Origin of the sequence: Pseudomonas helleri (genome assembly GCF_009600315.1) — a bacterium.
In the GTDB taxonomy this organism is placed as follows: Bacteria; Pseudomonadota; Gammaproteobacteria; order Pseudomonadales; family Pseudomonadaceae; genus Aquipseudomonas; species Aquipseudomonas helleri_A.
This window is the reverse complement of sequence record NZ_WIWC01000035.1, coordinates 1-53,645: the sequence shown is the minus strand read 5'-3', so window position 1 is coordinate 53,645 and position 53,645 is coordinate 1. Positions and strand designations below refer to the sequence as shown.

The following is a 53,645-nucleotide window of genomic DNA, read 5'->3' as shown; positions in this document are numbered from 1 at the left end:
AAGGGCTCAATGTGTCGTATTAAAAAGTGTTCGCTATGTCTCCGAACATTCTGTTCGCGATGTCCCCGGTCCATACAAGGAGAGGGTTAGGGTGAGGGGCTTTTGACTTTGATCTACCGCCGCTCGGCATTCTTGATCGAAATCTGTTCGTTCAAGGTCCAGAAGTCATAAAGAACACCAATCAAAAATAACCCGCCAGTCAACAGGTAGATAATCCCCGTAATCCATTTACCCATGTACATGCGGTGCACGCCAAACACCCCCAGGAACGTCAACAGAATCCAGGCCACGCTGTAATCCGTATCCCCAGAGGTAAACCGCAAGTCAGCTTCACGGTCCATGCTCGGTATCAAGAAAAAGTCGATCACCCAGCCGATACCCAACAAGCCCAAAGTAAAAAACCAGATCGTCCCGGTCACCGGCTTGCCGTAATAGAAACGATGCGCCCCCAGAAAACCAAAAATCCACAGCAAATACCCCATCACTTTGCTGTGCGTATCTTCTCGATAGCCGCTCATAAATACCCTCTTTGCCGTCGATAGAAAAAAATACTGAAGTTTTTTGTGACTTTTTTACTGTCGTGCAACAGGTAAAAGTGTCTTACAAGATTTGGCGCAAAGCCTTGTCACACCTGAGCTGCACAGTCGCCATGTGACAATTTGACACCTCTATCGGGCTTTTTGACCCTCAAGTCCAATCGACAAACGGACTGAGAAAGGACAAAAAAGCTGTTATAAAGTTTCGCGCTAACCACCATGAGCCCTGCCGAATGCGTCCTTTATTCAAGACATGGCTAACCATTTGCCTATTAATGCCACTGGCCGCCCACGCCACCAATCGTGAGCAACAACTGCCTTCAGGCTTCACTGGCTACACCGCAAAATCATCTGCGAGTGCTGCTTTTGTTGCCACTAACAGCAAGACAACGGTTAAAACCGTAGCACGTCCTGCGTCCAGTAAAGCCCATCGCAAAGCCCCCGGCAAAATGGCGACGGCTTCACTGGCAGCTGCCAACAAGCAAAGCAGCACGGTCTTGAGCCGCGCAGTCAATGTGTTGGGCACCCCGTATCGTTGGGGCGGCAGCAGCCCAAGTAAAGGGTTCGACTGCAGCGGGCTGGTCAAATACGCTTTTAATGACGTAGCCGCGGTTGATCTGCCTCGCACCTCCAGCGAAATGGCCAGCGGCCACGGGCAAAAGGTCGATCGCAAGGATCTGAAGCCCGGCGACTTGCTGTTCTTCAACATCAAAAGCCGCAAGGTTAATCACGTCGCCATCTACCTAGGCAACGACCGCTTTATTCACGCACCCCGTCGTGGCAAATCGGTGACCATCGACACCCTCAAAAAGCCGTACTGGCAGAGCCACTACGTGGTTGCCAAGCGCGTCCTGCCGAAAGAAAAAGCTAACCTGCAGGTCGTTCAACGCTAAACCTGTAGTCGCTGCCGGAGGCTGCGATGGGCCGCGAGCAGAAGGTCCTTCGGCCCTTATCGCAGCCTTCGGCAGCGACTACAGACGTTTCAGCCACCCCTTCTGTACCAACCGGTTTAGGCTCATCTCCAACGTCTGCATGCCAACCGCTGCGCCGGTCTGGATCGCAGACACCATCTGCCCTGTCTTGTTCTCCCGAATCAGATTCCGAATCGCCGGCGTCGCCAGCATGATTTCGTGAACCGCCACCCGTCCGCCACCGACTTTCTTTATCAGTGCCTGTGAAATGACAGCCTGCAATGATTCGGACAGCATCGTGCGAATCAAGGTTTTCTCCTCTGCGGGAAACACCTCGACCACCCGATCAACTGTCTTTGCCGCTGACGACGTGTGCAGGGTGGCGAACACCCAATGTCCGGTTTCTGCGGCGCTCAGTGCCAGCCGAACGGTCTCCAGATCACGCATTTCGCCCAGCACAATCACATCGGGATCTTCGCGCAAAGCCGAACGCAAGGCAGCGCTGAAACTATGGGTATCGCGGGACACCTCGCGCTGGTTAATCAGGGACTGACACGGCTCATGAATAAATTCGATCGGGTCCTCTATGGTCAGAATGTGCTGCTGTCGAGTGCGGTTAAGGCAATCAATCATCGCCGCCAACGTGGTGGACTTGCCTGATCCCGTCGCGCCCGTCACCAGTACCAGACCGGGTGGCTGCTGGCACAACCGCTCGAAAAATGTGCTCAGGCCCAGAGACTCCAGGCTCGGTACTGCCTGAGCGATAAAGCGAAACACCGCAGCCGTCCCTCGCAACTGTTCAAAGGCATTGACTCGAAACCGCCCCAGCCCAACCACCACGCAGGCAAAATCGACTTCATGGGTGGTTTCAAAGACCGTGCGTTGGTCCTGAGTCATAACGCTGTGAATCAGCGTACGCACCTGATCAGACGCCAGCACCGGCCATTCACTGCGGTGCATATCGCCATCAATCCGCAACATCGGTTCCACACCCGCCGACAGGTGTACATCCGAAGCGCCCCGATCAATGCCCGACCGCAACAACTCGGCGATATCCATCCGCCCTCCCAATTCCAGTAGAATGCCGCAGACTTTCACAACGGCGGGCTCAAAAGAATGTCCACGATAGCTGACAACATTGCCGAAGTTGAGGCTCGCATCCGTGCCGCGGCACTGGCTGTGCAACGTGATGTAACCGGCATTCACTTGCTCGCAGTCAGCAAGACCAAACCCGCAGCCGCGCTGCGTGAAGCCTATGCCGCCGGGATTCGCGACTTCGGCGAGAACTACCTGCAAGAAGCCCGCGCCAAACAGGTCGAATTAGCCGACCTGCCCTTGTGTTGGCACTTCATCGGCCCCATTCAATCGAACAAGACGCGCGACATCGCCGAGCATTTTGCATGGGTGCATTCGGTTGACCGCCTGAAAATTGCCCAGCGCCTGAGCGAACAGCGCCCGGCAGAGCTGCCACCGCTGAACATCTGCATTCAAGTCAATGTGAGTGGCGAAGCCAGCAAATCCGGCTGCACCCCACAGGACTTGCCAGCGCTGGCGACTGCGATTAATGCATTGCCCCGCTTGAAGTTGCGCGGATTGATGGCGATTCCTGAGCCCACCGAAGACCGTGCGGCACAAGACGGCGCCTTTGCGGCAGTTCGCCAACTGCAAGAAAGCCTGAACATGGGGCTCGATACGCTTTCCATGGGCATGAGCCACGACCTGGAGTCAGCCATTGCCCAAGGGGCAACATGGGTGCGCATTGGTACTGCATTATTTGGTGCCCGGGATTACGGTCAAGCCTGAGAAAACCGACCTCAATTTTTATAAGGATCTGTAATGAGCAAAACGCGTATTGCCTTTATCGGGGCCGGGAACATGGCTTCCAGCTTGATCGGTGGCCTGTTGGCCAAAGGGTTCGGCACCTCACAGATCTGCGCCAGCGCACCCAGCCCCGAAACGCGCGCCAAAGTAGCGGCTGAGCACGGTATTGAAGCCTTTGCCGATAACGCGCAGGCGGTCAAGGACGCTGACGTGATTGTGCTTTCGGTTAAACCCAAGCTCATGAAAGACGTCTGCCAAACCTTGCGTGCGAGCCTCACGCCCGGCCAACTGATCATCTCCGTGGCAGCAGGCATTACCTGCTCCAGCCTGCGTAATTGGGTCGGTGAACAACCGGTGGTTCGCTGCATGCCAAACACGCCCTCGCTAGTGGGAAAAGGCGCCAGCGGTCTCTATGCCACTGCTGATGTAACCGCAGAGCAACGCCAGCAGGCTGAACAACTGCTGAGCGCCGTCGGTATTGCGCTCTGGGTGGACGAAGAGGTTCAGCTGGATGCTGTCACCGCCGTCTCCGGCAGCGGACCGGCGTACTTCTTCCTGCTGATTGAGGCCATGACCGCAGCCGGCGTAAAGCTTGGCCTGACCCGCGAGATGGCTGAGACACTGGCCGAACACACCGCACTGGGCGCAGCCCAGATCGCCATTGACAGCGATGACGATGCCGCAGAACTGCGTCGCCGGGTTGCCTCGCCGGGCGGTACCACCGAAGCCGCGATTAAATCATTCCAGGCCGACGGCTTTGCCGCCACGGTCGAAAAAGCATTGAGTGCCGCCGCGCACCGCTCGGCCGAACTGGCCGAACAACTGGGTCAATAAGGAGCACATGATGTCTGGACTTAATGGCGCTGCCATTTTTGTAATTCAAACCTTGGGTAGCCTCTACCTGCTGATCGTTCTGTTGCGGTTCATCCTGCAGCTGGTGCGGGCGAACTTTTACAACCCGATCTGCCAATTCACCGTCAAAGCCACCCAGCCACTGCTTAAGCCGCTGCGCCGCGTGATCCCGAGCATGTTCGGTCTGGACATGTCGTCGCTGGTACTGGCCATCCTCGTACAAATGGTGATTTTCGCCGTCGTACTGATGCTCAGCTACATCCCGTTCACCGTACTGGGTCTGTTTCTCTGGGCAATCATTGGCGTCTTGAAGCTGTTCCTCAACGTGTTCTTCTACGCCCTGATCATCAGCGTGATCCTCTCCTGGGTTGCACCGGGCAGCAGCAGCCCGGGCGCAGAACTGGTCAACCAGATCACCGAACCTGCACTGGCACCGTTTCGTCGTTTCCTGCCGAGCATGGGCGGCCTGGACATCTCGCCGATCCTGGCCTTTATGGTGATCCAGCTGTTCCAGAGCTTTGTCATCCCGCCATTGGCCATGAGCGTCAACATGCCGCTTGAGCTGTTCGGCTTGATCTGATGAGTTATTTCCGTTGGGACGGTGAGGACCTGATTCTCGACTGTCACCTGCAACCCAAGGCCAGCAGCGACGAGTTTGCTGGCCTGCACGGTGACCGTTTGAAAATTCGCCTCACGGCCCCGCCGGTAGAAGGCAAAGCCAACGCCCATCTGATGGCCTTTCTGGCCAAGGCGTTTGGCATCTCCAAAAGTCAGGTGAGCCTGATCAGCGGCGAACTCAATCGCCAGAAGCGCGTGCGCCTGCACGCCCCGAAAAAGCTGCCTGATTTGCCCGGTTTGGCAAAACCCCAACATTCGTAGCAGCTGCCGCAGGCTGCGTCCGGCGGCAAAGCCGTCGTATCAACAGTCCACTCAATCAACCTGTCACACCGCACTGCATGACTTGACGACGGCTTCGCCATCGAACGCAGCCTTCGCCAGCTGCTACAGGATGCGTGTACCCCGCAAAATCATCCCAGACCATTGCTTGCCGCTCTGCCCCCCGCTCATTAGACTTACGCCTCATTTAAATGAGAGCAGGGTCGATGCCAGCTGCCTTTCCCCCCGATTCCGTTGGTCTGGTTGTGCCGCAAATGGCGCATTTCAGCGAACCCCTGGCGCTAGCCTGCGGCCGTTCACTGCCGGCCTATGACCTGATTTACGAAACCTATGGCCAGCTCAACGCTGACGCCACCAACGCCGTGCTGATTTGCCACGCGCTTTCCGGCCATCATCATGCCGCTGGTTTTCACAGCGTCGATGATCGAAAACCCGGCTGGTGGGACAGTTGCATCGGCCCCGGCAAGCCTATCGACACCAACAAGTTCTTCGTCGTCAGCCTGAATAACCTGGGTGGCTGCAACGGCTCAACCGGCCCGAGCAGCATCAACCCCGAAACCGGTCGCCCTTTTGGTGCCGACTTCCCGGTCTTGACCGTTGAAGACTGGGTACACAGCCAGGCCCGTCTGGCCGATCGTCTGGGTATTAACCAATGGGCCGCCATCATCGGTGGCAGTCTGGGCGGGATGCAGGCTTTGCAGTGGAGCATCAGCTACCCGGAACGCCTTCGCCATTGCCTGGCCATTGCCTCAGCACCCAAGTTGTCCGCGCAAAACATCGCGTTCAACGAAGTGGCTCGCCAAGCCATCCTCACCGACCCTGAATTCCACGGCGGTTCGTTCCAGGAAAAAGGCGTGATTCCTAAACGCGGTCTGATGCTGGCGCGCATGGTCGGCCACATCACTTACCTGTCCGATGATTCGATGGGTGAGAAATTCGGCCGTGGCCTGAAGAACGAAAACCTTAACTACGACTTCCACAGTGTCGAGTTTCAGGTCGAAAGCTACCTGCGTTATCAGGGTGAAGAGTTCTCCGGGCGCTTCGATGCCAATACCTACTTGCTGATGACCAAAGCGCTGGACTACTTCGACCCGGCAGCCAACTTTGACGACGATCTGGCCAAAACCTTTGCCAATGCCAAAGCGCGCTTTTGCGTGATGTCGTTCACCACCGACTGGCGTTTCTCGCCCGCCCGCTCGCGCGAGCTTGTGGATGCCTTGATGGCCGCCAAAAAAGACGTCTGCTACCTGGAGATCGACGCTCCGCAAGGCCATGACGCCTTCCTGATTCCGATCCCGCGTTACCTGCAAGCCTTCAGCAACTACATGAACCGCATAGAACTGTGAGAACGCCATGAGAGCCGACCTGGAAATCATCCAAGACTGGATCCCCGCCGGCAGCCGCGTGCTCGACCTCGGTTGTGGTGATGGCGAACTGCTGAGCTGGCTGCGCGATAACAAGCAAGTCACCGGCTATGGCCTGGAAAACGACCCGGACAACATCGCCGAATGCGTCGCCAAAGGCATCAACGTCATTGAGCAAGACCTCGACAAAGGGCTGGGTAACTTCGCCAGCAACAGTTTCGACATCGTGGTCATGACCCAAGCGCTGCAAGCCGTGCATTACCCTGACCGGATTCTCGACGAAATGCTGCGCGTGGGCCGCCAGTGCATCATCACCTTTCCGAACTTCGGCCACTGGCGTTGCCGCTGGTACCTGGCGAGCAAGGGCCGCATGCCGGTATCCGAATTTCTGCCCTACACCTGGTACAACACCCCGAACATCCACTTCTGCACATTCGAAGACTTTGAAGCGCTGTGCCGCGAGCGTGATGCTCAAGTCATCAATCGCCTTGCCGTGGATCAACAACACCGACACGGGTGGGCGAGTAAGTTATGGCCTAACCTGTTGGGCGAGATTGGCATTTACCGTGTCAGCAGTCCTGGCCTTCAGGATCACAAAATCGCGGTTTAACAGGTGAGTTAAAGGAGAAAGACATGGGTCGTATCGGATTACTGCTGCTGTCGATGTGTTTTGCAGTACAAGCACTCGCTGCTGGGGCTGTTGACGTCAGTGGCACGGCGGTTAATTACAACGCCTTCATGTCCAACTTCTTGAGCCCTGCGATCACCGAAAAATACGGGTTGCAGCGCAGCCCGCAACTGGGCGCGCTGAATATCAACCTGTCCAGGGCTGACCAAAAAATAGCCAGCACGGTCAAAGGTACTTACCGCGAAGTTGGCGAAAAAAAAGCCAAAGCGCTCACGTTTAAACAAGTCATCAATGACAACGGTGCCATTGATTACTTCGCTCAATTTCCAGTCAAACCGTCTCAGGTCTATGTTTTTGACATCCAGCTCAAAATCAATGGCGAGACGAAAGACATCGAATTTTCCCAAGAGATTGCTCCAATCCAATGATCAACTTCACGCAACTGGTACTGGCTAGCCACAACGCCGGCAAACTCAAAGAACTTCAGGCCATGCTCGGCGAGTCGGTGCAGTTGCGCTCGATTGGAGAATTCAGCCAGGTCGAACCGGAAGAAACCGGTTTGTCGTTTGTTGAAAATGCCATTCTAAAAGCCCGTAATGCCGCGCGCATTTCGGGCTTGCCTGCTCTGGCCGACGACTCGGGGTTGGCTGTGGATTTTCTCGGCGGCGCGCCGGGCATTTACTCGGCCCGCTACGCCGAAGGTCAAGGCGATGCGGCCAACAACGCCAAGTTGCTTGAAGCCCTCAAGGACGTGCCCGAAGCCGAGCGCGGCGCCCAGTTTGTGTGCGTACTGGCGCTGGTGCGCCATGCCGATGATCCGTTGCCGATCATCTGCGAAGGCTTGTGGCACGGCCGCATTCTGCCTGCGGCCAGTGGTGAGCATGGCTTTGGCTACGACCCGCTGTTTTGGGTGCCCGAGCGCAACTGCTCCAGCGCCGAACTCAGCCCGGCCGAAAAAAACCAGCTCAGCCATCGCGCCCGCGCCATGGTTCTGCTGCGTCAGCGTCTGGGTTTGAAATGACCCACGACACCCCGCCGCAGCCGCTCTATCTGGGTGAGGCTGGCTTCACTCAGCAAGCGCCGCGCACACCCCTGACGCAACTGCCACCGCTGTCGCTGTACATCCATATTCCGTGGTGCGTGCGCAAATGCCCGTATTGCGACTTCAACTCCCACACCGCAAGCCCCGTTCTGCCTGAAGAGGAGTATGTCGACGCGCTGTTGGCTGACCTCGATCAAGACCTGCATGCCGTCTATGGCCGCGAATTGAGTTCGATTTTCTTTGGCGGCGGCACCCCGAGCCTGTTCAGCGCAAAAGCGCTGGGCCGACTGTTGGACGGCGTCGAAGCACGCATTCCGTTTGCCACCGACATTGAAATCACCCTCGAAGCCAACCCTGGCACCTTCGAGCAAGAGAAGTTCGTGGCCTACCGAGAACTGGGCATCAATCGCCTGTCTATTGGTATCCAGAGCTTTCAGCAAGAAAAGCTAAAAGCGCTGGGACGCATCCACAACGGTGACGAAGCCGTGCGTGCCGCCGGCATGGCGCGTCAGGCAGGCTTTGACAACTTCAACCTTGACTTGATGCACGGGCTGCCCGATCAGTCGCTGGACGATGCCCTGAGCGATCTGCGCCAAGCCATCGCGCTCAAACCGACCCACCTGTCGTGGTATCAGCTGACGCTGGAACCCAACACGGTGTTCTGGAACAAGCCGCCTGAGCTGCCCGAAGACGATACCCTGTGGGACATTCAGGAAGCTGGCCAAGCGCTGCTGGCCGAGCATGGTTACAGCCAATACGAAGTGTCCGCCTATGCCCAACCCGGCCGAGCAGCGCGGCATAACCTCAACTATTGGAGCTTTGGCGACTTTATCGGCATTGGCGCTGGCGCCCACGGCAAATTGAGCCATCCTGATGGCCGTATCGTGCGCACCTGGAAAACCCGGCTGCCAAAGGATTACTTGAATCCCGCCAAAAGCTTTCAAGCCGGCGAGAAAACTCTGACTGCCGAAGAGCTGCCATTTGAGTTTCTAATGAACGCCTTGCGCCTGACTGACGGTGTCGACTCAGCACTGTACCCACAGCGCACGGGTTTACCGCTCGATAGTTTGAGTACTGGACGCGCAGCGGCAGAACAAAGCGGCCTATTGCAGGTCGAACCGACACGCCTGGCGGCAACCGCCCGGGGCCAGCTGTTTCTCAACGACCTGTTGCAGCATTTTTTGATCTAAGGAACTCGAATGGACTTGGTACTCGACCTGCTTGCCACCGTATCGCGCTGGAGCCGCAGCCACCTCTCGGAGATCTCTCTGGCCCTGATTGGTTGTTTGCTGGTGCTGTTCGGTGCTGACTTCAAAGGCTGGGTCGAGCAGCGTTTAGGCAGTGTTACAGGCGCTTTGCGTATCCCGGTAATGGCGGCACTGTGCCTGATCGGTAGCGGCGCGGCGTTGATCTACGCCACCCCGTGGGTAGAGCGCGGCCTGAGCCAGTTCAACAACTACAGCCTGGCGCCGGTGTTGTTGGTGGTGCTGGTGTTGATCGGGGTGGTGGCGGATCGTCGCTGAGTTGAGCGAGACACCGAATGCTCATCTTCGAGCGTCCGGGCTGCTCAACGATCAGCTAACTTTGCTCAACTAACTTGTTACTTCATACGATGTTTTAGGCGATAAAGATCCATCTTTTTCATACACGTAATGAAGATTGACGCCTTGCGCTTCAAATGCTTTCGCTGGGAATGGGATGACGGTATTACCTAAACGACTCTGGACCTGAGCTCTAACTACATGCCACGTCTCACTGGGCGTGCTGTCTGTATCAATGATAACTACAAGCCAATCCCCTACTTCTGTGTCGGGATTATATGGAACTACGACATGTACTCCATTATCGAAAGCAGACTTCTGCACACGTCCATTCGTTGCTTCTTCAAGGGTGGGGGCAACTAGCTCAATTTTTCCGCTCATGACAAGATCCTTTTTCATAGGAAGACCTTTAAGCCGGCCTGCACAAGATCTTGCACCAGGAACAAACATCCTTGAACTGTGATAAATGACAGGTGGCGATAGGCGGTACAAAACTACCGGGATACCCACACAACAAAGAGAGCATAAAAAAACCGACCTCAGTATTGAGGCCGGCGATTGAAAAACCGTTTACGCCAGTTTTTCGAACTTCAAATCCCACACACCATGCCCAAGACGTTCGCCACGGCGTTCGAATTTAGTCACCGGACGTTCAGGTGGACGCGGGACGCAACGGCCGTCTTCTGCCAGGTTGCGGTAACCCGGCGCGACGTTCATCACTTCCAGCATGTACTCGGCATAGGGTTCCCAGTCGGTGGCCATGTGCAGCACGCCGCCGACTTTAAGCTTCGAACGCACCAGTTCAGCAAAGGACGCTTGAACGATACGACGCTTGTGGTGGCGACTCTTGTGCCACGGGTCCGGGAAGAACAGCAGCAGACGATCAAGGCTGTTATCCGCGACACAACGGGTCAGGACTTCAATCGCATCGCAATCGTAAACCCGCAGGTTGGTCAGGCCTTGAGTCAGTACGCCATTGAGCAGCGCACCCACACCCGGACGGTGAACTTCTACGCCGATAAAATCCTGCTCAGGCGAAGCCGCGGCCATTTCCAGCAGGGAGTGCCCCATGCCAAAGCCGATTTCCAGCGTGCGCGGTGCAGAGCGCCCAAACACCTGATCGAAATCGACCGGCGCATCGGCCAATGGCAGTACGTACAGCGGCGCACCTTGATCGAGGCCGCGTTGCTGGCCTTCAGTCATGCGACCGGCACGCATCACGAAACTTTTGATGCGACGGTGTTGGCGATCGTCGCCTTCTTCCGTGATTGGGGTGTCGAGTGATTCAGTCATCAGTGGCTCTTACTTGATCAGACCATCCAGCGGCGAAGAGGCGCTGGCATAGAGTTTTTTCGGCATGCGCCCGGCCAAATAAGCCAGACGGCCCGCTTCAATGGCGTGCTTCATGGCTTGGGCCATGATGATTGGATGTTGGGCATTGGCGATGGCCGAGTTCATCAGCACCGCTTCGCAACCCATTTCCATGGCGATGGTGGCGTCGGAGGCTGTGCCTACACCCGCATCCACCAGCACCGGAATTTTTGCTTCTTCAAGAATGATGCGCAGGTTGTAAGGGTTGCAGATGCCCAGCCCTGTACCAATCAAACCGGCCAATGGCATCACAGCGATGCAGCCCATAGCTTCCAGTTCGCGAGCAATGATCGGGTCATCACTGGTGTAGACCATGACGTCGAAACCTTCCTTGACCAGCACTTCGGCGGCCTTGAGGGTCTCGATCACATTCGGGAACAGGGTTTTCTGGTCGGCCAGCACTTCCAGCTTGACCAGATTGTGGCCATCAAGCAGCTCACGAGCCAGACGACAGGTACGCACCGCTTCAATCGCGTCGTAGCAACCCGCCGTGTTGGGGAGAATGGTGTAGCGATCCGGCGGCAAAATATCCAGCAGGTTGGGTTCGCCGGGGTTCTGACCGATGTTGGTACGACGCACAGCGACAGTGACAATTTCAGCGCCTGAGGCTTCAATGGCCAAGCGGGTTTCTTCCATGTCACGGTACTTGCCGGTACCCACCAGCAGACGCGACTGGTAAGTACGGCCAGCCAATACGAACGGCTTGTCGCTGCGAACAGTGTTCATCGGGAATCCTCTTCAAATATGTGCATTGTGGAACAGGTATGAGGCACAAACCCAGTGACTAACCACCACCAATGGCATGCACCACTTCAACCTTGCTACCTTCCTTGAGTACGGTCTCGGCGTGTTGACTGCGCGGGACAATATCAAGATCAAGCTCGACTGCAACGCGGCGCCCGGTCAGGTCGAGACGCGTCAGCAGGCCCGCGACGGTTTCACCGTCCGGCAGTTCAAAGGGTTCACCGTTCAACTGAATGAGCATGCGCGACGCTGCCTTCGTTTTAAGGGGCCAGCATTCTAGCCCAGTCGGTCAGGCCGACCCAAGCCATTCATCTTGCGGGCTTAGCCCAAGCGCCAGGCGGCAAGCCCCAGGCACAGCCATCCGGCTAAAAAGGCGGCACCACCAATGGGCGTAATAATCCCCAGCTTGCTGATGCCGGTCAGTGTCAGCACATACAGGCTGCCGGAAAACAGCACGATACCTAATGCAAAAAAAGCGCCTGCCCACGCCACCAAACGACCCGGCAGATGAGCCAGTAACAAGGCCACCCCGAACAACGCCAGGGTGTGAACCAGTTGGTAAGTGACACCTGTATGAAAAATAGCCAGATATTGCTCAGTCAGACGGTTTTTCAGACCATGAGCCGCGAATGCGCCAAGCGCTACACCGGTAAAGCCGAAGAACGCAGCCAGCATCAAAAAAACACGCAACATGGGTACCTCCTGTCTAGATCATTGAATGACGCAGGGTCTGTATAATGGCCCGCTCAACGGGTTCGGCCAAGCCATCTATGCTGCGTATTATCGTTCATCGCATTCTTAAAGCCCTGCTCTGGTTGGCAGTGGGCAGCGTTGTGTGGGTGCTGATTTTGCGTTGGGTACCGCCACCTGGCACCGCGCTGATGGTCGAACGCAAGGTTGAGTCTTGGTTTGATGGACAGCCGATTGACCTGCAGCGCAGCTGGCGGCCATGGGATGAAATTTCCAACGAATTGAAAGTGGCGGTTATTGCCGGGGAAGATCAGCATTTTGCCGAGCACTGGGGGTTTGATTTCAGTGCGATAAGAGCGGCCTTCGCGCATAACGAAAAAGGTGGCACATTGCGCGGGGCCAGCACCTTGAGCCAGCAAGTAGCAAAAAACCTGTTTTTATGGTCGGGCCGTAGCTGGTTGCGCAAAGGGCTGGAAGCCTGGTTTACGGCATGGATTGAAATACTGTGGCCCAAGCAGCGGATTCTTGAGGTGTACCTCAACAGTGCTGAATGGGATGACGGGGTGTTTGGTGCGCAAGCGGCGGCGCAGCATCATTTTGGCGTGAATGCGAAAAACCTGTCGCGTCAGCAGGCCAGTCAATTGGCCGCTGTATTGCCCAATCCGCGTAACTGGAGCGCCAGCCATCCAAGCCCATATGTGAGCCGACGAGCCAGCTGGATACGCCAGCAGATACGCCAGCTGGGCGGGGAGAGCTACCTTGAAACGCTGAATGACTCGCGTAAGGCGCCTTGGGCGCAGTGACGGGGTAGATCAAAAGCCCCTCACCCCAACCCTCTCCCGGAGGGAGAGGGAGCTGAATGAGGTGATTCTTGAACCGCATCCGCTAAGTTCCTTCTGCGCAAGGAAAGAGAGCTGAATGAAGGTGATTTTGAAACCGCATCCGCTAATTCCCTTCTGCGCAACGAGAGAGAGCTGAATGAAGGTGATTTTGAAACCGCATGTGATCAGTCCCCTCTCCCTCCGGGAGAGGGTTAGGGTGAGGGGCTTTTAATCCTCCCCCAAAAAAAACGCCCCGATCGGGGCGTTTTTTTGTCGGGCCGGTTTAAGCGGCAATCGACAGTTTAAGCTTGTTCATCGCGCTTTTTTCCAGCTGACGAATCCGCTCAGCAGACACGTTGTACTTCTGCGCCAGATCATGCAGCGTGGCCTTGTCTTCAGCCAACCAGCGCTGATACAGAATGTCACGGCTACGATCATCAAGCACTTCCAGCGCTTCATGCAGGTTGCTGGTGGAGTTATCAGTCCAGTCAGCATCTTCAAGCTGACGCGCCGGGTCGTAACGGTGGTCTTCCAAGTAGTTGGCCGGCGACTGGAACGCACTGTCATCGTCAGCTTCAGCAGCCGGGTCGAACGCCATGTCATGGCCGGTCAGGCGGCTTTCCATTTCTCGCACTTCGCGAGGCTCTACACCGAGGCTTTCAGCCACACGGTGCACTTCATCGTTGTTCAGCCACGCCAGACGTTTTTTCTGGCTGCGCAGATTGAAAAACAGTTTGCGCTGGGCCTTGGTGGTCGCGACCTTCACGATGCGCCAATTGCGCAGGATGAATTCGTGAATTTCTGCCTTGATCCAGTGCACGGCGAACGACACCAGACGCACGCCCATTTCAGGGTTGAAGCGTTTGACCGCCTTCATGAGGCCGACGTTGCCTTCCTGGATCAGGTCAGCCTGAGCCAGGCCATAACCCGAATAACTACGGGCAATGTGTACAACAAAACGCAGGTGGGCGAGCACCATCTGCCGAGCCGCCCCAAGATCCTGCTCATAATAGAGACTCTCGGCCAGTTCACGCTCCTGCTCGGGTGTCAGCAATGGAATGCTGTTCACCGTATTGACATAGGCCTCGAGGTTCGCACCGGGGACCAACGCATACGCAGGTTGCAAAGAAGTGGTCATACGAATAAACCTCCGTCTCACATAACTCGTGCAGTTCAGCACTGCGAAAGTTGACCGGAAACTTGAAAAAAAGTTCCCAAAAAAAGCTGAAAAAGTCAACAGGTGTAAAAGGAAACTACTTGGGCGAAAGCTCACGTAAGTGACGCGCGACTGCAATCCATGCACCGATATACCCTAACAGCACCGCGCCAAGCAAGAGAGATAGACCATCGGCCACCGGCACTCCTGCCAAGGCAAAATTACTGCCATATAACCCCGCTAAACCGACAACCGCGTCGTTAAGCCAGTTCAAGCCAAATGCTAAAACGCCCCAGGAAAGCACCCCGGCGCCAAGCCCGTAAAGCGCGCCCATATAAAGAAAGGGCCTACGAACATAGCTATCTGTGCCACCGACCAGCTTGATGACTTCAATTTCGATACGACGATTCTCGATATGCAGACGAATCGTATTACCGATCACCAGCAGCAACGCCGAGACCAGTAGCACCGTCAAACCAAATACAAAGCGATCACCCAATTTCAGAATGGCCGCCAGACGCTCGACCCAGACTAGATCAAGTTGCGCCTGTTGCACCTTCGGCAACTCAGAAAGTCGCGTACGCAAGGCTTCAAGGGCAGCTTTATCAACCTCATCCGGGGTCACCAGCACCACGCCCGGCAACGGGTTGTCGGGGAGCTCTTTTAGCGCTTCGCCCAACCCGGACTGGGCCTGGAACTCTTCGAGGGCTTTGTCACGACTGATAAATTCAGCGTCCGCCACCCCGCCCATACCTTTTATCTGATTGCTCAGTTGCTCGCCCTGATCGTTGCTCGCATCCATCTGCAAATACAATGAAATCTGCGCCGCACGCTGCCAGGAACCACCCAAGCGCTCCACGTTGTTGAGCAACAGCGACAACCCCATGGGCAAGCTCAGTGCAACGGCCATCACCAAACAGGTAAAAAAGCTGCCAATCGGCTGCTTGCCCAGGCGGCGCAAGCTGTCGAGCAAGCTGGCGCGATGGGATTCAATCCAGGCACTGAATAGCATGCCAAAACTGGGCCCATCGTCCTCGTCATGTTTTTTCTTCGGTGGCTGCGGGTCTGCGGCCTTTGGCGCCACGCGCTCGGAAACCTTGGGGCTGCGAGTCGCACTCATTGCGCAGCCTCCCCGTCACCAATCAAGCGCCCGCGCTGCAACGTCAGCATGCGGTGACGCATGCGGGCGATCAGGGCCAGGTCGTGACTGGCGATAAGCACGCTGGTGCCCAAGCGATTAATGTCTTCAAAAACGCCCATGATTTCTGCCGCCAAACGTGGATCCAGGTTGCCGGTGGGTTCATCGGCTAGCAACAATGCTGGACGATGGACGATGGCCCGGGCAATCCCGACGCGTTGTTGTTGGCCTGTAGACAAGTCGCCAGGGTATAGATCGGTTTTATCCGACAGCGCTACGCGCTCCAACGCGGAATCGACCCGCTTGGCGATTTCGGGCTTTGACAAGCCGAGAATCTGCAGCGGCAAAGCGACGTTATTGAATACGGTGCGATCAAAAAGCAGTTGGTGGTTCTGAAACACCACGCCAATCTGACGTCGAAGAAAAGGAATCTGTGCGTTGCTGATCTGACCAAGGTCCTGCCCCGCCAACAGCAATTTACCGCTGGTCGGGCGCTCCATCGCCAGTAACAGTCGCAGCAAGGTACTTTTACCTGCGCCGGAGTGACCGGTTACAAACAAAAATTCACCCCGACGAACCCGAAAGCTCAGCTCGTGCAGGCCCACATGTCCATTTGGATAGCGTTTACCGACCTGCTCGAAACGAATCATGGGCGCTCCCGCTCCGCAAACAGAGCCTGGACAAAGGGTTCGGACTCAAAATCGCGTAGATCATCAATGCCTTCGCCGACACCGATGTAACGAATCGGAATATTGAACTGCTTGGCCAGTGCGAAGATGACACCGCCTTTGGCCGTGCCATCGAGCTTGGTCAGTGCCAGCCCCGTCAGCGCCACGGTCTGGTTGAATTGCTTGGTCTGGCTGATCGCGTTCTGGCCAGTACCGGCGTCAAGCACCAACAACACCTCGTGCGGAGCTTCTTCATCCAGCTTGCCCATCACCCGGCGTACTTTTTTCAGCTCTTCCATCAGGTTGTCTTTGGTGTGCAGTCGCCCGGCGGTGTCGGCAATCAACACGTCAATGCCTCGCGCTTTGGCGGCCTGCACCGCGTCAAAAATGACCGAGGCCGAGTCAGCACCTGTGTGCTGGGCGATGACAGGAATGTTGTTGCGCTCACCCCATACCTGCAACTGTTCAACGGCCGCAGCACGGAAGGTATCACCCGCCGCCAGCATGACTTTCTTGCCTTCAAGCTGAAGTTTCTTCGCCAGTTTGCCGATGGTGGTGGTTTTACCCGCACCATTGACGCCCACCACCAAAATGACGAACGGTTTGTTCTGCGCTTCAATTTTGAGTGGCTGCTCGACCGGCTTGAGCATGGCAGCAAGCTCGTCCTGCAAGGACTTGTACAACGCATCAGCGTCGGTCAATTGCTTGCGAGCAACCTTCTGCGTCAGGTTCCTGATGATGACCGAGGTGGCCTCAACCCCCACGTCTGCCGTGAGCAGGCGGGTTTCGATCTCGTCAAGCAAGTCATCATCAATGGTCTTTTTGCCCAGAAACAGGCTGGCCATGCCTTCGCCAATGCTGGCACTGGTTTTGGACAGACCTTGTTTGAGACGGGCAAAGAATCCGACTTTGGTTTCAGCAGCCGCCTGGGGCACGGGGGCTGGCGCCTCGACAACCGGGGCAACCACAACGGGTACTGGCACCACCACAGGTTCGACTACAGCAACCGGCTCTGGCTCTGGCTCTGGCTCTGGCTCTGGCTCTGGCTCTGGCTCTGGCTCTGGCTCTGGGGCAGGTTCAACGATTAACGCCGCCTCTTCAACCACAGGCTCAGGGATTGGCGGCACGATATGCGGTGCCTGCACGTCCTCAACCAAAGCAACAGGCTCCTCAGGCACGGGCAATGGCGGCCACGGCTGTTGCTCGATGACAGGCGCTACCACTTCAACCACCTCAGGCGTCGTCTCGGCAACCACCTCAGTGATCTCGATCAACGGCTCAGGCGTGATCTCGGGTGCAGGGACAGGCTGCTCGACGACGGTTTCCTGCGGCTTTCTGCGCAGCCATCCGAACAGGCCTTTTTTCTCACCAGCCGCAGCTGGGTTCTTCTTGTCGTCGTTGGAACCAAACATGGAGGACGGCTATCTCATCGTAGCGACGCGCCACTGTGGCGCCCCGGCAAATAATAATGGGTGTGACAAAGACTATTTATTTGTCAGCTTGTTCGCACAAAACAGGTTCAGAGGGTCAAAAACACCTCTAAAACTTCGCTCTAACGCGGATATGCAGAGGAAAAATCGGCAAAAAACCGCAACTTCCCTGGATAACCCCACATTTCTGGACCAGCTCCTATACTGCCCCATCAAACATCGCCTGATGGTCAAAAGCTTGATAGGCGTGGCCGCCAGTAAAACGGATCAGTATCCTAGCACCTCCTCACCCGCCGACGCTAAGGCCAAGCGGACAGCCCAACAGGTTTAAAAACGAATGAATGCTCTAGCCCGCCGCGCCGCTGGCCTGTTGCTCAGCACAGTTTTAGTTCCGCTTTCGGCCATCGCGGCCGAACCACAGCCGACCCATGAGTTTCGTCTGGACAATGGCCTTAAAGTCATCGTGCGCGAAGACCACCGCGCGCCTGTGGTGGTCTCTCAGGTCTGGTACAAAGTGGGCTCCAGTTATGAGACCCCGGGCAAGACTGGCCTGTCCCATGCGCTAGAGCACATGATGTTCAAAGGCAGTAACAAGGTCGGTCCCGGCGAGGCTTCGCTGATCCTGCGCGATCTCGGCGCTCAGGAAAACGCCTTCACCAGTGATGACTACACCGCTTACTACCAAGTACTGGCCCGCGACCGCCTTGGCGTCGCCTTTGAACTCGAAGCCGACCGCATGGCCAGCCTTCGCCTGCCGCCAGAAGAGTTCAAACGCGAGATTGAAGTAATCAAGGAGGAGCGCCGTCTGCGCACCGACGATCAACCGATGAGCAAAGCTTTTGAGCTGTTCACCGCCATGGCCTTTCCGTCCAGTGGTTATCACACCCCAACCATCGGCTGGATGGTGGACCTTGAGCGCATGAGTGTCGGCGAACTACGTGCCTGGTATGAAGAGTGGTACGCACCCAACAACGCCACGCTGGTGGTGGTGGGTGATGTTACTCCCGATGAAGTCAAATCCTTGGCTCAGCGCTACTTCGGCACTGTACCCAAACGTGAAATTCCTATCGCAAAAACTCCGCTGGAACTGGCCGCTCCCGGTGAGCGCCTGCTTAAAATCCACGTACAGACCCAACTGCCAAGCTTGATGCTGGGCTTCAATGTACCGAGTGTTGCCACCGCCAAAGACCCGGTGAGCGCCAACGCCTTGCGTCTGATTTCGGCGCTGCTTGACGGCGGCTACAGTGCGCGCATGCCGACCCAATTGGAGCGCGGCGAAGAACTGGTGTCCGGTGCGTCAACCAACTACAACGCATTCACCCGTGGCGACAGCCTGTTTATGTTGTCGGCAATGCCCAACAGCCAGAAAAACGTCACGTTGGCCCAAGCCGAAGCTGGCTTGTGGCGCTTGATTGATGACCTCAAGAAAACCCCACCTACGGCCGAAGAGCTGGAGCGTGTACGTGCCCAGGTCATTGCCGGTCTGGTGTACGAGCGCGACTCGATCAACAGCCAGGCCACTTCGATTGGCCAGCTCGAAAGCGTCGGTCTGTCATGGAAGCTCATGGACACCGAACTGCAAGACCTGCAAAAGGTGACGCCAGCCGATATTCAGCAAGCGGCCCGCACTTACTTCACTCGCGAGCGCCTCAGCGTTGCGCATGTACTGCCTGAGGAGAAAACCCATGAGTGAGCGTAAAGGTCCCCGCTACGCCCTGCTCGGCCTGAGCGCCGCCATTCTGGTCGGGGTACTCGGCTATTACTTCGCTAACCCCGGTGAATCGGTTGCCAGCCAAGCCCTCGATCAAGCCAAAACCGAGCACAAGCTCGAATCTCTGGCAGAGCTGGACGGCAAGGCGCCCAGCCACCGCGCCCTGAATGTACAAACCTGGAAAACCGCCGAAGGCTCTAAAGTTCTGTTCGTTGAAGCGCGGCAATTGCCTATGTTCGACTTGCGTCTGACGTTCGCAGCCGGCAGCAGCCAGGACGACAACACGCCCGGTCTGGCCTTGCTGACCAACGCCATGCTCAATGAAGGCGTAGCAGGCAAAGATGTTGGCGCTATCGCACAAGGTTTTGAAGGCCTGGGCGCCGACTTCAGTAATGGCGCCTACCGCGACATGGCCGTAGCCTCGCTGCGCAGCCTGAGCGATGTGGATAAACGCACTCCGGCGTTGAACCTGTTTGCTGAAGTTGTGGGCAAACCCACCTTCCCGGCCGATTCTCTGGCACGGATCAAAAACCAGTTGCTCGCCAGCTTCGAGTACCAAAAGCAGAACCCCGGAAAACTGGCCAGCAACGAGCTGTTCAAGCGCCTATACGGTAACCACCCGTATGCGCACTCCACTGACGGCAATGCCGAAAGCATCACCTCAATCACCATCGACCAGCTCAAGGCCTTTCATAACAAGGCCTACACCGCAGGTAATGCCGTGATTGCCATCGTGGGTGATTTATCTCGCGAAGAGGCTGAAGCCATCGCAGCTCAAGTCTCTGCCGCACTGCCTAAAGGCCCTGCGGTCGACAAAACAGCACAACCGACAGTGCCTGAAGCGGGCCAGACACATATCGAGTTCCCGTCCAAGCAAACCCACTTGCTGCTCTCGCAGTTGGGCATCGACCGTGATGATCCCGATTATGCGGCCCTGTCATTGGGCAACAGCATCCTGGGTGGCGGTGGTTTTGGTACACGTTTGATGACTGAAGTGCGTGAAAAACGCGGCCTGACTTATGGCGTGTATTCCAGTTTCAGCCCCATGCAAGCGCGCGGCCCGTTCATGATCAACCTGCAAACACGTGCCGAATTGAGTGAAGGCACGCTCAAGCTGGTGCAAGACATTCTGTCTGACTACCTGAAAAACGGTCCGACACAAAAAGAACTCGACGATGCCAAGCGTGAACTGGCTGGCAGCTTCCCGCTGTCCACCGCCAGCAACGCAGCCATCGTCGGCCAACTGGGCGCAATGGGCTTCTACGATTTGCCTTTGGACTATCTCGAAACCTTCATGAAGCAGTCTCAGAATCTGACGAAAGAGCAGGTCAAGGACGCCATGAACAAGCACCTGAGCGCCGACAAAATGGTCGTAGTGACCGCCGGCCCGACTGTGCCGCAAAAACCACTGCCACCTCCTACCGACAAACCTTCAGAGCAACCTCTTGGGGTTCCGGAGCATTAATGGCAAAGCCAAAAAACACATCGCACTCGGGTGCAGGTCAGTTACGCATCATTGGTGGGGAATGGCGCAGCCGCAAGCTCGACTTCCCCCATGTAGAAGGTCTGCGCCCGACGCCGGACCGTGTACGTGAAACTCTGTTCAACTGGCTGGCTCCTACTATCATCGGCGCCAAGGTGCTGGACGTGTTTGCGGGCAGCGGCGCACTGTTTTTCGAAGCACTGTCACGCGGTGCCGCCAAAGGCGTCGCGCTGGACAGCAGCCGTGATGCGATTTCCAATATTCGTGAAAACATGGGCCTGCTGCGTTGTACCGTCGGAGAGGTTCAACAAACCGATGCGCTGCGTTTTCTGGACGCGACACCGATCGACACATTTGATGTCGTATTCCTTGACCCTCCTTTCAACAAGGAACTGCTCAAACCAGCGTGTGACTTGCTGGAGCAACGCGGATGGTTGACGGATAGCGCCTGGATTTACACTGAAAGCGAACGCCGCCCCTCGGAGCTGGGCTTACCTGCCAACTGGCGCCTGCACCGCGAACAAAAAGCCGGAGGGGTAAACTACGCCTTGTGGCTGCGCGAAACGCCGCAATCGCCGATCGCCGAGTAATACCGAAACCTCGTGGGAGCTGGCCTGAACAGCTCCCACACCCTTTCTTTTATCTCCTATATATCTACCGCCCCACACTTCACGCGCTCACGCATCCTGCCTGTTCACTATAAACGGACGTGTTTAAACACTGCCTCGAACAACGGAATGTGAAGAATGACGCTATCTACTCCAAAAGAGACCTGCGAGTTCACCCTCGATAACGGCTTGAAAGTCATTGTGCGTGAAGACCACCGCACGCCTGCGATTTGCTCCACGCTCTTCCATAAAGCAGGCACCCGTAACGAACAAGCGCATCAGCGAGGTGTGGCGTATATCACCGGGGGGGCTGCTTTCAAGGATAAACAACGCGCGTACAAAATTGGGGCAGAGGCCAATGGCTGGCTTGACTACGATGTCAGCACGTACAGTCTGGAAGCCCCTCGCGCAGCCATCCAGTCAGTATTGGAGATGCTGGCGGCCAGGTTGCAACCGCCCGTTTTGTCAGAAGATCGTCTTAAGGTCGGGCTGCAGAAAACAAAAGAACTGGAGCTGGCCGATCCTTATTTCAGCTCCGATTTCTGGATCACACCTGAATTTGAACACCTTATTTTCCCGCACGCCGGCGCAGCGTTTAAATTCGGTGATGTCGATCATCTTGATCAGCTTACTGTGAGCGATGTGATGCGCTGGCATAAACAGCACTACGCCCCCAACAACTCCATTTTGGTCGTTGTAGGCGATACCTCGCTTGAAGAAATCCAACCGCTGGTCCAGCGAATCTTTGCCAAACCCCCACGACTTACCGATCTCACACCTGCGAATCCGGCACCTTCCCCTGTCTACGAAGGTGAGCGAACAATCACTCAGTTTCTCGACACCCCTTTTCCACGTCTGCAAATGGCCATCAACACTCCCAGCCTGGCAACTGCCACCGACTCACTGGATATGAGTGTTTTGCAAATCATCAGCGCATTACTGACCTCAGGCCCAGAAGCCTGGATTCCTCGCCTGTTTATGGATGACAGTAAAGCGCTGAGCAATCTGGTGACACGACTGCCTACCTATCGCCTTGAAGACGACCTCCTGTTGATTGCCCTGACCACCAGCGAGCACAACTGGATGCCCCTGCCGCAGATTCAGGAAAACATACAGGCACTGCTTGAAACGTTGAAAGCAACTCCGCTCGACGCTCAGACGCTGGAATATGGTCGCGCTCAGGCACTGGCTCACCTCGACAGTCTGGACACTCTCGAACTACAAGGCTCAATCATTGGCAACCTTGAGGTCATCGGCCAGCCATGGCAACTGATTGACACGCAAGCCCAAGCGCTACAGAGCGTGACCTCAAAGGATATTCAACGCATCGCCAAGGCCTGGTTCACCCCTGGACGTACCAGTGTGGCGCATATTTTTCCGCGTAAGGTTTGATTCTCGGCGGCCGTGAAATACCGTCAATATACCGCTATGTTACTCGCCAAAGGGTCGGTGCCAATGATGATTGCCACCGGCCATCACCCTAAATTTGGGCGCCGACCACTCTTGTGGCAACTTATGCACAACACCGAATCCGCTGCCCCGATGAGACCCTAAGTGCCCCTATCAGCCACCCCGGCATTGCCGCTTGAATCCTTCGCTCCGGCCTTTGGCCTCGGCAATCCCCATTTGCAAACATTATGGGGGGCACTCTGGCGCACCAAACCGACTGTTGAGCATCAACGTGAACGACTGTGGCTTGAAGATGGCGACTTCCTCGACCTGGACTGGCTCGGCACGCCATCAACTTTTGCACCAGTGGTGCTGGTGCTGCATGGGCTCACCGGATCTTCGGGGTCGCACTACGTGTTGGGCCTGCAAACGGCCCTTGCCAAGCGTGGCTGGACCAGCGCGGCCCTGAACTGGCGCGGCTGCTCCGGCGAACCGAACTTGCTGACCCGAAGCTATCACTCGGGCGCCAGCGAAGATCTGGCAGAAGTTGTGGGGCAATTACGGGCCAGGTATCCACAGGCTCCGCTCTATGCCGTCGGCTATTCATTGGGCGGTAACGTATTGCTCAAATACCTCGGTGAAAGTAGCGGAGACAGCGGTCTGCACGGTGCGGTCGCGGTTTCTGTACCGTTTCGGCTTGATCAGTGCGCCGACCGGATCGGAATGGGGTTTTCCAAGGTCTACCAAGCGCATTTCATGCGCGAGATGCTGGACTACCTGCGAAAAAAACAACGCCAATTCCACCACGACGCCAAACATGAAGGTCTTGCGACCTTGAGCCGCCTGGGAACACCGCAATCACTCGGCAAAATGCGCACCTTCTGGGAGTTCGATGACCGTGTGACAGCCCCACTTAACGGCTATATCAATGTGGCTGACTACTATCGGCGAGCATCGAGCCGTTATTACCTGAAGGCTATCGAAACGCCGACCTTGATTATCCATGCCGAGGACGATCCGTTTGTGTTCAAACACAGCATCCCCGAAGCTGATGAGCTGTCAGCCTCCACCTGTCTGGAACTGCATGCTCAGGGCGGACATGTGGGCTTCGTTGAAGGCAGTCCACGAAAACCGACGTACTACCTTGAAAGACGCATTCCGCAATGGCTGGCGGCGCTACACCACAAAGCCCTCAAAAGCGCTCTTAAGCGCCGGTAGCAATCTCTCGCTGCGGGTCGGTGATCCACTCGCTCCATGAGCCGGGATAGAGCTTGCCTAACGGATACCCCGCCAACGCCAATGCAAACAGGTTATGGCACGCGGTGACACCCGAGCCACAGTAAGCCACCAATTGCTCAGGCGAACGGTCGCCCAATTGCTCGGCAAAACGCTGTTTGAGTTGCTCGGCAGGCAAGAAACACCCGTTACTGTCAAGATTTTCGCCAAAGGCTGCGCATTGCGCGCCCGGAATATGCCCGGCGACGGGATCGATAGGTTCGACCTCACCACGAAAACGCGCTTGGGCCCGCGCATCTATCAACGTCAGCTGAGGGCTCCCCAGACGCATCAGCAATTGATCAGTACTGATCAACAAGCGGTCATCCGGCGTTCCATTGAAGGTGCCACGCGGCCGTGACACTGCGTCAATACTCAACGGAAAACCGGCGGCATGCCAAGCCTTGAGCCCACCGTCCAGAATGAACACCCCGTCGCGCTTGCCCAGCCACATCAATAACCACCACGCCCGGGCAGCAAAAGCGCCGGGGCCGTCATCATAGAGCACCACGTCGCTGTCTTGGTTGATGCCCCACACGCGCAGTTGTTCAAGCAAGGTTTGAGCGTCGGGTAGCGGGTGACGGCCTGTGACACCTTTGCTCACAGGACCGCTCAAATGACGTTCCAGGTCCGCGTATTGAGCACCTTCAATGTGCCCTTCGGCATAGCTGCAACGCCCATAGTCCGGGTCTTCAAGCGCAAAACGGCAATCAAGGATAATCAGGCCAGGCTGCTCCTGACGATCCTTCAGAGCTTGAGGGCTGATCAATTGCGCAATGGGCATGGTGAACTCCTGTGAAGGGTGAAAGGCTGTTAATGACCGTCCAGCGTTTGATTCAACGGGACGTAAAAATCCTTGATGAGCTCATCGACTTCAGCACGGGCGTGTTCGGTGGTAAACCCCGAAGACAGCTCCAGCACTTGATACACTCCGCGCTTGAGCGCCTGCTCACTGAGCGTGTCGCTGTTCTCGCGGGTCGCACACAGGAAACTGACCCACGAGGTGAGAATGATCCAGGCATTGAGGGCCAAGGACTCGACTTGCTGCGCACTCATGCGCAGGATGCCGGCCTCCACAAAGCCACTGTAAATAGCCTGTGCTTGCGTCAGGCACGCGAATGAAAACCGGCGATAGCTCGCAGCCAGATCAGCGTCGCTACGTAACAAGTGCTCAATATCCCGGTAAATGAAGCGATAGCGCCACATGGCGTCCAGCAAGTGCTGCACGTAATGGCGTTTGTCGGCAACCGCCACCCGGCGTCCTTGCGGGGGACGCAGAAAACTCAATACAAGGGTTTCAAACTCGGCGAACAGCACCGAGATAATGGCCTGCTTGTTAGGGAAGTGGTAATACAGATTGCCCGGAGAGATCTCCATATGGGCCGCAATGTGATTGGTACTCACACTGCGCTCCCCCAACTGATTAAACAGATCCAGACTGGTCTCGACAATGCGCTGGCTGGTTTTGATTCGTGCGGTCATGAACCGGACCTCCATGAGTGACGAACGGCATCTTACGACTTAACAGGGGTCACGATAAACCACAGGTTCCGCCCCGTTTGACAACTGTGCCAGCGCAACCTAAAAGCAATCGAGCCTATTTAAGTCTGGAGCCCGTCATGTCTGTCGACAGCGTCCGTTATCAAGCGCCTGCTACCTCTATCAGCGAACTCAAGGCGCTGCTCGACCTGCAGCGTCAGGCGTACGCCGCTCATCCGTTTCCTCCTCTTGCGCAACGCCAGCAATGGCTAAAAAGCCTGCGCCAATTATTAAGTGATGAGCGTGAGGTGTTGATTGACGCCATCAGCCAGGATTTCAGCCACCGCAGCCCGGACGAGACCCTTTTTGCCGAGTTGATGCCCAGCCTGCACGGCATTGATTACACCCTCAAACACCTCAAGCACTGGATGAAGCCTTCACCCCGTCACGTTGGCGTCATGTTCCAGCCCGCCAGCGCCAAAGTGGTGTATCAACCTTTAGGGGTGATCGGCATTATCGTGCCGTGGAACTACCCGCTGTACCTGGCCATTGGCCCTTTGGTAGGAGCATTGGCGGCAGGTAACCGGGTCATGCTCAAGCTCAGCGAATTCACCCCGGCCACCGGGCACTGGCTCAAAGAATTGCTGGGGCGCATTTTCCCTGAGGACATGGTGTGCGTGGTACTGGGGGAAACCGATGTGGCAGCCGCTTTCTCAGCGCTGGCGTTTGATCATTTGCTGTTCACCGGCTCTACCCACGTGGGCAAACAGGTGATGCGAGCGGCCGCAGAAAACCTGACCCCGGTCACGTTGGAGTTGGGCGGTAAATCCCCCGCCATCGTATCGGCTGAAGTCTCGCTCAAAGAAGCCGCACAACGCATTGCCTGGGGCAAAACCCTGAATGCCGGGCAAACCTGTATTGCCCCTGATTATGTGCTGGTGCCACACAACAGGGTCGAAGGCTTTGTCGAAGCCTATCGCACGGCTGTTCACGGTTTTTACCCCACCCTGACCGACAATCCGGACTACACCGCCATCATCAACGAGCGGCAAGTGGCGCGCCTTGAACACCTGCAAGCGGACGCTGAGCGTAAAGGCGCCCGGTTAATTGCGCTGTATGACCACGGTCAGGGCAGGCGCATGCCCCATACGTTGTTAATGAACGTCAGCGACGACATGCAAGTGATGCAGGAAGAAATCTTTGGCCCGCTGCTGCCCATTGTCACGTATCACCGACTGGACGAAGCGTTGGCCTACATAAACGCCAGACCACGGCCGTTAGCGCTTTATTACTTTGGCTACAACAAGGCGGAACAGGAACACGTCATTCAGCACACCCACTCGGGTGGCGTGTGCATCAACGAAACGCTGCAACACGTGGCCATCGACGACCTGCCATTTGGTGGCGTCGGCCATTCAGGCATGGGGCATTACCACGGTCACGAAGGCTTTTTAACCTTCAGCAAAGCCAAAGGTGTGTTGATCAAACAGCGCTTGAACAGTTCGATGGCGGCCTACCCACCGTACGACCGACAACGGGTTCGCCTGATCCAGAAGTTGTTTATTCGTTAGGCGCAGAGGGTGCTCAGTAACGGCATGGGAAGGCCATCAGCACCCTAAAATCTGCGAAAAGTGACTCTTTCTGCTACGTCTATAGTGCTTTCTTCTGCGAATGGCGACTTGGCCGACCGGTAAGGCTGCGATACCATCCGACTCCCCAACGGATTCCCGCCAGGACGACGCGATGAACCGAGTGTTGTACCCAGGTACATTTGACCCTATTACCAAGGGCCACGGCGATCTGGTCGAGCGCGCCTCGCGCCTGTTCGATCACGTGATCATTGCTGTCGCTGCCAGCACCAAAAAAAACCCGCTATTTCCTCTGGAACAGCGCGTTGAGCTGGCACGTGAAGTCACCAAGCACCTGCCCAATGTTGAGGTAGTCGGCTTTTCGACACTGCTTGCCCACTTCGCCAAAGAACAGAACGCCAATGTGTTTTTGCGTGGTTTACGGGCGGTCTCTGACTTCGAATACGAGTTCCAGCTGGCGAACATGAACCGTCAACTGGCTCCGGACGTCGAGAGCCTGTTTCTCACGCCGTCTGAGCGCTATTCGTTCATTTCGTCGACGTTGGTCCGTGAAATTGCGGCCTTGGGCGGTGATATCAGCAAGTTTGTGCACCCGGTTGTGGCTGACGCCCTGACTGAGCGCTTTCGCAAGAAGTAACCGCTGAAGCGGCGCCCGCGTGCACTACGGGCGCCAATGCGGCACAATTGCGCGCATTCGATTTCAGTTGCCCGGGCTGACTGCCCCGGCCGGAGTACCCATGTCCCTGATCATTACCGACGATTGCATTAACTGCGACGTCTGCGAACCCGAGTGTCCGAACGCCGCGATTTCCCAGGGTGAAGAGATCTATGTGATCGACCCTAACCTGTGCACCCAGTGCGTAGGCCATTACGATGAGCCGCAATGCCAACAGGTGTGCCCGGTTGACTGCATCCCGCTGGATGAAGCCCACCCGGAAACCGAAGAGCAGTTGATGGCCAAGTACCGGGCAATTACCGGTAAAGCCTGATTTTGTGGGTGTGCTGTAGTCGCTGACGAGGTACGAAGGCTGCGATGAGGGTCTACAGAACCTCAAAATCGGGGCCGCTACGCAGCCCATCGCAGCCTTCGTTCCTCGTCAGCGGCTACAAGGCATTGCGTCGGTTACTTCTGGCAACGCGGGCAGAACACGCTGGCGCGCTGGCCCAGTTTGACTTCGCGTAACTCAGTGCCACAAACCTTGCACGGTTCATAGCCACGGCCGTACACAAACAGTTCCTGCTGAAAATATCCCGGCTGACCGTCACCACCAATAAAGTCGCGCAAGGTAGTGCCACCGCGCTCAATGGCGGCAGCCAGAATCCGCTTGATCTCAATCGCCAGTTTCAAATAGCGCGCCCTGGAAATACTGCCCGCCTCGCGGCGCGGGTCGATGCCTGCCGCAAACAGCGCTTCGGTCGCATAGATATTGCCCACGCCCACCACCACGGCGTTATCCATAATGAATGGCTTGACCGCCATCGAGCGTTTGCGTGACATCTGAAACAGTCGATCACCTTCAAACAGATCGGTCAGTGGCTCCGGCCCCAGTTTGATCAGCAACTCGTGGTTGAGCGGGTCAAGGCTCCAGAGCATCGCACCAAAGCGCCGCGGGTCGGTGTACCGCAAGGCCAGCCCCGACTCCAGTTCAATGTCCACATGCTCGTGCTTGGCCGCCGGTAAACCGGCCTCCACCAGACGCAAATTGCCGGACATGCCCAAATGACTGATCAACGTGCCCACCTCAGCGTTGATCAATAGGTATTTAGCACGGCGCTCGACCTTGATGATCTTCTGCCCCGACAGGCGCACATCCAGATCGTCCGGGATCGGCCAGCGCAGGCGCCGTTCGCGCACGACCACACGGCTGACCCGCTGCCCTTCGAGGTGCGGAGCAATGCCACGACGGGTTGTTTCGACTTCTGGCAGTTCAGGCATTCAGTGCACCCCCAAGTCGCGAATACTTTCTTTCAGGTTGTCAAAGTCGTACTCAGACAACCCCACGTAATCCAGCACCAAGTGACTGATGCTGTTCCACTCATGATCATCGCGCTGATTACCCAGCACCTTATGCGAGGCACAAATGTGCTCGGCCATCTTCAACGTCGCCAGCAGGTTTTTAAGCTGGCTTTGGCGTGACGAGTCATCACTGAAAATCGCCAGCGCATTGTGGTGATTGGCAATGGCGTGCGTCAGGTGTTCAGGCAGACGCCAGGACTTGGCCGTGTAATAGCCCACCACCGCATGGTTGGTGTTGAAGTGCCGGTTTTCAATGTCCACTACGCGACTGTCTGGCCCGGCATCGGCATAGCCCTGTTCCAGCACGCGCATGTAATCGGGGAAGCGCTTGAGCATCAATGGGATGCCGCAATCGTGGAACAAGCCTAAGGCATAAGCTTCATCCACCGCCTGGGCGCCCGTGCGCTTGGCCAGCGTCATGCTGGTCATGGCCACGTCCTGCGCCGAGTCCCAAAAACGGTTGAGGGTCACGATGGTGTCATCACTCATCTCGCCCTTGATCGACTGCGCATTGATCAAATTGATCACAGTACGGCTGCCCAGCAACGTCACGGCTCTACGAATGGAGGCCATTTTGTTGGTCAGACCGTAATACGGCGAGTTGACGATTTTCATCAGCGCGCCAGACAACCCCGGGTCTTGAGCGATCAAACCGGCGATCACCTCAAGATCAGGGTCGGGCATGTATTGCTCCATCTGCAAGTCCACCATGATTTGCGGCTGAGGCGGTACGCTGATGCCTTGCAGGGCAACGCTGATCTGTTCGGAGGAAAGCTCGGGAGGCATGGGGACTCACTCTGGAATAGCGGGCGATTCTAGCGGAATTCTCTGACCCCGAGGGCAGGTAATCCGACGCAATACCGCGAATCAACTGAGCTTGAAGGCCGTGTCTAGGGCTATAATCGCGCCCTTTTCAATACCCGGAGCGACGTCATGTCCCTGCCAAGCCTGCGCCTTAAAGCCAATGCCGATCGACGCCTGCGCGCCGGCCACTTGTGGGTCTACAGCAATGAAATTGATGTAGCCGCCACCCCACTTCACGGTTTCAAGGCCGGTGATCAGGCGGTGCTCGAATCAGCCGGTGGCAAGCCGCTGGGCATCGTGGCCATGAGCCCGAACAACTTGATCTGTGCGCGTTTGTTGTCGCGTGACGCCAAGCTGCCTTTGGACAAATCGTTGTTGGTCCACCGCCTGAACGTGGCCTTGTCCCTGCGCGAGCGCCTGTTCGACAAGCCTTTCTACCGCCTGGTGTACGGCGATTCCGATTTGCTGCCGGGTCTGGTGGTGGATCGTTTCGGCGACATCCTGGTGGTGCAATTGGCTTCTGCCACGATGGAGCAGCACAAAGCTGACGTGATCGCGGCGCTGGTTCAAGTGATCAAGCCAAGCGGCATTCTGTTCAAAAACGACTCAGCTGCCCGTGATGCGGAAGGCCTGGAGCGTTATGTAGAAACCGTCTTCGGCCTGGTACCGGAGTGGGTAGCGCTGGAAGAGAACGGCGTGAAGTTCGAAGCACCGGTGATCGCCGGCCAGAAAACCGGCTGGTTCTACGACCACCGCATGAACCGCGCGCGTCTGGCCCCGTACGTTAAAGGCAAGCGTGTTCTGGACCTGTACAGCTACATCGGCGGTTGGGGTATTCAGGCCGCGGCCTTCGGCGCCAGCGAAGTCTTCTGTGTAGACGCCTCGTCGTTTGCACTGGACGGTGTTGAACGCAATGCGGCACTGAACGGCTTTGCCGAGAAAGTGACCTGCATGGAAGGTGACGTGTTTGAAGCCCTCAAGGAGTTGAAAGCCAACGAAGAGCGTTTCGACGTAATCGTGGCCGATCCGCCTGCCTTTATTAAGCGCAAGAAAGACATCAAGAACGGCGAAGGGGCTTACCGCCGCCTGAACGAGCAAGCCATGCGCCTGCTCAACAAGGACGGGATTCTGGTCAGCGCATCGTGCTCGATGCATCTGCCTGAGGATGACCTGCAAAACATCCTGCTGACCAGCGCTCGCCATCTGGATCGCAACATGCAACTGCTGGAGCGCGGCGGCCAAGGCCCGGATCACCCGGTACACCCGGCCATTGCTGAAACCCGTTACATCAAGAGCATCACCTGCCGTTTGCTGCCTAACAGTTAAAGCAAACTCAAACCCGTAGCAGTTGCCGCAGGGGGCGTGCGATTACGAAGCAATCGTAAAGTCTGAGTTCCCGGTTTTCCTGATAAACCAAAGGCTCCGACTTTTCGACGGCTGCGCCGCCGGACGCAGCCTGCGGCAGCTGCTACGGTTATCTTGGGTCGAGTATCTCGTCTTCCACCTGCAACGATTGATATCGTGGCTTCACCACTTTCACCGCCCCCTGACGAATATGTTTAATCATGGTCAAGGCGTTTTTAACAGAATCATAACTACCGCCGTGCTGCCAGATGCCAAAGGCATTTCGTTTGAAGAAATTGGGCGTTTCATACCCATCCCGTTTGCCTAATTTCAGCACTTCGTCCTCGCCGTCCAGATCCAGATCGACTGCCCAAAGTACGCAAGGTCCCCCCGAACACGCCATTGGGTAATCCTGCGGATCGTCGAATTGATCGCTGCCTTCAACCTTTGGTCCAATCCATTGCGGCGTATATAGCTTCCAGTGATCAGAGTAGGCAGTACCGCCCTTCTCGAGGCGTTCCAACAGTTCCTTTCGCACATGCTGTGTCAGCACTTGGCCTTGCTCAACTTGCGCTATTAATGCTTCATACGCCTGCTTGCCCGGCAGCCCAAAATCGCGCAGCGCTTTGCTATCGAAGTTTTCGACCTCAGTCTTACCACTCAATAAGCGTTCCACCTGGTTATTAGCGCTTAATTGCAGCGGACTGAACCACGGCGTATTCATGACCAGCATCATCAGTACAATCATTAAGGCAATCAGCGAGTTACTGACCCGCATGCTCCATAACCACAGGCGTTGTGGTGCGAGTACTGCCCATGTGGCTGCAACACTGTAAGCCAGCATGACCACTGTCAGCAGGCTTGCTTTGAAGCGGTTGGGGGTCAATCCGTACTCGTCTATGCGCAGCCACAGTGAATACCCCGCCAATAGCGTGAGCACCGGCAAGCACAGCAGTGACACATTTACCATCAGCCGCAGCCATACAGGGTATGCATCCTCTTGTGAGGTGCGGTGAATGCCATCCTGAAATACACCGTTGACCAGAAACACATTAGCTATCACCAGACACAAAAGGGTCTTGGTGGAATAGCCCCGGCCTGCGACCGGCTCAAGCCCCACAAATGGCAACGCGAATGTAAAACATAGAGTGATCAGCGCAGCCAGTGGCAGCAGAAAGCGGCATAACTTAAGCAAGAATGTGCGAAGCGTGCCAATGACAAAGTGGTTCTCTCGGCCTATGGGTATACCGACAGCAATGGCTGCGCAGGAACTCACGATGATAAAAAAACCAGTAAAGAACAGGAGGTTGAAAATAGGGATTCCGATCATTGTGAATGCGGCGGCACACAGCGCCATCAAAAACCAGAATACGGCGCACATCAACACGCCCAACACCATGATAAACACGGTATCCCACGCATGCCGGAACAAGTCTTCATAACGAGGGAGTTTTCCGGAACGGCTTGGCCAACTTAATATAAAAGCCATGCCAATATAGTTAATGACTATCGCGTAAAAGATCCAGCCATAGGTCATCCATCCCGTTGAGTCACCCCCTGCACCCGTTAGCATTAGCCCCCAACCGGTTATGACACCGATAACCGCAGTTAAACCCATCACCCACCAATGAGTACCACGTTCGCGAAAGTTTTCTCCCAACAACAATATATTGAAAGCGCCCAACGCTACCGTAACGAGCAGGACGCCTCGCACGACATTTATCGAGGACAACAACATCCACCAAATAAAAACCCCTTGAATCAGCCCAACGACCAGAGCATCTTTAACGTTTCTCACAATGAACATATTAAAAACCTCAGGACAAATAGAAGCTGCCATCCTAAGGATTAAGGGCATAAACTTAATCAGTGGAAATATTACAAAATAATTAATTGCACTTTAAAACCAATAAAGAAATTGACTACGCCTTAATTATAAATCCCCTCTTAAAAGAGTAACTTTTCTTACACAACAAATACCTTCAAAACACGAAACTGGGTAAAACTTCTCAATGCATTAAGCAAGGTGCTGCCCAACTGCGCGTAAACGCAGGCGGGCACAGGCCTTTAAAAGATTGAGATCAAGGCTCAAGCGTGTGATTTACCTGCGGGTCGAGTATCACGCCCTCCACCTGCAACGATTGATAGCGCGGTTTGACGACCTTCACGTCACCCTGACGAATCTTTTCGATCAACGCCTGGGCGTTTTCAACACCCTCATACCTCCCGACTAGCTGCCATGAGCCCTGAGCGTCACGCTTGAAAAATTCAGGCGCGTCATACCGATCGCTCTGGGACACGCGTAACACTTCGTCCTGCCCGTCTTGATCCAGATCCACCGCCCACAACACGCAGCCTCCGCCTCTGCATGCATTACCGCCGATCTGCGGCGTGTCGAATTGTTCGCTGCCTTCAACTTTGGGGCCGATCCACTCGATGACACGTTCACTCGAGTGGCCAGTGCTGGTTTCAGCTTCCTTTAGCCGCTTCAATAACATCGGCCGCGCCTCGGGTGTCAGTACCTGCCCCTGCTCGACCTGAGCCAACAAAGCCTCATACGCCTGCCTTCCGGGCGCTCCCAAGCGATTTCGCAAGGTATCGGCATCAAAGCGTTCAACCGGGGTTTTCCCCTCAATGAGCCGCTGCACCTGATTCTGTGCGCTGAACTGTAACGGGCTGAGCCACGGCGTATGTATCACCAGCAACACCAGCACGGTCATCAGTGCAATCGCCGGGTTGCTGACACGCAAACGCCCTAGCCATTGACCCTTCGGGACGATCACCGCCCACACCGCCGCCAGGCTATGAGCGAACATCACACCCACCAGCAGCATCGCCAGCAAGCGGCTCGGAGTGAGTCCATATTGTTCGATGCGCAGCCACGTCGAATACCCGGCCAACCCGACGAGTACCGGCAAGCACAACAGGCACAGGTCGACCATGCGCAGCAGCCAGACCGGATAACCACTGTTCTGTGCGCCGTCTTGAAAGACCCCATTCAACAAAAACAGGTTGGCGGCCACCAGACATAACATGATCGTCGTCGAGTAACCCGTGGCCCAGATCGGCGCCAGCCCGGTAAAGGGCAAAGCGAAGGTGAACACGATGACGATCAACGCGCTCAATGGCAGCAATACGCGGCACAGCGTGAGCAAAATGCCACGCAGCAGGCCGATCACCCGATCATTGTCGCGGCCCATGTTCACACCCAGCGCAAACACCATCGCCGAGGCCACATAGATGAAGCCATCCGCCGAGAACAGTTTGTTCAGCGCCACGATGCCGAGCATCTTGAACAAACTGCCCCATAACAGCAGCAGCGCCCAAAACACCGCGTTCAGCAGCAAGCCCAGCAATACGATAAACACCGTGTCCCACGCATGGCGGAATAGGTCTTCGTAACGGGGCGCTCGCCCTTCACGGGTGGGCCAGCTCAATATGAAAGCGGTGCAAATGTAGGTAATCACCACTGCAAAACAGGTCCAGCTCCCCGGCAGCCAATTGCCGGGGCGCCCGGTATCGTCTCCTTCCCAAAACACCCAGCCACTGATCGCCGTCATCACCACGGTCAGCCCGAGCACCAGCCAGCCTGTGCCACGCCGCCGAATGTTGTCGCCCAACAGCAGCAGGTTAATGCCGCCAACCAGTACGGCCGTGACCAAGGCGAACTTCATCCCCGGCTCAGCGATAACACTGGCCAGCCATAGCAACAGGCCTTGCGCCAGCCCTATAGATAACGAGGTTTTGGCAGAACGGTTGAGTGTCAGCATGGTGAATCCTTATCGAAGAACAGCACCTGCGCACTCTACCCCCATTCCCTCCGGCTATCAGCCGTGTAGAATCGGTGCATTCATCGCCAATCATCCCCGGCGGGTTTATGAGCTCAAGCCCAGACGCGCGGCGATCCCGCAGCGTTTACGGCAACTCGCGGATACGTGGTCATTTTCTGTGTGATCCGCCTGTCATTAGAAGCTCACTTCCCTGTTTGTTACCTGATTAGCCGCCCGGAGTTGCTCCATGCCTGACTATCGTTCGAAAACCTCCACCCACGGCCGCAACATGGCCGGTGCCCGCGCTTTGTGGCGCGCCACGGGGATGAAAGATGCCGACTTCAAGAAGCCGATCATCGCCATTGCCAACTCCTTCACCCAGTTCGTACCCGGCCACGTCCACCTCAAGGACATGGGCCAGCTGGTTGCCCGCGAAATCGAACGCGCGGGTGGCGTTGCCAAGGAATTCAACACCATTGCCGTCGACGACGGCATCGCGATGGGCCATGACGGCATGTTGTACTCGCTGCCGAGCCGCGAAATTATCGCCGACTCCGTGGAGTACATGGTCAACGCCCACTGCGCCGACGCCATTGTGTGCATCTCCAACTGCGACAAAATCACCCCTGGCATGCTGATGGCCTCGTTGCGCCTCAACATTCCGGTGATTTTCGTCTCGGGCGGGCCGATGGAAGCGGGTAAAACCAAGCTGGCCAGCCACGGCCTCGATTTGGTCGACGCTATGGTTATCGCCGCGGACTCCAGCGCTTCTGACGAAAAGGTTGCCGAGTACGAGCGCAGCGCCTGCCCGACCTGCGGCTCATGCTCCGGCATGTTCACCGCCAACTCGATGAACTGCCTGACCGAAGCCCTTGGCCTGGCCTTGCCCGGCAATGGTTCGGCACTGGCGACCCACAGCGACCGCGAACAACTGTTCCTGCAAGCAGGTCGCACCATCGTTGATCTGTGCCGCCAGTACTACGTCGAGAACGACGAGTCGGTGTTGCCGCGTAACATCGCCAACTTCAAGGCGTTCGAAAACGCCATGACGCTGGACATCGCCATGGGCGGTTCGACCAACACCATCCTGCACTTGCTGGCCGCTGCCCAAGAGGCCGAAATCGACTTCGATCTCAAAGACATCGACCGCCTGTCACGTCATGTACCGCAGCTGTGCAAAGTGGCGCCGAACATTCAGAAGTACCACATGGAAGACGTGCACCGTGCAGGCGGCATCTTCTCTATTCTGGGTTCGCTGGCCCGTGGCGGCTTGCTGCACACCGAACTGCCGACCGTGCACAGCAAAACCATGGCCGAAGGTATTGCCAAGTGGGACATCACCCAGACTGACGACGAAGCGGTTCACACCTTCTTCAAGGCAGGCCCGGCCGGTATCCCGACGCAAACCGCGTTCAGTCAGTCGACCCGTTGGGAAACCCTGGACGACGACCGTGAAAACGGCTGCATCCGCAGTGTTGAGCACGCCTACTCGCAAGAAGGCGGCCTGGCTGTGCTGTACGGCAACATCGCGCTGGATGGCTGCGTGGTCAAAACTGCCGGTGTCGACGAGTCGATTCACGTGTTTGAAGGCAACGCCAAAATCTTCGAAAGCCAGGACAGCGCCGTACGCGGCATTCTGGCGGACGAAGTGCAGGCCGGTGACATCGTGATCATTCGTTACGAAGGTCCGAAAGGCGGCCCGGGCATGCAAGAAATGCTCTACCCGACCTCGTACCTGAAATCCAAAGGGCTGGGCAAAGCCTGTGCCTTGCTCACCGACGGCCGTTTCTCGGGGGGTACTTCGGGCCTGTCCATCGGCCACGCGTCGCCAGAAGCAGCGGCAGGTGGCGCGATTGGTCTGGTGCAGGACGGCGACAAAGTACTGATCGACATCCCGAACCGTTCGATCAACCTGTTGATCAGCGACGAAGAAATGGCGGCGCGTCGTGCCGAGCAAGACAAGAAAGGCTGGAAGCCCGTGGAAGTGCGTCCACGTAAAGTCACGACTGCCTTGAAGGCTTACGCCTTGCTGGCGACCAGCGCTGACAAGGGCGCGGTACGTGACAAAGCACTTCTGGACAAGTTGGTGCCATAACACCAAGGCAACAGCCAAAAAATCCCGGCCCTGCGCCGGGATTTTTATGAGCGCATCAATCGCTTATTCCCAAAACCAAGGTATCCATTCCAGATCGGTATATTTGTCGATATATCAACCTGTTAGGATTTCCGGTTCGCAATTGTTGCATCCAAAGACTGGTACAAGTCGCCCCTCGGAGCTTTCATGAATTTCCCGCTGATCCTCAATCTGCTGGTGTTCCTCGCGTTGCTGTTCGGCTTGTCGCTGACCCGCCACACCGCGTGGAGCCTGGCAAAAAAAGTGTTGCTGGCGCTGGTACTCGGCGTGCTGTTCGGCTTGAGCCTGCACCTGATTTACGGGGGCGATAACCCGACCCTGAAAACCTCCATCGGTTGGTTCGATCTGGTTGGCAGTGGCTACGTGCAACTGCTGCAAATGATCGTGATCCCGTTGGTGTTTGCTTCAATCCTCAGTGCGGTCGCCCGCCTGCACAACGCCTCTTCGCTAGGCAAGATCAGCTTTCTGACCATTGGCACACTGCTGTTCACAACCATGATTGCAGCGCTGGTGGGTATCGGTCTGACCAACCTGTTCGGCCTCACCGCCGAAGGCCTGGTGGCGGGTGCTGCGGAAATGAGCCGCCTGCACATCATCCAGAATGAGTACGCCGGTAAAGTGGCGGACCTGAATGTGCCGCAATTGCTGCTGTCGTTTATCCCGCAAAACCCATTTGCTGATCTGGCCCGTGCCAAGCCGACCTCGATCATCAGCGTGGTGATATTCGCTGCTTTCCTGGGCGTTGCCGCGTTGCAGCTATTCAAGGATGAGCCGGAAAAAGGCAGCAAAGTGCTGAACGCCATCGACACCCTGCAAGCCTGGGTGATGCGTCTTGTGCGTCTAGTCATGAAACTGACCCCGTACGGCGTGCTGGCCTTGATGACCAAAGTGGTGGCCATGTCCAACCTGCAAGACATCATCAAACTCGGCAGTTTTGTGGTGGTGTCCTACATTGGTCTGGCCGTGATGTTTGTGATTCACGGCGTGATTGTGTCGTTTGCCGGTGTTAACCCGCTGCGTTTCTTCCGCAAAGTATGGCCGGTGCTGACGTTTGCTTTCACCAGCCGTTCCAGTGCCGCGAGCATTCCGCTGAGTATCGAAGCCCAAACCCGTCGCTTGGGGATCCCGTCCTCAATTGCCAGCTTTGCCGCCTCGTTTGGCGCCACCATTGGCCAAAACGGCTGTGCCGGTCTGTACCCGGCGATGTTGGCGGTGATGGTTGCCCCAACCGTGGGCATCAACCCGCTGGATCCGGTGTGGATCGCCACATTGGTGGCCATTGTGACCTTGAGCTCGGCCGGTGTGGCGGGCGTGGGTGGCGGTGCAACCTTTGCAGCGTTGATCGTACTGCCGGCGATGGGCTTGCCGGTGTCGTTGGTGGCGCTGCTGATTTCGGTCGAGCCGTTGATCGACATGGGCCGCACAGCATTGAACGTCAGCGGTGCGATGGTGGCCGGTACCGTGACCAGCCAGATCATGCACGAGACTGACAAAGCTGTATTGGCTGAAGACGATCACGGCGATTTGGCCCACGCCTAAACGTTTGCCCTCTCCCGGAGGGCATAGGTATCTACACAACTCTGAAGCGGCGCAGTTTTTGTAGCCGCTGCCGAGGAACGAAGGCTGCGTTCGGTCTGGTGTGTATATCCATTGTTAATGGTAACGGCCACTCAAGGTTCCGGCCTTACGCCGTGCCACTTTGAAAAGCGCAAAGTGGCCAAACGCTTTCGCCCCTACCACTCGGTGCCTCGCTGTGGCTCGGCATGCCCTCACACAGGCCTTGCTCCGTGGGCCCGCCGCGATCGGCCATCCCTGGCCGTGTCGCGGCTAACCCGGCGTCCTGCCGGGTTACCCACTGCGCAAAACCTGTGTGAGGCCAGCGTGGTTTAAGGGGGCCCTTGGATCAAAAGCCAGATCAAAAACACCCGATCGCGATCAAGATTCGTAGCAGTTGACGAGCTCCGCGAGGCTACGTCCGGCTGCAAAGCAGTCGTCAAACCTGCCTGTCGTATCTATCCGGCAAACTCAAATGGCGTGGCATTTAGCAACTCCCACACGAGTTAATCGTCAGCCATTAAAAGTTGTGTAGATACCTATGCCCAGAGGGAGAAGGGACTGGCCGCACGCGGTCATAAAATCACTCCAAATAGCCCCCTCTCCCTCCGGGAGAGGGTTGGGGTGAGAGCCGGCCGCTGAGGGTTGGCCTCTAAAGCGCCAGCAACCGACGCAATTCAGCCAGCGCAGGCGCCGTATCAGGGCGCACACCGCGCCACAGGTAGAACGCTTCTGCGGCCTGCTCAGCCAACATCCCCAAACCATCCATGACCTTGCCCGCCCCCTGCTCGCTCGCCCAGACACAAAACGGCGTTGGTGCGCTGCCATACATCATGTCGTAACACAGGGTTTTACCCGGCTCGATCAAGCTGCTGGCAATGGGTGGCACTTCACCGGCCAGACTGGCGGAGGTGGCATTGATGATCAGATCAACCGGCTCATGCAGCCAGTCAAAGCCACTGGCAGCCACCGACCCCAGATCACTGAACAGTTCGGCCAGCAATTCGGCTCTCTCTACGGTGCGGTTGGCAATGGTGACTGCCGCAGGGCCTTGGGCCAGAATGGGCTCCAACGCCCCGCGCACAGCCCCGCCCGCCCCCAGAATTAGAATACGTTTGCCCTGAAGGCTGAAACCGGCGTTCACGGTCAAATCACGCACCAGGCCAGCGCCGTCAGTGTTATCGCCCAGCAAGCGCCCGTCTGCTCGCTTGCTCAAGGTATTCACCGCACCCGCCCGCAGCGCGCGGGCGGTCAGATCATCGGCCAAGCGATAGGCGTCTTCCTTGAAAGGCACGGTGACATTAGCGCCGCGCCCTGTTTCGAAGAATGCCTTGGCGCAACCTGCAAAATCGTCAAGGGGCGCCAGCAGGGTGTCGTACTGCATGGCTTGCGCGGTTTGTTCGGCAAACAAGCGGTGGAGCACAGGGGACTTGCTGTGGGCAATCGGGTTGCCGAATACGACGTAACGGTCCATCACGCTCGTTCCTCAGCCAACCAGTCACGATCTTGCAGGAAGTAATCGGTCAGACGCGCTTCTTCGCTACCCGGCAGCGCTTTCCAGTCATAACCCCAGCGCACTTGCGGCGGCAAGGACATCAGGATCGACTCGGTGCGCCCCCCCGATTGCAGACCGAACAGCGTGCCCCGGTCATACACCAGGTTGAATTCGACGTAGCGGCCACGGCGATATTCCTGAAACTCACGCTGCTGCGCGGTGAATTCAGTAGCTTTGCGGCGCTGAACAATCGGTAAGTATGCGTCGATGTAGGCGTCACCAATCGCGCGAATAAACGCGAAGCAAGTGTCGAAATCCCATTCGTTCAAGTCGTCAAAGAACAAGCCGCCAATACCGCGGGGTTCGTTACGGTGTTTGATGTGGAAGTAGCTGTCGCACCAAGCCTTGTAGCGGGGATACACGTCAGCGCCGAATGGCGCGCATGCTTGCTCGGCCACGCGGTGCCAATGCACACAGTCTTCTTCGACCGCGTAGTAAGGCGTGAGGTCAAAACCGCCGCCAAACCACCAGACCGGTTCTTCGCCCTCTTTTTCCGCGATAAAAAAACGTACGTTGGCGTGGGAGGTAGGCACATGCGGGTTATGCGGGTGAATCACCAGCGACACGCCCAAGGCCTCAAAGCCACGACCCGCCAGCTCGGGGCGGTGGGCGCTGGCTGAAGGCGGCAAACCACTGCCGAACACGTGGGAAAAATTCACGCCGCCTTTTTCAATGACGTTGCCGTCTGCGATCACGCGGGTACGGCCACCGCCGCCTGCCGGGCGTGCCCAGGCATCTTCAATGAAATGGGCGCCGCCGTCTTCAGTCTGCATCGCGTTGCAAATACGGTCCTGAAGGTCGAGCAGGTAGGCTTTAACGGCCTCGGTGCGAGTAGTCATGACATCACCTTAAATCGGGCAAAGCGACGCGGCCCGCCGCTCAGAGCGGGGCTAGCATAACACCGCACAAAGCTTCGCCGCAGTTGACGAAGATCACGCCAGAGCGTTGGATAGGGGCTTCGTCAAATCAACGAGGACAGTGCAGATGGCTAAGCGTATCCAGTTTCGGGCCCACGGCGGACCCGAAGTACTTGAGTATGTCGACTTCACACCCGCTGAACCGGGTCCGCAGCAAGTCCGCGTGAGCAACAAGGCCATCGGTCTGAATTTTATCGACACCTATTACCGGGGCGGCTTGTACCCACTGCCCGAGCTGCCGTCAGGGCTTGGCAATGAGGCCGCAGGCATCGTCGATGCAGTGGGCAGCGAGGTACACAACGTCAAAGTCGGCGACCGTGTGGCGTACGGCACCGGGCCGCTGGGCGCGTACAGCGAGTTGCACGTATTGCCGGCCGCCAATGTGGTGAAACTACCCGACGATATTTCGTTCGAGCAAGCGGCGGCGGTCATGCTTAAGGGACTGACTGTTCAGTACTTGCTGCGTCAGACCTATGAACTCAAAGGTGGCGAAACCATCTTGTTCCATGCTGCGGCGGGCGGCGTAGGTTCAATTGCCTGTCAATGGGCCAAAGCGCTGGGCGTGAAGTTGATTGGCACCGTCAGCTCGCCTGAAAAAGCGGCGTTGGCGAAAAAACTGGGGGCATGGGAAACCATCGACTACAGCCATGAAGACGTGGCTCAGCGGGTGCTGGAGTTGACCGACGGCAAAAAGTGCCCGGTGGTGTATGACGGCGTTGGCAAGGACACCTGGCTGACATCGCTGGACTGCGCTGCACCGCGTGGGTTGATCGTGAGTTTTGGTAACGCCTCTGGCGCGGTCACGGGGGTGAATCTGGGGATTTTGTCGCAGAAGGGTTCGCTGTACGTCACCCGGCCGACACTGGCGAGCTACGCCAATAACGCCGAGAACCTGCAAGCGATGGCTGACGAACTGTTTGAGATGATCCGCAGCGGCAAGGTTACGGTCGATATCAATCAGCGCTATGCGCTCAAGGATGCGGCCAAGGCTCAGACAGAGCTGTCGGCACGACGCACCACAGGTTCAACCATCTTGTTGCCTTGATTCAGCTCTTCGTAGCAGCTGCCGAAGGCTGCGTCCGGCGGCGCAGCCGTCGTGAAATCAGAAGTTGCGGTCTTTCTGAACAACCGTGGCTTCAGGATTTACGACGGCTTCGCCGCCGGACGCAGCCTGCGGCAGCTGCTACGGGAATTACGATCACCTTTACGCCGGGCGCACAACCTTGCCCGTCGCCAGATCGCGAATCAGACTCGGGTTTTTACGCCCGCCAAGATTGCCACCCAGTACGTGGTCGATTTGCCCACGGAAATATTGCTCAACCTTGAGCCGCGTCCGTGCCGCCGGCAAACCGGCCGGGTTCGCGGAGGTCGATACAATCGGCCCCACCAGCGAACACAGCTCACGCACCAGCGGGTGGTCGCTCACACGCAAAGCCACCGTGTCATGCACGCCAGTGATCCATTCCGGCAATAATCCTTGATGCGGCACCAACCAGGTATTGGGCCCGGGCCAGGTGCTGGCCATGCGGTCGAGCCACTCTTGCGGAAAATCTTCGAACAGAAAGTCGAACTGGCGAATATTGTCGGCTATCACAATCAGGCCTTTATCCACAGGTCGTGATTTGATCGCCAGCAAACGCTCCACCGCGTCCTCATCCCACGGGTCGCAACCCAGTCCCCACACAGCCTCGGTCGGGTAGGCAATCACCGCGCCCGCACGAATCGCTCTTGCTGCTTGCTGGACGCGCCAGGTGCTGATCATCAAATGTCTCCAAAAAAGGTGCTGCGCGCAGTGTACTTAGCTGGCGCGAGCAAACCAACGCCCGCCCTCCAGCACCACGCGCCCCTCCAGCTCAAGTTCGGTCAAAGCGGCCAATAACCGGGGCAACTCCCAGCCGCTGGCACTGACCAGACCTTCACTGGTGTAAGGCGCCGCCTGCAACAACTGCACGAGGGGATGATAGCTGGGTGTGAACAGATCCGCCGTGGGTAGCGGCAAAGAGCGCCAGCCGCGCAGGCCTTCGAGAATATGCTCGACGGTTTCAACCAGCGTTGCACCATCACGAATCAACTGGTGGCACCCGCGCGCTCCAGGATGGTGGATGGAACCGGGAATGGCGTAGACCTCACGCCCTTGTTCGGCGGCCAGCCGGGCCGTGATCAACGAGCCACTGGCCACGCTGGCTTCGACCACCAACACGCCGAGTGACAGGCCGCTAATGATTCGATTACGCCGAGGGAAGTTGCCGGGCAGCGGCCCCGCCTCTAACGGAAACTCGGAAACCACTGCGCTGGCGCTGTTGATCATCGCGTCAGCCAAGGCACGATGGCGCTGTGGATAAAGTTTTTCGAGCCCGGTGCCCAACACCCCTACGGTCAACCCGCCAGCATCAAGGGCTGCCCGGTGGGCCACACCGTCAACGCCCAATGCCAAACCACTGGTGATGACAAATCCGGCACTGGCCAGGCTGCGCGAAAATGCAGCGGCAGTATCCAGCCCTGGCCGGGAGGCGCGTCGGCTGCCGACGATTGCCAGCTGGGGTTTCTCCAGTATTGAAGGATTGCCGGCCACAAATAACAGCGGCGGCGCATCGCACAACTCGCTTAATAACGCGGGGTAGTTGGCCTGATCATGTAACAAGAGATGCTGGCTTGAACGCTCAAGCCAGCGTAATGCCGCGCTGGCACCGTCGCGAACCTGCGGGCTGCGCCGGGCCTGTGCACAGGCGGCGGGCAGGCCTAATGCCGACCAGGCGCTGGCGGGTGCCCCCAGCGCCGAGCTGGCGCAACCGAAGGCACTGAATAGCCTGTAATAACGCCTTGGCCCCAAGTCGGGTAACAGGTGGATGCGCAAGCGCGCTTCAAGCTCGGAAGGGGAAATATCAGGCAACGGCATGTGATCATCCTTGATCGTTAAGAGCGCCATCAAGCAAGGAGCAAGCTGTGGATAAGTCTGTGAACAAGTTGTTTGCCAAGCAGTCAAAAACCCAGCTGAGCATCCGGTTTGCCCTTGAAATGGCGCATGGAAACCCAACTTTAGTTGAGGGTTCATGGCAGACGCCGCACGTTGGTTTCAAACTGCGACAGACCGCATCAGACCCATGCCCTGTGCAGTCCGGCAGCTAGTCGTTTCATCCGCCGGGGAATCCCTTTATTATGTGCGTTCGCGTGAAACGCCAGAGCCCGAGCGGGCTGTCTTCTGAAGGGGACGTTTTGCACAGGTTGCCCGAAGTCCTCAGGACCACCTGACAACCGTTTTTGAATCTTTCACACAGTGCACCAATCAAACTTATGGCTATTTTAAACATCCTCGAATTCCCAGACTCGCGACTGCGCACTATCGCCAAGCCCGTGGCGGTTGTGGACGACGAAGTCCGTCAGTTGATCGATGACATGTTTGAAACCATGTACGAGGCACCGGGCATTGGCCTGGCCGCCACGCAAGTCAACGTGCATAAACGTATCGTGGTCATGGACCTGAGCGAAGACCGCAGCGAACCGATGGTGTTTATCAACCCGGAGTTCGAGGCCCTGACCGACGAGATGGATCAGTATCAGGAAGGCTGCCTGTCTGTTCCGGGTTTCTATGAAAACGTCGATCGCCCGCAGCGCGTAAAAATCAAGGCGCTGGACCGTGACGGCAAGCCATTTGAAATGATTGCCGAAGGCCTGCTGGCGGTGTGCATTCAACACGAATGCGACCACCTCAACGGCAAGCTGTTTGTTGATTACCTGTCTAACCTCAAGCGTGACCGGATCAAGAAGAAGCTGGAAAAACTGCACCGCCAGAACGCTTGATCCCAATATCCAACCATTGACGCGGCGCTTGTAGCCGCTGTCGAGGCACGAGGCTGCGATCGGGCGCGAAGCGGCCGTAATCCCGCTCTACGGATATGCCTGATGTACTCAATCGCCGAGTTTTGCGACGGCTATGCCGCCATCCGCAGCCTTCGTACCTCGTCAGCAGCTACAGGTATATCGAAGGCTTACGCCAGCGCTCTCCCCCCATTCCAAGTGAGTAATTCATGACTGAGCCACTGCGCATCGTCTTTGCTGGCACCCCAGAATTCGCCGCTGAACACCTTAAGGCGCTGCTCGACAGCCCTTATGAGATTGTCGCGGTCTACACCCAACCGGATCGTCCGGCAGGGCGCGGGCAAAAGCTGATGCCAAGCCCGGTCAAGCAATTGGCCCTTGAGCACCACATCCCGGTCATGCAACCACCGACCCTGCGTGCCCCCGAAGCCCAAGCCGAACTCGCGGCATTAAAGCCCGATTTGCTGGTGGTGGTGGCGTATGGCCTGATCCTGCCCCAGGTTGTACTCGACATTCCGCGACTGGGCTGCATCAACAGCCATGCCTCATTGCTGCCACGCTGGCGCGGTGCGGCACCGATCCAACGCGCCATCGAAGCCGGCGACAGCGAGAGCGGTGTGACTGTCATGCGCATGGAGGCGGGCCTGGACACCGGCCCCATGCTGCTCAAGTCCGTGACCCCGATCAGCGCCGACGACACTGGCGGCAGTTTGCACGACCGTTTGGCCAAGCTCGGGCCACCGGCGGTGATCGAAGCGATTGCCGGTCTGGCTGCCGGTACGTTGCAAGGTGAGGTACAAGACGACAGTCTGGCCACCTATGCGCACAAACTGAACAAAGACGAAGCCCGTATCGACTGGAACCGTCCGGCCATTGAACTGGAGCGAGTGATTCGCGCCTTCAACCCATGGCCCATCTGCCACAGCACACTCAACGGGGAAGCTTTGAAAGTGTTGGCCGCCACGCTGGCAGATGCTCAAGGTGAACCGGGGCAGATTCTCGCCGCCAGCAAGGACGGCCTGATCGTGGGCTGTGGAGCAGGCGCATTGTGCCTGACCCGCCTGCAATTGCCCGGTGGCAAGGCGCTGAACTTCAGCGATTTTTTCAACAGCCGCCGTGAGAAATTCGCCGTCGGCACGGTGTTGGGTGCCGCACAATGAATCCGCGTCTGGCCGCAGCCAAAGCCCTGACCGCCGTCCTGAATGGCAAGGCATCACTCAACAGTTCGCTGCCGTTACAACTGGATAAAGTCGAGGTGCGTGATCGCGGCCTGACTCAGGATCTGGCCTTTGGCACAGCCCGCTGGCAGCCGCGCTTGTCGGCGCTGGCCAACAAGCAGCTGCAAAAGCCGTTCAAAGCGGCCGACGCAGACGTTGAAGCATTGTTGCTGGTGGGCTTGTATCAACTGCTCTACACGCGCATTCCGGCTCATGCCGCCATCGGTGAAACCGTCGGTTGCGCTGACAAATTGAAAAAACCGTGGGCCAAAGGCTTGCTCAATGCCGTCTTGCGCAACGCACAGCGCGAGAGCGAAGCCTTGCTCGCCGAACTGGAACACGATCCCGTGGTGCGCACTGCGCACCCACGCTGGCTGCAAAAATCGCTGAAAGCGTTCTGGCCACAACAGTGGGAAGCCATTTGCGCGGCCAATAACGCGCATCCACCGATGATTTTGCGGGTCAACCGCCGTCATCACAGCCGTAATGCCTATCTGCAATTGCTGATCGAGGCCGGTATCGAAGCCCAGCCTTGCGCCTTCAGCCAGGACGGTATTGTGCTTGCCGAAGCCTGCGATGTGCGCAACTTGCCGGGCTTTGCCGAGGGCTGGATCAGCGTCCAGGACGAAGCCGCGCAATTGGCCGCCGACTTGCTGGACCTGGCCCCCGGCCAGCGCGTGCTTGACGCCTGCTGTGCACCCGGTGGCAAGACCTGCCACATCCTCGAAGTCGAGCCCCAGCTGGCTGGCGTGGTCGCGGTGGATCTGGAAGCCAAGCGTCTGGTGCGGGTTCGCGAAAACCTTGAGCGGCTGGGCCTGAGTGCCGAGTTGATTGCCGCCGATGGCCGCGACACCGCCACCTGGTGGGACGGCAAACCGTTCCAGCGCATTTTGCTGGACGCGCCGTGCTCGGCAACCGGCGTGATCCGTCGCCACCCGGACATCAAGCTGACGCGCCAACCGGACGACATTCCCGCCCTCGCCGCCTTGCAAGGCGAGTTGCTCGACGCCATGTGGCCTACGCTGGAAGTGGGTGGCATTTTGCTCTATGCCACCTGCTCGACGCTGCCGACCGAAAACACCGAAGTGATCGAAGCCTTTTTGGCCCGCACACCGGGTGCGCGGGAGCTGGATATTGCCGGCGAGTTCGGCATCAAGCAGCCGCACGGTCGTCAATTGCTGGCCCAGGAAGGCGGGCACGACGGATTTTATTACGCCAAGTTGATCAAGATCGCTGCCGTACGCGGCTAACGAGGGACTGACGGCATGAAAATCATCATTCTTGGCGCAGGCCAGGTCGGCGGCACGCTGGCTGAGCATTTGGCCAGCGAGGCTAACGACATCACCGTGGTCGATACCGATGGCGACCGCCTGCGCGACCTCGGTGACCGTCTCGATATTCGTACCGTGCAAGGTCGCGCTTCGCTGCCCAATGTGCTGCGCCAAGCAGGTGCCGACGACGCCGACATGCTGGTGGCCGTGACCAACAGTGACGAGACCAATATGGTCGCGTGCCAAGTGGCGTACTCGCTGTTCCACACCCCGACCAAAATCGCGCGGGTGCGTGAATCGGCCTACCTGACTCGCGGTGAAGAGCTGTTCGACAACGACGCCATTCCGGTGGACGTGTTGATCAGCCCTGAGCAAGTGGTGACCAACTACATCAAACGTCTGATTGAACACCCCGGCGCCTTGCAGGTAATCGACTTTGCCGACGGCAAAGCCCAATTGGTGGCGGTCAAGGCGTACTACGGCGGGCCGCTGATTGGTCAGCAACTGCGCCAGCTACGCGAACATATGCCCAATGTCGACACCCGGGTTGCTGCCATTTTCCGCCGTGATCGCCCGATTACACCCCGTGGCGATACCGTGATCGAGGCGGACGACGAGGTGTTTTTCATCGCTGCCAGAGCCAACATCCGCGCAGTGATGAGTGAAATGCGCCGTCTGGACGAAAGCTATAAGCGCATCGTCATCGCGGGCGGCGGGCAGATTGGCGAGCGGCTGGCCGAAGCCATTGAAAGCCGCTATCAGGTCAAGATCATCGAGATGAGCCCTGCGCGTTGTCGCTACTTGTCTGACACGCTCGACAGCACCGTGGTGCTGCAAGGCAGCGCATCGGACCGCGATTTAATGCTCGAAGAAAACATCGCCGATGCCGACCTGTTTCTGGCCCTGACCAATGATGACGAAGCCAACATCATGTCCTCGTTGCTGGCCAAGCGTCTGGGCGCGAAAAAGGTCATGACCATCATCAACAACCCCGCCTACGTGGACTTGATTCAGGGCGGCGAGATCGACATCGCCATCAGCCCGCAGCTGGCCACCATCGGCACGCTGCTGGCTCACGTACGCCGTGGGGATATTGTCAGCGTTCACTCATTGCGTCGGGGGGCCGCCGAGGCCATTGAGGCCATTGCCCACGGCGACTCGAAGTCGAGCAAGGTGATTGGCCGTCGGATTGGGGAGATCCACTTGCCTCCAGGCACGACCATCGGCGCGATCATTCGCGACGAAGAAGTGTTGATTGCCCACGACGCTACCGTGGTCAATGCCGGCGACCATGTAATCCTGTTCCTTGTGGATAAAAAGCATATTCGCGACGTCGAGAAGCTGTTCCACGTGGGATTGAGTTTCTTCTAAGGAGTCTGGCGTGCTGGAATCACTGGAAAAGATGTTGGCCAAGGGTGTGGATAACGCGTTGCTGCGCTTTGGCCTGGGCAAGGGCTATCTCGACCTTGGGGATAACTTAAAGGCGGTTGAACACCTGCAGGCCTGTGTAGCGTTTGACCCCAAGTATTCCGCAGCCTGGAAGCTATTGGGTAAAGCCCAGCTAGCGGCAGGCGACAGGGGCGCTGCGCGTACGGCGTGGGAGCAGGGAATAGCGGCAGCGCAGGCCCACGGCGATAAGCAGGCCGAAAAAGAAATGACCGTATTCCTGAAGAAGCTGGCCAAGCCGCAAGCTTGAACAGGATGAGAATGTGGGCACGAAGGGTGCCCACCCCCAATCCTTCGATGTCACGCCTTGGGCTTTTTGCGCGGCTTCAGGTACTTGGTCAAGCCTTGAAACCAGATGACCAGCGCCGGGTTGCCTTTGATCTGAATCGACTTGTCTTGAATGCCGGTCATGAACGCCAATTGCTTGTTCTTGGCTTGCATCGTGGCAAACCCATACTCAGCGTCTTTGAAGGCAATGGCAAAAGCAGGCTCCGGGTACAGACCCGAATGGCTGGTGATGCGAAGGTTTTTGACTTTGAAGTGACGGGCCACTTTGCCATCGAGGGTTTGCAGCTGGAAAACCAGGTCTTTATCAACCAGTTGCTGCTGAAATGCAGGGTTTTTACGGCTGGCTCTGCCCATCAGGAAGCCCAGCATCCAGAGCAGAAAACGAAATTTCATGTGCGCGCCTCGGGAAGTAAATAACTAGCCGGCGCAGTGTAGCGATTTGAACAAGGAACACCACTTATCTGCTGAGTTAGACGCAGAATAAGCAGGTTTTGCCACTTATAGCCGCACAATCGGCTCAATCATTGTCAAAAATGGGCGCTGTCATCATCGCGCGCCCATTTCTTCAGCCACCTTCAAGCGCGGCAATTGTCCGACTTATGGGTTAACGCTGTCTTTAAGAAACTTGCCCGGTTTGAAAGCCACGGTGTTGCTGGCCTTGATTTTTACCGGCTCGCCGGTTTGCGGGTTTTTGCCGGTGCGAGCACCGCGATGACGCTGAATGAACGTACCGAAGCCGACCAGCGTGACGCTGTCTTTGCGGTGCAGGGCATTGGTGATTTCTTCAAGAACTGCATTGAGTACGCGGCTGGCTTGCTCTTTGGTGAGGTCAGCCTTTTCAGCGATAGCGGCGGCGAGATCTGGTTTACGCATGATGAAGCCTCTTTGACGGTTTTTTGTTGTTATGTCCGTGCTGCTCTCTAACGGAGCTGCGCTCAGGGCGCCGCAGGCTCTACTCTGCGGCAGACCGGTGTGAGAATGGCACGCGGCCAAATCCTGCGCCAGCCTCTGGCGAGGCTTTGTTGAGTCAAGGCAATGTCATAAGCGACTTTATAAGCGGCGTTTACGCCAAAAGCGCAGGTAGCTCTTTATTCAGTGCCAGTTTTTCGCGAACCGCCTCGCCCGTCAGCGCATAACCGAGCAACTTGCCTTCCCCATCGCGGCACAAGGCCTTGATGTCAGCGCCTTGGCCTTCCACGGTCCACACGCCTTCGTAACCACGGGGCACCGGCGACACCACCAGAGGGCAAACCGGCGTTTTCACCGTAATGGGCATTGCCCCATAGCTCACTGCTGTCGGGTTGCCTGCCAGTGTTTGCGCCAGTGCCCGTGCACAATTCATGAGGGGCATAACGTAGAGCAGGCTCAAGCCTTCCACTTCGGCGCAATCGCCCAGCGCGTAAATATTGGCATGGGATGTTTTGAGATGACGGTCCACCTCAATGCCGCGATTGACCTGTAGCCCGGCGGCCGCCGCCATATCAATCCGCGGACGCAAACCGATCGCCGAGACCACTACATCACAGGCGATCACGCTGGCGTCTGATAAATGGGCTTGCAGACCATCGTCGGTGCGTTGCAGGCGGGTCAATACCGGGCCCAGATGCAAACGCGCGCCGAGACTTTCCAGACCGGCTTGCACGGCAGCCGCGGCGGCAGGGTGCAACAGGGTGGGCATGACTTGCTCACACGGGGCCACCAGCTCGACTTCAAAGCCACCGGCAATCAGGTCATTGGCAAATTCACAGCCAATCAGTCCGGCCCCCAGAATCAACACCCGGCGCTTGCCCGCTGCCGCGGTGCGAAAACGCGCATAGTCTTCCAAATCGTTGATCGGGAAGATGGCGTCCTGCGCATCGCCTTCTACCGGCACCTGCACGGTCTGCGCACCCCACGCCAAAATCAGATCGCGGTAAGGCACCGCTTCTTCGCCAATCCACAATTGTTTATGGCCCGCATCAATACCGCTGATACGGGTGTGGGTGCGCACCTGGGCGTTGAGTTGGGCGGCCATCGCATCCGGCGTCGCCATGCTCAGGCCGTCGGCCTCTTTGTTCTTGCCAAAGCCGGTGGACAGCATGGGCTTGGAATAGGAGCGCCCATCATCTGCCGTGATCAACAGCAACGGGGTCTCGCTGTCCAGCTTGCGAAACTCTCGGGCCAGGTTATAGCCAGCCAGCCCAGTGCCCACGATCACGACAGGTGCGTTCATTCCATACTCCAGGGTTGAAACAGGTTGATAAGGGATCAATCAGTTGATTTCGATCATCTCGAAATCCATTTTGCCGACACCGCAGTCCGGGCACAGCCAGTCTTCAGGGACGTCCTGCCACAACGTACCGGGCGCAATGCCGTCATCCGGCCAGCCATCGGCTTCGTTGTAAATCAGTCCACATACGATGCATTGCCACTTTTTCATAAAGGTATTTCCCAGGGTTCAGGCCGCACGAGGCCACAGACTTATCGAGAGCTGCTGCGTTGCTCGTCATTTTCAGGGCGTTTTGTACTGATGACCACCCTGATATGCAAGCACGATTGCTGCCAATAACCGCTCAAGCGCTCATTCAATAAGCAGCGTGCTAAGCTCGCGGGCCTCAATGGCTGCCAATTATGACCTACCGTGTCGCACATGACGTCTCCACTGATCTCCCCTGTCTGGCTTGAACAAAGCCACCTACACACCCCGCCTGATGAACAAACACTCGACTGGTTGTTCGATCAGGGTTCATTGACTCGCCGGCTCACCGCGCTTTCAGACGGCGCCTTTAGCGTGTTGCCGCTGCTTGAAGGCTGGCAGACGCTGCGCAAGGACGAGTGCACAGCGCTCGACCTGCCTGAGGACAGCCGCGGCTGGGTGCGCGAAGTCTATTTGCGTGGGCACCAGCAACCGTGGGTGTTTGCCCGCAGCGTCGCGGCACACACCGCCCTGGAACCCGGCGGGCTGAACCTGGAAGCGCTGGGAACCCGTTCACTGGGCGAGCTGCTTTTTTGTGACCACGCCTTTGAGCGTGGCCCTTTACAGGTATGCCACTACCCCCGCGACTGGTTGCCGGAGGCTGATCGGGCCGACCACCTGTGGGCACGCCGGTCACGCTTTGTACGCGGCACATTAAGCGTACTGGTGGCCGAAGTTTTTTTACCCCCCTTGTGGGCCACCCTCAGTGCCCGGTCGGAGAACAGCTGATGTACGTACGCCTGCTCAAATCGCTCAACCGCCTGAACCCTCGGGCCTGGGACTTTATTCAACTGACCCGCATGGACAAACCCATCGGCATCTACCTGCTGCTGTGGCCAACGCTGTGGGCGCTGTGGGTGGCCGCCAAGGGCGTGCCGTCGCTGAGCAATCTGTTGATCTTTGTCTTGGGTGTGATCCTGACCCGAGCCGGTGGCTGTGTGATCAACGACTTTGCTGATCGCAAGGTGGACGGTCACGTCAAACGCACCGAACAACGCCCCTTGGTCAGCGGAAAAATCAGCAGCAAAGAAGCCCTGGTGTTTTTTGCCCTGCTCATGGGCGTCAGCTTCCTGCTGGTGCTGTGTACCAACACCCCGACAATCCTGCTCTCATTTGGCGGGTTGGCCTTGGCCGCCACCTACCCGTTCATGAAACGCTACACCTACTACCCGCAAGTGGTACTGGGCGCGGCCTTTTCGTGGGGCATGCCGATGGCTTTTACGGCCGAAACCGGGAGCGTGCCCGCTGCTGCGTGGCTGCTTTACATCGCCAACTTGCTGTGGACGGTGGGGTATGACACTTACTACGCCATGACCGACCGCGAAGATGACCTGAAAGTCGGGGTTAAATCCACGGCTATCCTGTTTGGCGATGCAGACCGCGTAATCATCCTTACCCTGCAATGTTTAGCCTTGGGTTGCCTGCTGTTGGCGGGTTCGCACTTCGAGTTGGGCGGCTGGTTTCACTTGGGCTTATTGGCTGCGGCGGCATGCTTTGTGTGGGAGTTCTGGTACACCCGCAACCGCGACCCCCAACGATGCTTCAAAGCCTTCTTGCACAACCATTGGGCGGGGCTGGCGATCTTTATCGGCATCGTGCTCAATTACGCGCTGAAGTAACCCTGCGCAGTGTGGGCCAGCAGCTCTGTGGTCCTCGCCACACGATGCTGCTGCACTCACGGTGTTCACTACTTCATGACAGGATATGAAGGTAATTACACTGCCTTGATGTCAGTAGAACTCACTATTAAATTATTTGTAGGTTAATTCATACAACATTAATTCCGAATTCCTACTCAATAAAACATTGTAGCCGGCAGTTAGTGTGAACTATAACTGGGCGGTTGCAGGAGCTGAGTGCAACACGGTTATTGAATTGACGCAGGAGCATCATATTGCATAGCCAAGGCTTTC

The 53,645-nt window shown here is 57.1% G+C and carries 56 protein-coding genes; 31 read left to right on the top strand and 25 right to left on the bottom strand.

What is annotated here, in order from left to right:
• Positions 1 to 113: 113 nt before the first annotated feature.
• Positions 114 to 518 carry an NINE protein gene (locus tag GHN86_RS18015; RefSeq protein WP_153380315.1) on the bottom strand — a complete coding sequence of 135 codons (405 nt, stop codon included), beginning with the start codon at positions 516 to 518 and terminating at the stop codon, positions 114 to 116.
• Positions 519 to 769: 251 nt separating this feature from the next.
• Here GHN86_RS18015 and GHN86_RS18010 point away from each other — a divergent pair, with 251 nt between their 5' ends.
• Entirely contained in the window at positions 770 to 1,429 is a 660-nt protein-coding gene (locus GHN86_RS18010; protein ID WP_153380313.1) for a C40 family peptidase, read from the top strand.
• A gap of 78 nt (positions 1,430 to 1,507) precedes the next feature.
• On the opposite strand, the gene GHN86_RS18005 is transcribed toward GHN86_RS18010, so the two are convergent.
• Positions 1,508 to 2,506: a type IV pilus twitching motility protein PilT gene (locus GHN86_RS18005; RefSeq protein ID WP_153380311.1), complete on the bottom strand. Its 999-nt coding sequence runs from the start codon at positions 2,504 to 2,506 to the stop codon at positions 1,508 to 1,510.
• Between the two features lie 57 nt (positions 2,507 to 2,563).
• Between GHN86_RS18005 and GHN86_RS18000 the strand changes: the two genes are divergently transcribed.
• From GHN86_RS18000 to GHN86_RS17955, 10 genes are all read left to right on the top strand, one after another.
• On the top strand, positions 2,564 to 3,250 hold the full coding sequence (locus tag GHN86_RS18000; protein ID WP_153380309.1) for a YggS family pyridoxal phosphate-dependent enzyme: 687 nt from the start codon (positions 2,564 to 2,566) through the stop codon (positions 3,248 to 3,250).
• A 33-nt stretch (positions 3,251 to 3,283) separates the two neighbouring features.
• Positions 3,284 to 4,102 carry a pyrroline-5-carboxylate reductase gene (gene proC / locus GHN86_RS17995; RefSeq protein ID WP_153380307.1) on the top strand — a complete coding sequence of 273 codons (819 nt, stop codon included), beginning with the start codon at positions 3,284 to 3,286 and terminating at the stop codon, positions 4,100 to 4,102.
• A gap of 10 nt (positions 4,103 to 4,112) precedes the next feature.
• Complete coding sequence (locus tag GHN86_RS17990) at positions 4,113 to 4,700, top strand: YggT family protein (RefSeq protein ID WP_153380304.1); 588 nt, start codon at positions 4,113 to 4,115, stop codon at positions 4,698 to 4,700.
• A complete protein-coding gene (locus tag GHN86_RS17985; RefSeq protein ID WP_153380302.1) occupies positions 4,700 to 4,999 on the top strand; it encodes a DUF167 domain-containing protein in 300 nt (99 codons plus the stop codon). Before GHN86_RS17990 ends, GHN86_RS17985 begins: the two co-directional genes overlap by 1 nt.
• Positions 5,000 to 5,223: 224 nt before the next feature.
• Positions 5,224 to 6,363, top strand: a complete 1,140-nt coding sequence (gene metX, locus GHN86_RS17980) for a homoserine O-succinyltransferase MetX (protein ID WP_153380300.1) — start codon at positions 5,224 to 5,226, stop codon at positions 6,361 to 6,363.
• A 7-nt stretch (positions 6,364 to 6,370) separates the two neighbouring features.
• Positions 6,371 to 6,991, top strand: a complete 621-nt coding sequence (gene metW, locus GHN86_RS17975; protein WP_153380298.1) for a methionine biosynthesis protein MetW — start codon at positions 6,371 to 6,373, stop codon at positions 6,989 to 6,991.
• A gap of 23 nt (positions 6,992 to 7,014) precedes the next feature.
• The gene (locus GHN86_RS17970; protein WP_153380296.1) at positions 7,015 to 7,437 is read left to right on the top strand and encodes a DUF4426 domain-containing protein; all 423 of its coding nucleotides are present in this window, start codon (positions 7,015 to 7,017) and stop codon (positions 7,435 to 7,437) included.
• Positions 7,434 to 8,030 (top strand): RdgB/HAM1 family non-canonical purine NTP pyrophosphatase, encoded by a 597-nt coding sequence (gene rdgB / locus GHN86_RS17965; protein WP_153380294.1) that lies wholly within the window; start codon positions 7,434 to 7,436, stop codon positions 8,028 to 8,030. Before GHN86_RS17970 ends, rdgB begins: the two co-directional genes overlap by 4 nt.
• Positions 8,027 to 9,241 carry a radical SAM family heme chaperone HemW gene (gene hemW, locus GHN86_RS17960; protein WP_153380292.1) on the top strand — a complete coding sequence of 405 codons (1,215 nt, stop codon included), beginning with the start codon at positions 8,027 to 8,029 and terminating at the stop codon, positions 9,239 to 9,241. Before rdgB ends, hemW begins: the two co-directional genes overlap by 4 nt.
• Before the next feature lie 9 nt (positions 9,242 to 9,250).
• A complete protein-coding gene (locus GHN86_RS17955) occupies positions 9,251 to 9,574 on the top strand; it encodes a DUF3392 domain-containing protein (protein ID WP_153380290.1) in 324 nt (107 codons plus the stop codon).
• 69 nt (positions 9,575 to 9,643) lie between these two features.
• Here the strand turns inward: GHN86_RS17955 and GHN86_RS17950 are convergent, their stop codons facing one another.
• From GHN86_RS17950 to GHN86_RS17930, 5 genes are all read right to left on the bottom strand, one after another.
• The gene (locus GHN86_RS17950; protein ID WP_153380288.1) at positions 9,644 to 9,991 is read right to left on the bottom strand and encodes a hypothetical protein; all 348 of its coding nucleotides are present in this window, start codon (positions 9,989 to 9,991) and stop codon (positions 9,644 to 9,646) included.
• A 171-nt stretch (positions 9,992 to 10,162) separates the two neighbouring features.
• Positions 10,163 to 10,885 (bottom strand): tRNA (guanosine(46)-N7)-methyltransferase TrmB, encoded by a 723-nt coding sequence (gene trmB, locus GHN86_RS17945; RefSeq protein WP_146385846.1) that lies wholly within the window; start codon positions 10,883 to 10,885, stop codon positions 10,163 to 10,165.
• A gap of 9 nt (positions 10,886 to 10,894) precedes the next feature.
• Positions 10,895 to 11,689: a thiazole synthase gene (locus GHN86_RS17940; RefSeq protein ID WP_153380286.1), complete on the bottom strand. Its 795-nt coding sequence runs from the start codon at positions 11,687 to 11,689 to the stop codon at positions 10,895 to 10,897.
• A gap of 58 nt (positions 11,690 to 11,747) precedes the next feature.
• Positions 11,748 to 11,948, bottom strand: coding sequence for a sulfur carrier protein ThiS (gene thiS, locus GHN86_RS17935; protein ID WP_153380284.1), 201 nt, complete (start codon positions 11,946 to 11,948; stop codon positions 11,748 to 11,750).
• Between the two features lie 80 nt (positions 11,949 to 12,028).
• Complete coding sequence (locus GHN86_RS17930; RefSeq protein ID WP_153380282.1) at positions 12,029 to 12,400, bottom strand: DUF423 domain-containing protein; 372 nt, start codon at positions 12,398 to 12,400, stop codon at positions 12,029 to 12,031.
• 77 nt (positions 12,401 to 12,477) lie between these two features.
• On the opposite strand from GHN86_RS17930, the gene mtgA reads away from it, so the two are divergent.
• A complete protein-coding gene (mtgA, locus tag GHN86_RS17925; protein WP_194286244.1) occupies positions 12,478 to 13,200 on the top strand; it encodes a monofunctional biosynthetic peptidoglycan transglycosylase in 723 nt (240 codons plus the stop codon).
• A gap of 301 nt (positions 13,201 to 13,501) precedes the next feature.
• Here mtgA and rpoH read toward each other — a convergent pair whose 3' ends face one another.
• The 4 genes from rpoH to ftsY all read right to left on the bottom strand — a co-directional run bounded on the left by rpoH (position 13,502) and on the right by ftsY (position 17,592).
• Positions 13,502 to 14,356, bottom strand: coding sequence for an RNA polymerase sigma factor RpoH (rpoH, locus tag GHN86_RS17920; protein ID WP_016782598.1), 855 nt, complete (start codon positions 14,354 to 14,356; stop codon positions 13,502 to 13,504).
• 115 nt (positions 14,357 to 14,471) lie between these two features.
• Positions 14,472 to 15,494, bottom strand: a complete 1,023-nt coding sequence (gene ftsX / locus GHN86_RS17915; RefSeq protein ID WP_153380278.1) for a permease-like cell division protein FtsX — start codon at positions 15,492 to 15,494, stop codon at positions 14,472 to 14,474.
• A complete protein-coding gene (gene ftsE / locus GHN86_RS17910; protein WP_122785508.1) occupies positions 15,491 to 16,162 on the bottom strand; it encodes a cell division ATP-binding protein FtsE in 672 nt (223 codons plus the stop codon). The genes ftsX and ftsE overlap by 4 nt, the downstream gene beginning before the upstream one ends.
• Positions 16,159 to 17,592: a signal recognition particle-docking protein FtsY gene (ftsY, locus tag GHN86_RS17905; protein WP_153387070.1), complete on the bottom strand. Its 1,434-nt coding sequence runs from the start codon at positions 17,590 to 17,592 to the stop codon at positions 16,159 to 16,161. Before ftsY ends, ftsE begins: the two co-directional genes overlap by 4 nt.
• A gap of 355 nt (positions 17,593 to 17,947) precedes the next feature.
• Between ftsY and GHN86_RS17900 the strand changes: the two genes are divergently transcribed.
• The 5 genes from GHN86_RS17900 (at position 17,948) to GHN86_RS17880 (ending at position 24,019) form a co-directional block, all read left to right on the top strand.
• On the top strand, positions 17,948 to 19,303 hold the full coding sequence (locus GHN86_RS17900) for a M16 family metallopeptidase (RefSeq protein WP_153380272.1): 1,356 nt from the start codon (positions 17,948 to 17,950) through the stop codon (positions 19,301 to 19,303).
• Positions 19,296 to 20,786, top strand: coding sequence for a M16 family metallopeptidase (locus GHN86_RS17895; protein WP_153380270.1), 1,491 nt, complete (start codon positions 19,296 to 19,298; stop codon positions 20,784 to 20,786). Before GHN86_RS17900 ends, GHN86_RS17895 begins: the two co-directional genes overlap by 8 nt.
• A complete protein-coding gene (gene rsmD / locus GHN86_RS17890) occupies positions 20,786 to 21,394 on the top strand; it encodes a 16S rRNA (guanine(966)-N(2))-methyltransferase RsmD (RefSeq protein WP_153380268.1) in 609 nt (202 codons plus the stop codon). The genes GHN86_RS17895 and rsmD overlap by 1 nt, the downstream gene beginning before the upstream one ends.
• A 156-nt stretch (positions 21,395 to 21,550) precedes the next feature.
• Positions 21,551 to 22,804, top strand: a complete 1,254-nt coding sequence (locus GHN86_RS17885; RefSeq protein WP_153387068.1) for a M16 family metallopeptidase — start codon at positions 21,551 to 21,553, stop codon at positions 22,802 to 22,804.
• Positions 22,805 to 22,966: 162 nt separating this feature from the next.
• Complete coding sequence (locus GHN86_RS17880; RefSeq protein WP_323369421.1) at positions 22,967 to 24,019, top strand: hydrolase; 1,053 nt, start codon at positions 22,967 to 22,969, stop codon at positions 24,017 to 24,019.
• On the opposite strand, the gene GHN86_RS17875 is transcribed toward GHN86_RS17880, so the two are convergent.
• The gene (locus tag GHN86_RS17875) at positions 24,006 to 24,860 is read right to left on the bottom strand and encodes a sulfurtransferase (protein WP_153380264.1); all 855 of its coding nucleotides are present in this window, start codon (positions 24,858 to 24,860) and stop codon (positions 24,006 to 24,008) included. The genes GHN86_RS17880 and GHN86_RS17875 overlap by 14 nt on opposite strands.
• 29 nt (positions 24,861 to 24,889) lie before the next feature.
• Positions 24,890 to 25,558 carry a TetR/AcrR family transcriptional regulator gene (locus tag GHN86_RS17870; RefSeq protein ID WP_153380262.1) on the bottom strand — a complete coding sequence of 223 codons (669 nt, stop codon included), beginning with the start codon at positions 25,556 to 25,558 and terminating at the stop codon, positions 24,890 to 24,892.
• A gap of 137 nt (positions 25,559 to 25,695) precedes the next feature.
• Here GHN86_RS17870 and GHN86_RS17865 point away from each other — a divergent pair, with 137 nt between their 5' ends.
• The 3 genes from GHN86_RS17865 to GHN86_RS17855 all read left to right on the top strand — a co-directional run bounded on the left by GHN86_RS17865 (position 25,696) and on the right by GHN86_RS17855 (position 28,133).
• Positions 25,696 to 27,126: a coniferyl aldehyde dehydrogenase gene (locus GHN86_RS17865; RefSeq protein ID WP_153380260.1), complete on the top strand. Its 1,431-nt coding sequence runs from the start codon at positions 25,696 to 25,698 to the stop codon at positions 27,124 to 27,126.
• A 172-nt stretch (positions 27,127 to 27,298) separates the two neighbouring features.
• Positions 27,299 to 27,781, top strand: coding sequence for a pantetheine-phosphate adenylyltransferase (coaD, locus tag GHN86_RS17860; protein WP_019409197.1), 483 nt, complete (start codon positions 27,299 to 27,301; stop codon positions 27,779 to 27,781).
• Between the two features lie 100 nt (positions 27,782 to 27,881).
• Positions 27,882 to 28,133 carry a YfhL family 4Fe-4S dicluster ferredoxin gene (locus GHN86_RS17855; RefSeq protein WP_122785518.1) on the top strand — a complete coding sequence of 84 codons (252 nt, stop codon included), beginning with the start codon at positions 27,882 to 27,884 and terminating at the stop codon, positions 28,131 to 28,133.
• Positions 28,134 to 28,267: 134 nt separating this feature from the next.
• Here the strand turns inward: GHN86_RS17855 and mutM are convergent, their stop codons facing one another.
• On the bottom strand, positions 28,268 to 29,080 hold the full coding sequence (gene mutM, locus GHN86_RS17850; RefSeq protein ID WP_153380258.1) for a bifunctional DNA-formamidopyrimidine glycosylase/DNA-(apurinic or apyrimidinic site) lyase: 813 nt from the start codon (positions 29,078 to 29,080) through the stop codon (positions 28,268 to 28,270).
• Positions 29,081 to 29,947, bottom strand: coding sequence for an HDOD domain-containing protein (locus tag GHN86_RS17845; RefSeq protein ID WP_153380256.1), 867 nt, complete (start codon positions 29,945 to 29,947; stop codon positions 29,081 to 29,083).
• Positions 29,948 to 30,094: 147 nt separating this feature from the next.
• Between GHN86_RS17845 and GHN86_RS17840 the strand changes: the two genes are divergently transcribed.
• Complete coding sequence (locus tag GHN86_RS17840) at positions 30,095 to 31,291, top strand: class I SAM-dependent rRNA methyltransferase (protein WP_153380254.1); 1,197 nt, start codon at positions 30,095 to 30,097, stop codon at positions 31,289 to 31,291.
• A gap of 148 nt (positions 31,292 to 31,439) precedes the next feature.
• Here the strand turns inward: GHN86_RS17840 and GHN86_RS17835 are convergent, their stop codons facing one another.
• Both GHN86_RS17835 and GHN86_RS17830 read right to left on the bottom strand, forming a co-directional pair.
• Positions 31,440 to 33,116: a DUF4153 domain-containing protein gene (locus GHN86_RS17835; RefSeq protein ID WP_153380252.1), complete on the bottom strand. Its 1,677-nt coding sequence runs from the start codon at positions 33,114 to 33,116 to the stop codon at positions 31,440 to 31,442.
• Between the two features lie 274 nt (positions 33,117 to 33,390).
• A complete protein-coding gene (locus tag GHN86_RS17830) occupies positions 33,391 to 35,079 on the bottom strand; it encodes a DUF4153 domain-containing protein (RefSeq protein WP_153380251.1) in 1,689 nt (562 codons plus the stop codon).
• A 247-nt stretch (positions 35,080 to 35,326) separates the two neighbouring features.
• Here GHN86_RS17830 and ilvD point away from each other — a divergent pair, with 247 nt between their 5' ends.
• Positions 35,327 to 37,174 carry a dihydroxy-acid dehydratase gene (gene ilvD / locus GHN86_RS17825; RefSeq protein ID WP_122785523.1) on the top strand — a complete coding sequence of 616 codons (1,848 nt, stop codon included), beginning with the start codon at positions 35,327 to 35,329 and terminating at the stop codon, positions 37,172 to 37,174.
• A gap of 186 nt (positions 37,175 to 37,360) precedes the next feature.
• Entirely contained in the window at positions 37,361 to 38,752 is a 1,392-nt protein-coding gene (locus tag GHN86_RS17820; RefSeq protein ID WP_153380249.1) for an L-cystine transporter, read from the top strand.
• A gap of 667 nt (positions 38,753 to 39,419) precedes the next feature.
• Here GHN86_RS17820 and aroE read toward each other — a convergent pair.
• A complete protein-coding gene (aroE, locus tag GHN86_RS17815; protein ID WP_153380247.1) occupies positions 39,420 to 40,241 on the bottom strand; it encodes a shikimate dehydrogenase in 822 nt (273 codons plus the stop codon).
• Complete coding sequence (gene hemF / locus GHN86_RS17810) at positions 40,241 to 41,161, bottom strand: oxygen-dependent coproporphyrinogen oxidase (RefSeq protein WP_153380245.1); 921 nt, start codon at positions 41,159 to 41,161, stop codon at positions 40,241 to 40,243. The genes aroE and hemF overlap by 1 nt, the downstream gene beginning before the upstream one ends.
• Positions 41,162 to 41,306: 145 nt before the next feature.
• On the opposite strand from hemF, the gene GHN86_RS17805 reads away from it, so the two are divergent.
• Positions 41,307 to 42,284 (top strand): NADPH:quinone reductase, encoded by a 978-nt coding sequence (locus tag GHN86_RS17805; protein WP_153380243.1) that lies wholly within the window; start codon positions 41,307 to 41,309, stop codon positions 42,282 to 42,284.
• Between the two features lie 159 nt (positions 42,285 to 42,443).
• Here the strand turns inward: GHN86_RS17805 and GHN86_RS17800 are convergent, their stop codons facing one another.
• Together GHN86_RS17800 and dprA are read right to left on the bottom strand one after the other, a co-directional pair.
• Positions 42,444 to 43,001 carry an L-threonylcarbamoyladenylate synthase gene (locus tag GHN86_RS17800; RefSeq protein ID WP_153380241.1) on the bottom strand — a complete coding sequence of 186 codons (558 nt, stop codon included), beginning with the start codon at positions 42,999 to 43,001 and terminating at the stop codon, positions 42,444 to 42,446.
• A gap of 36 nt (positions 43,002 to 43,037) precedes the next feature.
• Entirely contained in the window at positions 43,038 to 44,135 is a 1,098-nt protein-coding gene (dprA, locus tag GHN86_RS17795) for a DNA-processing protein DprA (RefSeq protein ID WP_153387066.1), read from the bottom strand.
• A 395-nt stretch (positions 44,136 to 44,530) separates the two neighbouring features.
• On the opposite strand from dprA, the gene def reads away from it, so the two are divergent.
• The 5 genes from def (at position 44,531) to GHN86_RS17770 (ending at position 49,239) form a co-directional block, all read left to right on the top strand.
• Positions 44,531 to 45,037, top strand: a complete 507-nt coding sequence (def, locus tag GHN86_RS17790) for a peptide deformylase (protein ID WP_153377398.1) — start codon at positions 44,531 to 44,533, stop codon at positions 45,035 to 45,037.
• A gap of 227 nt (positions 45,038 to 45,264) precedes the next feature.
• Complete coding sequence (fmt, locus tag GHN86_RS17785) at positions 45,265 to 46,215, top strand: methionyl-tRNA formyltransferase (protein WP_153377399.1); 951 nt, start codon at positions 45,265 to 45,267, stop codon at positions 46,213 to 46,215.
• Entirely contained in the window at positions 46,212 to 47,522 is a 1,311-nt protein-coding gene (gene rsmB, locus GHN86_RS17780; RefSeq protein WP_153387064.1) for a 16S rRNA (cytosine(967)-C(5))-methyltransferase RsmB, read from the top strand. The genes fmt and rsmB overlap by 4 nt, the downstream gene beginning before the upstream one ends.
• A 15-nt stretch (positions 47,523 to 47,537) precedes the next feature.
• Positions 47,538 to 48,914 (top strand): Trk system potassium transporter TrkA, encoded by a 1,377-nt coding sequence (trkA, locus tag GHN86_RS17775; RefSeq protein ID WP_153377401.1) that lies wholly within the window; start codon positions 47,538 to 47,540, stop codon positions 48,912 to 48,914.
• 31 nt (positions 48,915 to 48,945) lie between these two features.
• Positions 48,946 to 49,239 carry a bacterial transcriptional activator domain-containing protein gene (locus tag GHN86_RS17770; protein WP_153377664.1) on the top strand — a complete coding sequence of 98 codons (294 nt, stop codon included), beginning with the start codon at positions 48,946 to 48,948 and terminating at the stop codon, positions 49,237 to 49,239.
• A gap of 50 nt (positions 49,240 to 49,289) precedes the next feature.
• Here GHN86_RS17770 and GHN86_RS17765 read toward each other — a convergent pair whose 3' ends face one another.
• The 4 genes from GHN86_RS17765 to GHN86_RS17750 form a co-directional block, all read right to left on the bottom strand.
• Positions 49,290 to 49,670: a helicase gene (locus GHN86_RS17765; RefSeq protein WP_153377402.1), complete on the bottom strand. Its 381-nt coding sequence runs from the start codon at positions 49,668 to 49,670 to the stop codon at positions 49,290 to 49,292.
• Positions 49,671 to 49,874: 204 nt separating this feature from the next.
• Positions 49,875 to 50,150 carry an HU family DNA-binding protein gene (locus GHN86_RS17760; RefSeq protein ID WP_153377403.1) on the bottom strand — a complete coding sequence of 92 codons (276 nt, stop codon included), beginning with the start codon at positions 50,148 to 50,150 and terminating at the stop codon, positions 49,875 to 49,877.
• A gap of 190 nt (positions 50,151 to 50,340) precedes the next feature.
• Positions 50,341 to 51,489 (bottom strand): NAD(P)/FAD-dependent oxidoreductase, encoded by a 1,149-nt coding sequence (locus tag GHN86_RS17755; RefSeq protein WP_153377404.1) that lies wholly within the window; start codon positions 51,487 to 51,489, stop codon positions 50,341 to 50,343.
• A gap of 39 nt (positions 51,490 to 51,528) precedes the next feature.
• Positions 51,529 to 51,696, bottom strand: a complete 168-nt coding sequence (locus GHN86_RS17750; RefSeq protein WP_003437744.1) for a rubredoxin — start codon at positions 51,694 to 51,696, stop codon at positions 51,529 to 51,531.
• Positions 51,697 to 51,906: 210 nt separating this feature from the next.
• Between GHN86_RS17750 and GHN86_RS17745 the strand changes: the two genes are divergently transcribed.
• Together GHN86_RS17745 and ubiA are read left to right on the top strand one after the other, a co-directional pair.
• Entirely contained in the window at positions 51,907 to 52,461 is a 555-nt protein-coding gene (locus GHN86_RS17745) for a chorismate--pyruvate lyase family protein (protein WP_153377405.1), read from the top strand.
• Positions 52,461 to 53,351, top strand: coding sequence for a 4-hydroxybenzoate octaprenyltransferase (ubiA, locus tag GHN86_RS17740; protein ID WP_153377406.1), 891 nt, complete (start codon positions 52,461 to 52,463; stop codon positions 53,349 to 53,351). The genes GHN86_RS17745 and ubiA overlap by 1 nt, the downstream gene beginning before the upstream one ends.
• Positions 53,352 to 53,645: the final 294 nt, after the last annotated feature.

What these genes read in the sequence shown, in the direction of transcription:
- ilvD (WP_122785523.1), top strand. Translation starts at nt 35,327, where the DNA reads ATGCCTGACTATCGTTCGAAAACCTCCACCCACGGCCGCAACATGGCC.
- hemF (WP_153380245.1), bottom strand. Translation starts at nt 41,161, where the DNA reads ATGACTACTCGCACCGAGGCCGTTAAAGCCTACCTGCTCGACCTTCAG.
- metW (WP_153380298.1), top strand. Translation starts at nt 6,371, where the DNA reads ATGAGAGCCGACCTGGAAATCATCCAAGACTGGATCCCCGCCGGCAGC.
- GHN86_RS17970 (WP_153380296.1), top strand. Translation starts at nt 7,015, where the DNA reads ATGGGTCGTATCGGATTACTGCTGCTGTCGATGTGTTTTGCAGTACAA.
- ubiA (WP_153377406.1), top strand. Translation starts at nt 52,461, where the DNA reads ATGTACGTACGCCTGCTCAAATCGCTCAACCGCCTGAACCCTCGGGCC.
- GHN86_RS17760 (WP_153377403.1), bottom strand. Translation starts at nt 50,150, where the DNA reads ATGCGTAAACCAGATCTCGCCGCCGCTATCGCTGAAAAGGCTGACCTC.
- dprA (WP_153387066.1), bottom strand. Translation starts at nt 44,135, where the DNA reads ATGCCGTTGCCTGATATTTCCCCTTCCGAGCTTGAAGCGCGCTTGCGC.
- GHN86_RS17755 (WP_153377404.1), bottom strand. Translation starts at nt 51,489, where the DNA reads ATGAACGCACCTGTCGTGATCGTGGGCACTGGGCTGGCTGGCTATAAC.
- ftsY (WP_153387070.1), bottom strand. Translation starts at nt 17,592, where the DNA reads ATGTTTGGTTCCAACGACGACAAGAAGAACCCAGCTGCGGCTGGTGAG.
- rsmB (WP_153387064.1), top strand. Translation starts at nt 46,212, where the DNA reads ATGAATCCGCGTCTGGCCGCAGCCAAAGCCCTGACCGCCGTCCTGAAT.
- GHN86_RS17750 (WP_003437744.1), bottom strand. Translation starts at nt 51,696, where the DNA reads ATGAAAAAGTGGCAATGCATCGTATGTGGACTGATTTACAACGAAGCC.
- GHN86_RS17900 (WP_153380272.1), top strand. Translation starts at nt 17,948, where the DNA reads ATGAATGCTCTAGCCCGCCGCGCCGCTGGCCTGTTGCTCAGCACAGTT.
- GHN86_RS17955 (WP_153380290.1), top strand. Translation starts at nt 9,251, where the DNA reads ATGGACTTGGTACTCGACCTGCTTGCCACCGTATCGCGCTGGAGCCGC.
- GHN86_RS17990 (WP_153380304.1), top strand. Translation starts at nt 4,113, where the DNA reads ATGTCTGGACTTAATGGCGCTGCCATTTTTGTAATTCAAACCTTGGGT.
- GHN86_RS17835 (WP_153380252.1), bottom strand. Translation starts at nt 33,116, where the DNA reads ATGTTCATTGTGAGAAACGTTAAAGATGCTCTGGTCGTTGGGCTGATT.
- GHN86_RS17800 (WP_153380241.1), bottom strand. Translation starts at nt 43,001, where the DNA reads ATGATCAGCACCTGGCGCGTCCAGCAAGCAGCAAGAGCGATTCGTGCG.
- GHN86_RS17870 (WP_153380262.1), bottom strand. Translation starts at nt 25,558, where the DNA reads ATGACCGCACGAATCAAAACCAGCCAGCGCATTGTCGAGACCAGTCTG.
- GHN86_RS18005 (WP_153380311.1), bottom strand. Translation starts at nt 2,506, where the DNA reads ATGGATATCGCCGAGTTGTTGCGGTCGGGCATTGATCGGGGCGCTTCG.
- rpoH (WP_016782598.1), bottom strand. Translation starts at nt 14,356, where the DNA reads ATGACCACTTCTTTGCAACCTGCGTATGCGTTGGTCCCCGGTGCGAAC.
- aroE (WP_153380247.1), bottom strand. Translation starts at nt 40,241, where the DNA reads ATGGACCGTTACGTCGTATTCGGCAACCCGATTGCCCACAGCAAGTCC.
- mtgA (WP_194286244.1), top strand. Translation starts at nt 12,478, where the DNA reads ATGCTGCGTATTATCGTTCATCGCATTCTTAAAGCCCTGCTCTGGTTG.
- rdgB (WP_153380294.1), top strand. Translation starts at nt 7,434, where the DNA reads ATGATCAACTTCACGCAACTGGTACTGGCTAGCCACAACGCCGGCAAA.
- proC (WP_153380307.1), top strand. Translation starts at nt 3,284, where the DNA reads ATGAGCAAAACGCGTATTGCCTTTATCGGGGCCGGGAACATGGCTTCC.
- rsmD (WP_153380268.1), top strand. Translation starts at nt 20,786, where the DNA reads ATGGCAAAGCCAAAAAACACATCGCACTCGGGTGCAGGTCAGTTACGC.
- trkA (WP_153377401.1), top strand. Translation starts at nt 47,538, where the DNA reads ATGAAAATCATCATTCTTGGCGCAGGCCAGGTCGGCGGCACGCTGGCT.
- GHN86_RS17950 (WP_153380288.1), bottom strand. Translation starts at nt 9,991, where the DNA reads ATGAAAAAGGATCTTGTCATGAGCGGAAAAATTGAGCTAGTTGCCCCC.
- GHN86_RS17875 (WP_153380264.1), bottom strand. Translation starts at nt 24,860, where the DNA reads ATGCCCATTGCGCAATTGATCAGCCCTCAAGCTCTGAAGGATCGTCAG.
- GHN86_RS17745 (WP_153377405.1), top strand. Translation starts at nt 51,907, where the DNA reads ATGACGTCTCCACTGATCTCCCCTGTCTGGCTTGAACAAAGCCACCTA.
- GHN86_RS17885 (WP_153387068.1), top strand. Translation starts at nt 21,551, where the DNA reads ATGACGCTATCTACTCCAAAAGAGACCTGCGAGTTCACCCTCGATAAC.
- GHN86_RS18000 (WP_153380309.1), top strand. Translation starts at nt 2,564, where the DNA reads ATGTCCACGATAGCTGACAACATTGCCGAAGTTGAGGCTCGCATCCGT.
- GHN86_RS18015 (WP_153380315.1), bottom strand. Translation starts at nt 518, where the DNA reads ATGAGCGGCTATCGAGAAGATACGCACAGCAAAGTGATGGGGTATTTG.
- GHN86_RS17805 (WP_153380243.1), top strand. Translation starts at nt 41,307, where the DNA reads ATGGCTAAGCGTATCCAGTTTCGGGCCCACGGCGGACCCGAAGTACTT.
- GHN86_RS17770 (WP_153377664.1), top strand. Translation starts at nt 48,946, where the DNA reads ATGTTGGCCAAGGGTGTGGATAACGCGTTGCTGCGCTTTGGCCTGGGC.
- GHN86_RS18010 (WP_153380313.1), top strand. Translation starts at nt 770, where the DNA reads ATGCGTCCTTTATTCAAGACATGGCTAACCATTTGCCTATTAATGCCA.
- GHN86_RS17985 (WP_153380302.1), top strand. Translation starts at nt 4,700, where the DNA reads ATGAGTTATTTCCGTTGGGACGGTGAGGACCTGATTCTCGACTGTCAC.
- GHN86_RS17845 (WP_153380256.1), bottom strand. Translation starts at nt 29,947, where the DNA reads ATGCCTCCCGAGCTTTCCTCCGAACAGATCAGCGTTGCCCTGCAAGGC.
- GHN86_RS17855 (WP_122785518.1), top strand. Translation starts at nt 27,882, where the DNA reads ATGTCCCTGATCATTACCGACGATTGCATTAACTGCGACGTCTGCGAA.
- GHN86_RS17895 (WP_153380270.1), top strand. Translation starts at nt 19,296, where the DNA reads ATGAGTGAGCGTAAAGGTCCCCGCTACGCCCTGCTCGGCCTGAGCGCC.
- GHN86_RS17765 (WP_153377402.1), bottom strand. Translation starts at nt 49,670, where the DNA reads ATGAAATTTCGTTTTCTGCTCTGGATGCTGGGCTTCCTGATGGGCAGA.
- mutM (WP_153380258.1), bottom strand. Translation starts at nt 29,080, where the DNA reads ATGCCTGAACTGCCAGAAGTCGAAACAACCCGTCGTGGCATTGCTCCG.
- GHN86_RS17930 (WP_153380282.1), bottom strand. Translation starts at nt 12,400, where the DNA reads ATGTTGCGTGTTTTTTTGATGCTGGCTGCGTTCTTCGGCTTTACCGGT.
- GHN86_RS17940 (WP_153380286.1), bottom strand. Translation starts at nt 11,689, where the DNA reads ATGAACACTGTTCGCAGCGACAAGCCGTTCGTATTGGCTGGCCGTACT.
- thiS (WP_153380284.1), bottom strand. Translation starts at nt 11,948, where the DNA reads ATGCTCATTCAGTTGAACGGTGAACCCTTTGAACTGCCGGACGGTGAA.
- fmt (WP_153377399.1), top strand. Translation starts at nt 45,265, where the DNA reads ATGACTGAGCCACTGCGCATCGTCTTTGCTGGCACCCCAGAATTCGCC.
- coaD (WP_019409197.1), top strand. Translation starts at nt 27,299, where the DNA reads ATGAACCGAGTGTTGTACCCAGGTACATTTGACCCTATTACCAAGGGC.
- trmB (WP_146385846.1), bottom strand. Translation starts at nt 10,885, where the DNA reads ATGACTGAATCACTCGACACCCCAATCACGGAAGAAGGCGACGATCGC.
- ftsX (WP_153380278.1), bottom strand. Translation starts at nt 15,494, where the DNA reads ATGAGTGCGACTCGCAGCCCCAAGGTTTCCGAGCGCGTGGCGCCAAAG.
- ftsE (WP_122785508.1), bottom strand. Translation starts at nt 16,162, where the DNA reads ATGATTCGTTTCGAGCAGGTCGGTAAACGCTATCCAAATGGACATGTG.
- GHN86_RS17865 (WP_153380260.1), top strand. Translation starts at nt 25,696, where the DNA reads ATGTCTGTCGACAGCGTCCGTTATCAAGCGCCTGCTACCTCTATCAGC.
- metX (WP_153380300.1), top strand. Translation starts at nt 5,224, where the DNA reads ATGCCAGCTGCCTTTCCCCCCGATTCCGTTGGTCTGGTTGTGCCGCAA.
- def (WP_153377398.1), top strand. Translation starts at nt 44,531, where the DNA reads ATGGCTATTTTAAACATCCTCGAATTCCCAGACTCGCGACTGCGCACT.
- GHN86_RS17840 (WP_153380254.1), top strand. Translation starts at nt 30,095, where the DNA reads ATGTCCCTGCCAAGCCTGCGCCTTAAAGCCAATGCCGATCGACGCCTG.
- hemW (WP_153380292.1), top strand. Translation starts at nt 8,027, where the DNA reads ATGACCCACGACACCCCGCCGCAGCCGCTCTATCTGGGTGAGGCTGGC.
- GHN86_RS17830 (WP_153380251.1), bottom strand. Translation starts at nt 35,079, where the DNA reads ATGCTGACACTCAACCGTTCTGCCAAAACCTCGTTATCTATAGGGCTG.
- GHN86_RS17820 (WP_153380249.1), top strand. Translation starts at nt 37,361, where the DNA reads ATGAATTTCCCGCTGATCCTCAATCTGCTGGTGTTCCTCGCGTTGCTG.